The sequence below is a fragment of the Methanoregula sp. genome, from assembly GCF_023227875.1.
In the GTDB taxonomy this organism is placed as follows: domain Archaea; phylum Halobacteriota; class Methanomicrobia; order Methanomicrobiales; family Methanospirillaceae; genus Methanoregula.
Genome location: NZ_JALOCH010000007.1, coordinates 115,344 through 168,499 on the forward strand (window position 1 = coordinate 115,344; position 53,156 = coordinate 168,499).

Consider the following 53,156-nt stretch of genomic DNA (forward strand, 5'->3'; position numbering starts at 1 on the left):
AGACTCAAGAACAACAATCGCATTCCGCTTCAGGTTCCTCCCAACGGTAACAGTCGCTGATTTAACCGGCCCGAGGTCAGGGTCCTTTGCTTTCGTCACCGGTGTTGGAACACAGATGAGGACAAAATCCGCTTCCTTTATTGCAGCCGGATCGGTTATTGCCCGGATTTTTGAGCCGGAGGCAACAAGTGCATCAACCTTACGCTGGTCGATATCGAACCCGATGGTCGGGACATGCCCGGCAAACGCTTCTGCAAGAGGCGTACCAACATACCCCAGACCCACAACACAGACGGTTTTTCCGTTTACTGGTTTTGATACCATTGAATCGTCTCCTGAAGACCGGTCTTTACCGTATATTCTGGCGCATATCCGAATGCATCCTGTGCTGCCGAGATCGCGGCAAGAGAATCGTGGATATCACCCGATCGCGGGGGCTCAAATGTGAGAGATTGTTCTTCACCCAGGGACTCCATGATGAGGTGGGCCAGCTCGACAAGACTGATCCTGCTCCCGTATGCCACATTGAATATTCCCTCGGCAGAACCGTCCATTGCCTGGACATTTGCCTGTGCAACATCTTTCACATAGGTAAAGTCCCGGGTCTGCGATCCATCCCCGTAAATGATCGGGGATTCGTGGTGCAGGATTTTTGTAATAAATTTCGGGATCACGGCAGAGTATTCGGAATGCGGGTCCTGTCGCGGGCCGAATACGTTGAAGTACCTGAGCGATGCCGTGTCCATACCATACAGTTCATGAAAGACCTTGAGATAATACTCCCCCGTCAGTTTCGTGATCGCGTACGGGGATTTGGGATTGGGCACCATATCCTCACGTTTTGGCAGTGTCGGTGTATCGCCGTACACTGAAGAGGATGATGCGTACACAATTTTTTTCGCCCCGCATTTTTGTGCCGCCACGAGGACATTCAGGGTCCCGTTGACATTGGTCTCATTTGAGGCAAGTGGATCTTTTACCGAACGCGGGACAGAGGTAATTGCCGCTTCATGAAAGATACCGTCCGCATCCCTGCAGGCATCCTGAAGAAGCGGCTGATCGGTGATGCTGCCATTAACAAATGTCACCGCAGGCATATCCAGCAGGTGCCTGATATTTTCAACCTTGCCCGAAAACAGATTGTCAAGGATCACCACCTCATCGCCGCGACGGGCAAGGGTCTCCGCGATATGGGAGCCGATGAATCCTGCACCTCCCGTCACAACAAACCGCACGTGGTCACATCCTCGTATGAATAGATACTTTTAATCCGCGGGTATGGAACTCGCTATCAGATATTGTCTTTTAATTTCTTAAAACACCGGCATATCATTTCCGCCCGATCAATGCTGTTGACCATGTCACTCGGGGTCTTATTCTGCAGCAGCGTTCAATCTTCAGGAGCCTGGCGAACTCAGGGAAATGCTTATTAAATAACACGAAATTGAAAATACCGAGATTCGGGAAAGTATGCCTAATTCCAGACAAAATTCTTGAAACGGTCAACAAATTTCAATTGAATTAAAATCAAAATTCATTTATATCAATACTTTTAATATAACAACAATGGGAAGGAGCAAGGAGGAGATCGGGCGCCACTGTCCGTATTGCGGGGCGATTGTCGCATACGGGGAATATTTCTGCCGCTCGTGCCACAGGAAATTCACTGACCAGAGCGAACTGGATGCCCCGTCCACTCACATGGCGAACACGTACGTTGTCGCGGTCCGGAAACCGTATCTCTCAGCTCTCCTGTCAGCCACCGGTACCGCGCTCGACTAATTTTGCAACGGGGATCACTTGAAGGGGGCTCGCGTTCTTCCTCGCATTCATGAAGGGTCCAAGGTAACAGTGCCGCGAGTACGAACAGCGGATAAGGTATCCCGTCAGATGGAATTTTTGCAAGCCCGCCGATAGTGTATTTCTTGCCGAGATTTCTGACGCGGATGGCGATTTTTCTGTCGGTCATGAATCAGGAGATCCCCTGTTGTCAGATTGTGGTTTCCATACCGATAACCAGGGAACGCGTGAGAAGTCTTTATCGTTTGAAGCAATATGAGATATTTTATTGAATTGTGCACATGAAACAATATATGCATCTTTGGTGAACAACTGAAAGTTACGGGAGATAGGGATCGAATCTCTCACCATTTCCGGATTATCATACAATATTGTACAATTAATTTTGAAAAGACGCTGAATTTCAATCCATGTTTTGGATAATTCGTTCATAATAAGAGGATCCCGCTTGTAACGGGCGATACAATCAACGACGCTCTTTCCGTATCCTTTCTCCATCAATTCACTGATGATGAAATGGTGAGTAATTTCCTGAAGGACAACGGACGGAATGAATCCTTGTATCTCTTCTCTCTCAACCCGGATCAAGAAATCTGTACATGATTGTTGAAAAGCCGGATGATCGAGAGCAGTATACAGGATAATATTTGTATCAATGATCACTCTTGTCCCGTCAGGGATCGATACAAGCTCATTCAAAGATATCAGACTCAATTATTTCTTCAATCGTCCGGGTCTCCCTGATTCTGAACGCTCCTTTTAATTTTTTAATTTCCAGATCAGGCAAAATTTTGAGTTCTACCTCATCTCCTTCCTGTAAGTTTACAGGATCAATAAGATGGAACGAATTATCCCGGTATACCGCTTTTACCATTATTACTCTCCTGTTATTATGATGTACTTTCAATTATATACAGATAGTGCAATTCCTGTACAGGTTTATTCTATCTATCATTCCTTCTTCATCATCCGTTATTCGTTCCACCTCAAAAAACAAGAGGGATAATCATGAGAAAATCTTAAAAAAAAGGTAATTTTCCCGGCCCCGTTCCGCCCGATAATTCCGACAACTTCGCCCTGCGCCGCATCGAACGATACATCCTTCAGCGCCCAGAACCCTTCGGCAGGGGAAGCGTTATAAAATTGTTTGAACGGCGCCTTCACGGAATTGACAATCGCATCGCGGAGCGTGAGATATTTTTCCTGCGGTCCGCCGATAGTGTATTTCTTGCCGGGATTTTTGACGCGGATGGCGGGGTGATCGGGGGACCTGGGGATTCCAATACCGGTTCTTCAGGAGGATGATACCTATCCGGAATAATTGAATCACACGGAAAATACCTGCGGAAAGCCCGGGAAAACAGAATATCGGGGTATCACACAGGTTCACCCCGGTCTGAGACGCCTGGTTATACGATCGACAACCCGGTTTTATTTGCTCAGGATAAAGAATTATAGGATAAGAACGATAATACCTGTACAGGAGTGATGAATGATGGCAGCTATCGTGCAGGTAGATAAAAAATTCAACCTCTCGTTAAAAAATGTCAAGGATTCTCTCAATATTCAACCTCATGATACTTTCTCGATACAGAAAGTGAATACCCGGACCATCACCCTGAAAAAAATCAAAGATGAGGATCCCTTTATCGAAGCAGTAAAAAATCCGGCCAATCTCCGGAATAAAAAGAGGCCCAATCTCATCCAGCTGGAAGATGACCTGTGGTCTGCATGAAGGTGATGGTTGATTCGAACATTCTCATTTTTTCAAATGTTGCTGACATGCCGGAATATCCGGGAGCACGTGATAAATTATTCGGACTGATCGATGATGGCTGTACCTTTGCTGTCAATACTATCATCCTCTCTGAAGTGAATTACAAACTCGCGAAGATCCTTTCCCGGGATGAAGCGTATAAGAGGACAAAGAGTCTCCTGCACTCGGATTATTTTGAATATTTCCCTGTTGATCAGACAACCATCGAACGCGCAATCGATCTTTGTCATGGATCAAAAATGCGGATCAATGACGCACTGATTGCACAACATTGCCTTGATCTCAGGATTGACGGACTATTCACGGATAATGTGAAGGATTTCCGGCAGGTTCCCGGTCTCCATCTCATCCATCTCCGGGAAAGAAAGAATTAAACCGGCACCAGATAATACCCGGCCCCGACTTCGAGCCGTGATCGTACCCGGTCATAGATCTCCACCGACCCCTCCCGGGACGTCGTGATCCGGGAGAGGATCTCGTGGAACGTTCTTTTTGCTTCTGCACTATTCTTCCCGGTAATTCTGGCGACCCTGCCCTGCCCCCCCATCGAACGATACATCCTTCAGCGCCCGGAACTCTTCCGGTTGAGGGGAATGGGATGAGAACCGCTTGAACGGCACTTTCACTGAATTGGCAATCGCATCGCGGAGCGTGAGATATTGTTCCTGCGGTCCGCCGATGGTGTATTTCATGCCGGGATTTTTGACGCGGATGGCGATGTTCCTGGAGGACATAATCGGGAGGGACTGTTCTGATATTCTATTAAGGTATGCGATAATATGAATTAATGTTTCATCTTCCCGGATCACAACACTTGCCCGGCGATTCTGTCGATTCATCAGAGGTGATTTGTCATCATTACCCGGGTGGATGCGAATGTTGATAGGCTCCCGGAATAATATATAACTCATGAGGGCTTGATGCGATGGCAACAAAAGAAGTAAGGGCAACCTTTGATGGTCATTCATTCCATGTGATTGACCCTGTCGATCTGGCACCAAACAGTGAATGCCTGATTTATATAAAAGAGGTTAAACCAAAACAGACCGAAAATGCAATTAACTATCTGTTTAGTATCGCAGGAACGGCGCATGGTCCCAGGGACTGGTCAAAAGAGCATGATCATTATCTCTATGGGACACCAAAAACGGTGAATCTTGAATAAGAGAGAAATTTTTCTGGATACATCATTTGTAGTTGCCATCATTAATAATGATGATCAATTTCACCAGGCAGCGCTGGATTTAGAAAAGGATCTTAAGACATACGCTACGGTCTGGATTACCGATGCCATCCTTATTGAGATTGGCAACACATTTTCCAAATCAAATAAAAGTCAGGTTTCAGATTTTATACAATATTGTTATGAATCTCCCGGAATCTGCGTTGCAAATACAGATGAAGGACTGTTGCGTCAGGCTCTTGATTTATTCAAATACACTGACAAAGACTGGAGTCTCACCGATTGCATCTCTTTTATTGTGATGAAAAGAGAAGGTATCGACATTGCATATTCATCAGATCATCACTTTGAGCAGGCAGGATTTCACTATATATTAAAACCCGGTTAATCTCATTTAAGGGGTGGATATTGGTTACCGATGAAAAGACGGCTCTGAAGAAAAACTCGGTACGGGTCAATAGTTCCCGTAACTACATCTGACAGAACTCTCCTTACCGGGGCAACCATAATCATGGGACGACGAAAAGATATTAGAATCAATAAAAATGCGTGTTCCAGAAGGAACCTGATAAAGATTCAATCCCATCCTTCCAGAGTGATAATCTCATCTGCGGTTTTTTCATCGGTTGAGAATAACCCGTACATCCGATCCGTAACCGGGCGCTTGATTTCAATGATAACGGACTCTCCTTCACGTAGAGGGAGATCACGTGACGGTTTTAATATTTTATTCTCGTACCGGGCTTCCGAAAGAATGGGCATTTGTAATCACGACTATTATAGTAATGAGTGCGCTTTTATAATTAAAAAGGATTGGTTGAGGGCGTGAATGATTAATCCGGAACAAAATCTGTCAGCAGCGTCGACTTCCCGGCCCCGTTCCAACCGATAATCCCCACAACCTCGCCCTGCTCCACATCAAACGACACATCCTTCAGCGCCCAGAACCCCTCCTCCGGAGGAACCCGGTTGAATCGCTTGAACGGCGCCTTCACGGAATTGACAATTGCATCGCGGAGAGTGAGATATTTTTCCTGCGGTCCGCCGATAGTGTATTTCTTGCCGAGATTGCGGACGCGGATGGCGATATTATCGGTGGGCATGAATCTCACTGAATTGTTGATACATTATACATCTGTGCTACTGAATATAATAAGAGGATGGAATCGTATGAAAACGGGCGTTAAGGTCGTGTGCCACATATATATAATATGACAATGACAGAACGATCGTCATAATAAATTATTTATTGTGCTCATATCTGATATTTTTCATAGTTCACCGACCTCTTTGTTGATTTCCGTTAATGAACATTCTGAAGATACCACTGAACGTACATTCCGGCACCTTCCCGTATCGGTACCTCGGGCTTCCATCCGAGTTCCGTTTCTGCTTTCCGGATATCTGCCAGGGTATCTTTCACATCCCCTTTTTGTTGTCCGAAAAACTGGTTTTTCGCAGGTTTGCAGCAGTTTTTCTCAAGTTCGTGTATCAACTCAATAACCGTAATCCGGCTACCACCCCCGATATTGAAAACTGATCCGGGAGTACCTGAGCGTGCAGCTTTCAGGTTTGCATCTACAATATCCGACACATACGTAAAATCCCGGGTCTGCGTCCCATCACCATACAATGTAATGGCGTCACCATGCATGATTGCCTTCACAAACTTATTAATCGCCATATCGGGTCGCTGGCGGGGACCGTAAACCGTAAAATAACGGAGTGAGACCGTTGGCAATCCGAAGTTCTTCCAGTAAAGATAACAAAGATGCTCTGCGGCAAGTTTGGTTACCCCATACGGAGAGACCGGCTGTAACCGCATGTCCTCTTTCATGGGAAGCGGAACATCCCCGTACACTGAAGAGGAGGAGGCATACACAAATTTTTTCAGGTTCTTGTCTTTGTAATACTCAAGGAGCCGCTGCGTTACTTCGATATTGTTCCGGGTATAGATGGAGAAATCTGATCCCCACGATGCCCGCACCCCTGCCTGGGCGGCCAGATGAAAGACCACATCAACATCAGGAAATTCCTCTGTTTCCATAATGTCCTTTTCGATAAATGTAAAAGAAGGATGTTTTCGGGCATCGGAAATATTGACTTCTTTGATGGGCCGGGGATAGTAATCGGTGAAACAATCAATTCCAATGACGTCATATCCCTCCTGTAATAATCGGTCAACAAGATTACTCCCGATAAATCCCGCACACCCGGTCACAAGACACTTCATGAACAAATCCTCTTCTGCAGATATTCCATCATCGCTTTGTTTAGATGGGGATCCCGTAGGGCAAAATCAATAATCGTTTCAATATATCCCAGTTTATCACCGGTATCATAGCGCTTGCCTTCAAACTGGTATGCATACACCGGGTGATCTTTGAGAAGAAGCTTGATGGCATCCGTCAGCTGGATCTCATTTCCAACCCCGCGATTTGTATTTTTCAGGCAATCAAAAATTTCCGGAACGAAAATGTACCTGCCAACGGCACCCATATCCGAGGGTGCTTTATCCGGTTCAGGTTTTTCAACAATATCTTCAACCCTGACGAGATCCGGTTCGATTGCATTCCCCTTGATGATGCCATAACTACAGACTTTTTCACGTGGCACATGTTCAATTGAGATCACTGACGATGTAAACCGGGAATATACTGTCATTAACTGTGCCGTGCAGGGTTTTGAGTTAGTTATTATATCGTCCCCAAGCAGTACCGCGAACGGCTCATTACCGATATGGTTTTCAGCCCTGAGAATTGCGTCGCCAAGCCCGTTTGGCTCTTTCTGCCGGACATAATGAATGGTCGGGAAATCCGCAATTTCCCTGAGCCTGTTCAGGGTAGTATCATTGTGTTGATCTTTTAACCGCATCTCAAGTTCAGGTGCCGCATCAAAATAATCCTCAATTGCACGTTTTCCCCGGCCGGTAATAATGATGATATCATCAATGCCGGATTTAACCGCTTCTTCTACCACATAATGAATAACGGGTTTATCGATGATGGGGAGCATCTCTTTTGGCATCGATTTTGTGACGGGTAAAAACCGGGTGCCAAGTCCCGCAGCCGGGATAACCGCTTTATGTATGTTCTGTTTTTTTCTCATTCCCGGTCACCGGAGCCTGATTATCATCTTAATCATAGTTACCAGCATATCCCGTCAGTTCCCTTACAGGCAAGTATTCGCCGGCCTTCAATAATTATCCTGTGCGCCATCAGGTCAAACTCCTTGTCGAGCCGGGAAAATTCCGGCCATTCGGTCATCACCAGGCAACCATCCGCACCGGCGAGCGCATCCGCTGCACAGGGACAATATTCAATTTCAGGAAAAATTTGCTGCATATTGGAGATTGCCATCGGATCATAAGCTGAAATTTGAGCCCCATTCTGCAATAACTCACGGATTACCGGGATCGCACACGAATCGCGGATGTCATCGGTATTGTCCTTGAATGCAAGCCCAAGGACTGCAATCCGTTTCCCGGATATGCTGCCAATTTTTTCTTCAAGAAGTGCAACCATCCGGTGGGGTTGTTGTTCATTCACAGAAAGAACCGATTGCAATAGTACCGGATTTTCACCGGCCTTTTTTGCCAAGGATATCAGTGCCGAAACATCCTTGGGAAAACAACTCCCGCCAAATCCTGCCCCGGCATTCAGGAATAACGAGCCGATACGGGGATCATATCCCACACCTTTCATGACTTCATACACATCGATACCAAGATGTTTGCAGATATTACCGATTTCATTCGAGAACGAGATCTTTGTTGCAAGAAATGCGTTTGATGTATACTTGATCATCTCCGCAGCCGAAAGACCGGTATCTATAACCGGCGCAGAAATTCCCTGATAGACGAGTGCGACTTGTTTTCCGGCACGTGAATCATTGCTGCCGATGATAATCCGGTCCGGGTGCATGAAATCCTCAACGGCTCTTCCCTCCCGGAGAAACTCGGGATTCATCGCAAATCCGATCTCATTCTCGGTTTTTCCGGAAGTTTTCAGAACACATGGCCGCACAATTTTTTCCGTTGTACCAGGAGGAACTGTGCTCTTTACGACAACACAGCAATACGATGAATTGTTTTTCAATGCAGTCCCGATGGAAGAACTGGCTGATTCAAGGTAAGAAAGATCCGCACTTCCATCAGGTTTTGGCGGTGTTCCGACACAGATGAAAACAATATCTGCTGATGCAATTGTATCAAATCCGGTACTTGCATGAAGGTTTTTTCCTGCATGCTGGTTCAGGAGCGTTTCCAGTCCAATCTCATAAATCGGGGGTTTGCCATTATTGATCGCCCTGACTTTTTCTGCATTGATCTCAATAATAATTACATCGTGCCCGAGCTGTGCAAAACAGGTCCCTGTTACAAGGCCTACGTACCCTCCCCCAACAATAGAGATTTTCATGACTGCACTTTCCCCAAAAATCTATTAAATTACAAAATTTATTCACTATATTTCATTTCGGAACCTTTTTCCAGTCACTCAGGAACTTGTTCAATCCAGCATCGGTCAAAGGGTGAGAAAACATTTTTTCTATAACATTAAAGGGAATTGTTGCCACATGCGCGCCTGCTTTTGCCGCCTCGATTACATGCAATGGATGTCTGATGCTCGCAACAATTATCTCCGTCTGAAAATTGTATGTGTTAAAAATAGTGACCATATCACGGACTATCTGCATTCCATCATGACCAATATCATCCAGTCGCCCGATAAACGGGCTCACATAGGTTGCCCCGGCTTTTGCAGCCAGTATAGCCTGATTAACAGAAAAAACCAATGTCACATTGGTCTTAATATTTCTGGCATTGAGAATTTTAACCGCCTTTAAACCTTCTGGAGTCATGGGAATTTTGATTACAACATTTGTTGAAAGTTCTGACATTTTGATAGCTTCGTTTACCATTTCTTCTGATTGAATGCTGATGACTTCCAGACTGATTGGCCCATTCACAATACTTATGATCTCCCGGACAACTTCGTTAAAATCCCGGTTTTCCTTCGCAATAAGTGTCGGATTTGTGGTAACCCCGTCAATCACACCCCAGTCATTCGCCATTTGAATTTCGTTGATATTCGCGGTATCGATAAAGATCTTCATTTTTTCTTCCTCCTCAAAATCTCGTATCCCATATACAATTTCCGTTCAGCATTGATCCTCGGCGTCATGCGGTCGTCCCGCCACTTCACGATGCTCCTCATACCACGCAATCGTCCGTTCCAGCCCTTCACGGAACGGCATCTGCGCCTCAAACCCGAACTCCCGTTGTGCCCGGCTCACATCAAGGCTTCGCTTCGGCTGGCCATCCGGCTTTGTCGTATCCCACCGGATCTCGCCGGAGTATCCGGTCAGTTCCTGGATGAGTGCCACCAGGTCCCGTATTGTGATTTCCATACCGGCTCCAAGATTCACCGGATCGGGTTTATTGTACCGTTCGGTCGCAAGAATAATACCACGGGCTGCGTCATCAACATACAAAAATTCCCGGGATGCTTTACCGGTACCCCACACGTCAACAAAAGGCTTATTCTCCCATTTCGCATCGGTGAATTTTTTGATGAGTGCCGGGATAACATGCGAACTTGACGGGTCAAAGTTATCGCCCGGCCCATAGAGGTTCACCGGTAACAGGTAGATGGAATTAAACCCGTATTCCTGCCGGTATGCCTGTGACTGCACGAGCAGCATTTTCTTGGCAAGGCCGTAAGGAGCATTCGTCTCTTCCGGGTAACCGGTCCAGAGATCGTCCTCTTTGAAGGGGACCGGGGTAAATTTCGGGTATGCACAGATCGTCCCGACAATGACGCATTTATCAACAGGTTCCTGGCGGGCGGCTTCGATCATCTGGATACCCATGATCGCATTGTCATAAAAGAGCTGAGCCGGGTACGCCTGGTTGAAACCGATACCGCCGACTTTTGCGGCAAGGTGGATCACGATATCGATATCTCTGGTAACACGGACACAGTTATCCCATTTCCGTAAATCGGTATCCCTGCTGCGGGGGATTCTGATATTTTCCCGTAAAACGCCTTTTTGCAGGAGCTGGTTTACAATCTGTGAGCCAAAAAAACCCGCCCCACCGGTTATCAGGATTGTTTTATCGGACCAGAATGACATGGAAGAAACCTTGCAATCAAACGGCAGAAACCCGATGCCGCTCGTTGCAGATACGTTGTTCTTTTACATTTTAATGTATAGTGATAATCTTCTCAGCGAAAAACAACAGGAAAATGGTATCGGTTCCTCAATCTGCCTTCCACCATTTCTTCGGGAATGTTTTCTTCAGGATTGCATCTCCTTCGCCAATCGATGGAAGCCCGATTGCCCGCATGTCGGCATCGACCATAATCTTCACGAGATCATCGAACCGGATCTTCGGTTTCCAGTCAAGATTCTTCCGGGCCTTCTTCGGATCCGATATGAGTACCTCTACCTCAGTGGGACGGAAATATTTCGGATCAATCTTCACATGCTTGTCAACATCGAGACCAGCGTACGAGAACGCCGCGTCAAGGAACTCTTTCACCGAATGCGTCTCGCCAATCCCAATCACGTAATCATCCGCCTCTTTCTGCTGGAGTATCTGCCACATGCATTCCACATACTCGGGTGCAAAGCCCCAGTCGCGGCGGGCATCAAGATTTCCGAGATACAGGTATTGCTCCTTTTTCGCGAGAATTCTCGCGATGCCCCGGGTGATCTTTCGCGTGACAAATGTTTCCCCGCGACGAGGCGATTCGTGGTTAAAGAGAATCCCGTTTGCCGCAAACATTTTGTAACCTTCACGGTAATTCCGGGTCATCCAGTAGGAATACAGTTTGGCACAGGCATATGGACTGCGGGGTTGAAACGAGGTCGCTTCACTTTGCGGCGGATGTGCAGAACCAAACATCTCACTGGATGATGCCTGGTAAAACTTCATCCCTTGATTGCTTCTTCGTACGGCCTCAAGAAGTCGGGTCGTGCCGAGTGCGGTGACATTACCGGTATATTCAGGTGTCTCAAAACTCACCCGGACATGGCTCTGGGCCCCGAGATGATACACTTCATCCGGCTGGAAGTTATACATGATATTTGCAATCTGCTCCGAATCGGAAAGATCGCCGTAGTGAAGGAACAGCCGGGCATGAGGATCATGGGGATCGACATATATGTGGTCAATCCGGCTCGTGTTAAATGTCGATGAACGCCGGACCATACCATGGACTTCATACCCTTTGGAGAGTAGAAGTTCGGCAAGATAGGATCCGTCTTGGCCGGTAATTCCGGTGATGAATGCTTTTTTTGCCATTTCAAAAGCCTCGTAAAAATATATATAACTATTTCCTTCACTTAACCATTACCTGTATCAAACTTAAAAATCATCAGTTCTGATTTTAAAAAACATAATATGGACAATTGAAGAGAGAGATCCTAAAAACCTGTGACTTTATATTGAATTCAAGATGGATGTACCTTTTAAGAATGAGGACATATGTTTTTTCGTACTGATATCCGACTATTTTAAAGACATTGCCCCTTCTTCGAGAATCCTACGGATTCTCACACTTGCCTCGCGTCCAAATATATCACGTTGGCTACTTGCGGATTTATTTGCATTAATCCAAGCAAGTATCTTGGTATTATCCGCCCCCACCAGCACATTCCACCCTTCCCTCACCGTCTCCACCCACTCCGTGTTCTCGCGCAAAGTAATACACGGCACTCCCAGCATATACGCCTCCTTCTGGATACCCCCGGAATCCGTGAGGATCTTTGACGCATGTCGCATCAGTTTCAGCATATCGAGATACCCTAATGGCTCCGTGACGATGATATTTGCCGGCAGCCGGTCCCACATCCCGTACTCTTCAAGATATTTCCGGGAACGCGGGTGTACGGGGAAGACAACCGGCATCCCTGCCTCGCCAACCGCCCCGATAATATTCTCCATGTGCTCGCGGGTGTCCGTATTTGCCGGGCGGTGAACCGTAAGAACAAGATACTGTTTCGGATGTATGCCCAGTCGTTCGAGGATGGTAGAATGTTCTTCTGCTATCTCCTTGTTAAATTCCAGCGCATCCGCCATCACATCCCCCACAAGATGGACTCCGTGAGTAATTCCCTCGTTCCGGAGATTATCAACCGCAGTCTGTGTCGGGCAGAACAGGATATCGGAGATATGATCGGTGAGCACCCGGTTGATCTCCTCGGGCATAGTACGATCGAATGAACGCAGGCCAGCCTCCACATGTGCAACCGGGATATGAAGCTTGGTCGCGGCAAGCGCCCCGGCAAGCGTGGAGTTGGTATCGCCATAAACCATCACGAGTGCCGGTTCTTCCTTCTGGAGAACGTCCTCGATCCCGGCAAGAGTCAGGCCGGTCTGTTTGCCGTGAGGCCCGGACCCGATCCAGAGGTTATAATCCGGTTTCGGGATCTGGAGCTCATTAAAAAAAACTTCCGACATCTCCGGATCGTAGTGTTGTCCTGTGTGGACCAGGATCTCCTTATGATCCTTCCGGATCTCCCGGGACACGGCAGCGCACTTGACAAACTGGGGCCTTGCACCAACAACAGAGACGATCTTCACACTACAGGATAAGGAAGTGATCGGTTAATCGTGTTTCTGTGCGATGCGAAAAAGCCCGGATATGGGTATGTGAAATATTGCGTCAGTGGCAGACTGGCATAAAAATTGCATTTGCTTTTTTTACGGCCGGGTCTGTGAACGCAGACCTCATTCGTGTTTTTTGAGGGGGCCAGGAATTTTTATGAGTTGGAGAGATGATAATTTTCTAAAGACAAACACAATATTGCTTACCCGTACCCTGGCATGTCCAGTTATTATTTCACTTTTGAAATACAATCTTCTTTGAACTCTGACAGGGACAGGACATCCGGTTTTTTGTACCCGCTTTCAGACAGGATCGAAGGAACCCGGTAATTTTTCATTGCGGTATCGGATGAAAGGAAGATCTCCATATCATACGCCATCGCATATGCAAGGTGTGTTTTATCAGTAACCTGACTGATAAAACGACCATCTGAAATATCCTGTGAGAACTCATAACAAATGAAAGGAACCGAATTATTCGGGACAAGAATGGTAATATCCTAATGGTTTAACTCCTGAATAAACCTGTTGATATATTCGGGATCCTTTCCCTTTTTCAGCATAATAAGGATTGTTTCGCCAATAGCAGTTATCGATGTGAATAAGATGAAGCCTTTGTTTATTGCGTGGTTCAAAATGGTTTTACAGGTATCATCATCAAGACAATCAAAAAAAATATCGGAGTCGAGAAACAATGTTCTCATGATTTCTTAAGTTGCAGATACCGGTTAACCCGCCTGTCAGATTCTTCCCGGCTTATCGCAAACCGGATACATCCGTCGGGACCGACACCGCCACCATACGGTAACATCCCGCGTACGTACGGTTTACCGATAACCTGCTCCGGGCAAAACTCGGCTACTTCCATCACGTTCACCTTTGTCTGATATATGTATCTTTTGTTTTGTATAAATAGATTGATTTTTTGTGCATTCGCCAAAGGATATGCTCAATTCCGTATGCCATATTCCATGAGAACCGGAACTCGCACCAGGGATGTAATCGGGCTTTGGGATCTGCAGCTCCTCAAAAAAAACATCCGACATCTCCATATCGTAGTGCTGACCTGTGTGGACTAAAATCTCGGTATGATCCTTTCGCAGTTCCCGGGAGACCGGGGCGCATTACGATGCCCCCAGAATACACTATCAACACATCAATATTGTAAAGAGGATTCCGAAATACCGGGAGGCCGAAAATCCCGGTGCGGCCTGATAATTGATCGTCTTTACCGGACAGCATGGACACCCATCAGCGGTTATAATTGGGTCTGGTACGGGACCTCATCTCACCCCCATCTAAAAGGAGACCGTATCGGGCTCCGCTCACGTCTCCGGAAAAAGATGGACACTGCGATTGGCAAACCGTGTCCACATTCATGCCCCCCGCGGCAAAGTTACTTCGAAGAATCATTCCATCGGGCATACTATTCTGTCCATATACCGGTGTGGCCGGAAAAACCCACATTCTCTCCTTAGTGGGCAGAATAACCCGTTGCCGGCCACTGCAGCGTGAGACTTTTCTCTCCCGGAAACCGGAAAAACGGGGATTATCCGGGGGTAATGGCACGTGAGGGAGCTTGTATGAAATCCCCGGCAAACCTCCCCCCAATGCAGAGGATTATTCCAGCACCCGCACCCTGCAAACCTTCTTTGCCACGGCTGCAAGCTCCTTGTCAGCCGTGAACAGCGCCCCCCGTTCGCGTACCGCTGCGGCAACGAACAGCGCATCGTACAGAGAGATATTGAGCTCAACGGCAAGATCGAGGGCCGGGTTGATCAATTCAACGGAGGGTATCAGGTCGCACAGCTTGGTGATAAAGTAGACGGCATCGTAGAGCAGCTCCTTCACGTCATCAGGAGTATCCGATCCCAGCCGTTTTGCGGCAACCTGTGCTGCGTCTGCAACAGCACTATCCACCGTGACATACGGTTCATACCCAAGCTTTTCGATCGCCCTTGTTGTCATGTCTTCCGGGAAAAAGATCGTGGCAATGACACTGGAGTCGAGAACAGTCTTACCGATCATCGCGGGCCTCACGGATAATCCGGGCAGCGGGCATTCCCGGCTTTTTTGTTTCCTGTCTCTTCAGTGCCCGGTTCAGGAGCTGTTCCCTGCGTCTCATCCTGACGGTATTCTCGATGAGGGTGCGGATCTCTTCCTGCAATGCCTTTCCTGGCAGTTCGTCCATCATCTTCCGTACCCGTGGATCGATCCGGATACTGTAAACCGATGTAGTCATTATCATTCTGTATACAATATATGTTTACAAATTTTCTGCATTTTTTGTTCCCACCGGAATCGTCAAATTTTTGCGTTGTTTCTGATTTAACCTGCGTTACGTCCTCGGATTTGACAATTTTCGAGTTTATTCATAAAAGAATACCTGATATCCCCTCCAATAGGTATTTGCCACACGACCGGGCACTAGGGGCCGGGTGGAACGCATAAACGCCTCCTCATGACTGACAGCGGATAGCGTACGCTCTCGTGTTCTCCCTAAAGCCCCATCCGGCATGCGGCAGGATTGAATAATAAAATGCATACAGAGAACAAAAAGAACGAGACGAACCGGGAGATTGCAGATGCCACCAGGAATGATGGGTCGCAGATTGCCGGTTCAGGGCACGATGCCGGATGCACAGCATATACCGGCTGCAGGTCCACGGTAACGCAGGAAGAACAGAAAAAGGCCATAGATCAGACCGGAAAACCGACGGCAGCGGCCGGATGGGATACCGGTCAGGTCAGGTCAAAGAAGCCGATCGCGGCAATACGCGAAGCAAAACGACGGGCCATGATATGGGGATTCTCAGTGGCTGATGTGACATCAAACGGCGGGCTTCCGTACGATTTCGTCGCCATGAAGGACGGAATCACGAGTTTTGTCTGTGTCCGGCGCGTGAACTCGTCATGGTTCAATAGTGACATGATCACGACAAGATGCAAAAAACAGATTGATGCATTCCGGTCGATGAACATGCAGCAGGGTCTCATCTTCGAGATCTGGGTGCGCGGGTATGCAAGAGCATTCTTCCGGTACCGTGTGTTGCCAAATAGGATCGAGGAGACCGGTACCGTGCTGGAGCCGGAAACTCGAGCGGGAAAGAAAGCCCTTCAGGATGCGATGACGACATCTGCCCAAACAGGGACGCCGGGTTCATAATTGAAACGTTTATCACGATGTTCGTACGTATCAATTGGAATGAGGCGAATGCTCGTAGATTTCCTGCGGAAATCGAAAAAGTCCAGCAGGATTTCGGGATGGAGAGGGGAGGTATCAACCGACCTTCGACTATCTTCTCGTCCTCAAGGTCTGCGACCTCTCGGATCTTGAAGATTTAGGTAAGTTTCATTAAAACAGATTGAACGATTCCTGCGAGGATAAAGGAAGAGTTCGAAGAACGCTGATGCGTTCTTCTCGTCCTCCTGGTTCCGATGAATTCGAGACCTTCGCAAGAAGGTCGGGAAAGAGAAGAGCCACAGGCTCTTCGAACCAATCGAGAGTTCGAAGAACGCTGATGCGTTCTTCTCGTCCTCCTGGTTCCGATGAATTCGAGACCTTCGCAAGAAGGTCGGGAAAGAGAAGAGCCACAGGCTCTTCGAACCAATCGAGAGTTCGAAGAACGCTGATGCGTTCTTCTCTTCCTCGAGGTCTGATGACCTCTCGGATTTACCCGAACAGGGCACCGAGCCCTGCCATGCCGCTCTCTTCTTCTGCCTTCTTGTCTTCTTCCTTGTGCTCTGCCTTGGCGGCGGGTGCTGCATGTGCTGCTGCTGCGGGTGCTGTTGCAACGGCGACCGGTGCTGCTGCGGCTGCCTTGATGGCTTCCTCAATGTTGACGCCATCGAGCGCTGCAATGAGGCCCTTGATCCGTGCTTCGTCTGCTGCTACACCTGCGGCGGTCAGGACTGCCTTGACGCCAATCTCACTCCATTCTCTATCTCTCTTCCTCGGATACCATTGTCACGAATGATAGGGAAATCCTGTAATTCCACCCTGTGAAAAAAACATAGACCAAAGGAGCCATCATCGTCAGAAAAGATCTATTGAATATCTATGCTCTGCCCAAGGGAAGAGATCAGATGCAAGATGATCAAAATACCCTCATATTACCCACATTCCCCATCCGGCTGATGTTATGAGAACAGATTAACAAAAACGGGTGAAAGTGTATCGTTCGGGAATTCTGTTTAAAGCGAGAGAAACAATTTACATTAGAGCATATGATCACTAAGCAATAAGAGGAGCGGGGAACAAGCCTATGACAAATTATCACCTATCCGTCACCATCTGGGAAGAAGATGGTGTGTACGTTTCAAAATGTGTTGAACTCGAAGTCGCCAGCTGCGGGGATACACCGAAAGAAGCACTGGAGAATATCCGTGAAGCGATCGATATCTATCTGAAAAATGCACTGGAATACGGAATGTTAAATGATCTGGAACCCTCCCTCACAACCCATGAAAAATTTACTTCCTTGATCGAGGTCCAGGCGTGAAACTTCCAAGAGTCTCATCTGCGCATCTGATTTCGGAATTGAAGAAGAGAGGTTTTACAGATGCACGCCACCAGGGAAAAGGAAGTCACACAGCCCTTATCGGTACTGACGATACGGGCCTGAAACTGCTCGTAATCGTCCCTAAACGAGATATTCTTCCCATTGGCACGCTCCTCTCGATTATGAGACAGGGAAAGTTTACGAGAGAAGAATTCATTGAGATACTCTCGGGTTGATCGCTGGAGAGTTACCACCCGGAAAATCCCGCGGGAATCGGATACCCGGAATTGTATGAGGTAGTCGAAGGCGTCATACATTTTCTGCTCCAGAAAAAACCCTCGATCACATTGTTCTAATCAAAGCAACCAAAGGGGATATTGTTCTGATTCCCCCGGGATACGGGCATGTAACCATAAACCCGTCAGAGGTTGAGACACTCACAATGGCCAACCTTGTATCAACCGCGTTTGAAAGCGAGTATGCATTCTATGAAACGATGCATGGTGCTGCCTGGTATGAACGGGTTGGAAACATTCTGGTGCGCAATCCCCATTACCCGGAGGTTCCGCCCGTGCATGAAATAAAAAGCCCGGCGCCGCTCTTACCGACATTCGGGACTGTCGGCTCGCTTTACGATACGATTGGGAACACCGTGATTCCGGATATGCTGAACCATCCGGAAAAATATACCGCGGATTTTTCCCGGTGTTTTGAACAGGATGCTCTTTGAGTATGTAGTCTTCCGGAAAAATGCGGAAACCGGTGGAAAAATAATTTTTATTGGACCCATACGGATCATGTCGAACGGTTTATCGGATTCGCAAGTACCCCGGAAATAATTCCTTCGTGTAAAATCAAAATCCCGGCTGCCATCCCGGCAAACGATTCCAGCGGAGTTGTACCAGCCGCACAATCTGCCGAATCCGGGATTACCTGGGATAATGCGCTGGAATCCAGGAATAATTATTCTCCATTTGGCAGTGTTCAGGCATAGGATTTTTCAGCAGAGATTATCCCTGCTATACGAGATCGCGCAACAAAAAGTGAACGTTGCACTTGGCTTCCCTTACCGGATGAAAAAGTGGGGGGATACTTAGGAAATTTTCAGTTTTTATCTAATGATTGTTTTATAAGTAAAAACGATTTACTAGTATTACAAATATTACTAAGGTGACGGGTTATGACCAGTAAAACAAAAATATCCGATGGCTATTCCACCGTACTTCCCGCTGAAGTAAGAAAAGCGCTGGATCTCACCCCGGGAGATCTGCTCCAGTGGGATGTCGAGGATGGCATCATCACCATCCGCCCCCGGAAAAAAATGACCCTCGCGGGGATCTGCGGCATTGCCAGTGCCGGGGGGGATGCGGTGGCGGATAAAAAGAAGATCCAGTCCGGGGAATAATGATCCTCGTCGATTCCTCATTTTTTATCGCGCTTGTTGATCGGAGAGATCAATGGCATGCCGCCGCAAAGTCACTCCTTCCCCTCCTGGCCGGCGAAACGATTCTCATCTCCGATCTGATCGTTGCCGAATCCGTAACCATCATCGGCAGGCGGAGCGGGGGCAAAACAGGAGAACAGTTGTACCATTATTTCATGGACAACTGCGATCTTGTGGTTACCGATGAAAAAATACTCAACGGGGGGATGCAGGTGTTTCTCCGGTTCGACGGGACCCTGTCGGTTTCCGATGCCGTATCCGTTTTTATCATGAAGAAAAGAAATATCGACAGGATCTGTTCATTCGACTCGGATTTCGATAAGGTCGAGGGGATCGTCAGGGTACATAAGCCTTGAGGGAGAGAGTATCCACTCCCGGGGATCACCGGGCGGAAGCCGTTCTGGCATCGTAAAGAACCTTCCCTTCATGCAGTGCAGGGTATACGACGAAAAACGGTGAGTCGCGGTACTGTTCCGCATCAGCACTTGAGATCACCACAACATCAACGGCTTTTCGGACACCGATCAGGTTCGTATGATCTCTTCGGTAAGGATTCCCTCATCAAACGCATCGTCTTTATTACAAGGAGATCGATATCACTATCCGGCCTCATCTCTCCCCGTGCCGCTGAACCGAATAAAATGATCTTTTCCGGCTTCGCGACATCCACAATGCGCCTGATTATCTCATTCAACACGGATTTCCCGATTTTTCTTCTTGTCTGCACACACACCCCACAGGTGGGCCCGTATCTGGACTGGATCTTTTATTTTAAATCATAAATGCATATCTGAATCGAAAAAACGTGCATTGTTATGAACCGGTTATATTGGTAGCGCAATCCTTTTGCAGGATTTTTCCCGGCGTTCCCTTTTCGACACGGCCGGAAGTATCCGGGACGAGTTAAATCAATCTCCGGTAATGGGAGAAAAAATGCGAAAAACCGGGCTTATCCAGATATATCCGCCAGGATCTGTTCTCGGCCAATTTCCGGTCGTTCTTGTCCGTCCTACAGGATCCGGATATGACCGCGGGTTTTAAATAGGATACTTTCAAGTATAATACTTATGAGTATCTTCATTAACCGGAAGGAAGAACTCGCCGTGCTCAGGGAGAGATATGCACGGAAAAATGCGGAGTTCATCATCCTGTACGGGAGGAGGCGGATCGGGAAGAGCGAGTTGATCGAACACTTTTTAAAAACCACACCCGGAATCCGGTTTCTCGCCCGGGAGGAATCAAAGCACCTCCAGCTGAAAAAAATTTCGCGAGACTGTGCAGAATTTTTTCATGACGACTTTTTAGAGCGAAGCCCGTTTGGCGACTGGGACAGCTTCTTTGCCTACCTTGCCGGCAAAACAAAGGAGCGCCTGGTCATTGCGATCGATGAATTCCCGTACCTGGTCAAGGAAGACCCCTCCCTCCCGTCAATCATCCAGGAATACTGGGATACCCGCCTGAAAGACTCAAGGATCGTTCTCATATTGTCTGGATCCAGCATCTCGATGATGGAAGAGTATACTATGCAGCATTCAAGCCCGTTATTCGGAAGGCGTACGGGTCAGATCCTGCTGCACGGTTTCCGGTTTGTGGATGTGCTGGATTATATCGGGGACTTTGAGCAGGCCGTAGAATATTATTCGGTATTTGGAGGGACGCCAGCCTATATCATGGCGATTGATAAGGAAAAGGGCGTGTTTGAAAATATTACAAAAAAAATTCTCTCCGCCGATGCCAGCCTCTATAAGGATGTGGAATTTGTCCTCCGTATGGAACTCAATGAGCCACGGTACTATTTCTCCATCCTCCTCTCCATTGCAAAGGGAAATAACCGTATCGGCCTCATCATGAACGATACGGGGCTCCCCAAGGGACTCATCACAAAATATCTTTCCATCCTCATCGACCTCCAGCTGGTTGAACGGGAAATTCCGATCACGGATAATCACCGGAGCCGGAAAGGCCTGTACCGGTTATCCGATAACCTGTTTACCTTCTGGTTCCGCTTTGTCCATCCGAACATCGAACGCATCGAACGGGGTGACGGTGAACTGGTTCTCCAGTCCGGCATACAGCCAGAGTTTGCCCAGTATATCGGAAAACCGTTTGAATCCATGGCAAAGGACCTGTTCATTGAATTCAACAGGGAAGGACTACTCCCCTTTCGCTTTGACACGATTGGCAGCTGGTGGGATAAAGGAGAAGAGATCGATCTCGTTGCCATGCAAAAAGACGGTCCCTCCATCCTGTTTTGCGAGTGTAAATGGCAGGATTCTGTGAATGTGGAAAACCTCCTCGAAAAACTCAAAGAGAAGGCAGCAGCAGTACCATGGATGGAAAAAACCCGGAAAGAATACTATTGCATCATCGCACGAACGTTCTCTCCTCACACCCGTAAGCAGGAAACCAATGGAAATATCCTGTATCTCGATGCCGGGGATCTCGCCCGGTGGCACCAGCGGTGCCATAAAAAATAACCGGCTCTTCTCCCGGTTTGGGATTTATGGATTCAATAAAAATTGCTCCCATTGAGCGAGCTCATCTCATTAAAAAAAATCCCCCCTCCACAATCTGCCCGAAGAGCAGAAGCGGTAAGCGAGTGGGGATAAATCCGATATTTCCCGTTCCGGACTCCCACCCTGCACCCATATAATCCCCGGTATCAACCATGACATCGAACGCAAGGCGGGTCATTTCCCACCAGCCTTCGTATTCATCTCCATTCCAGAGCACCAGGAGATCGATGTCAGAATCCGGATTCGCCTCACCTCTCGCAACCGAACCGTAGTGAATGATCCTGTTGATATTGGAGGTATACCACTCCTGTGCCTGACGGACAAATTGCCGGATAACGGATTCGTACCGTTTCTGGATGGACATTTCTGTATATGATCCTTCCCCGATTCACAATACATACTTGCCAGTGGTTTGCCCTGATTAATGCATGACGGGCATTCGCCTTCTCCATAAAAGGCACGAAACCGACCCTCCGTCGAAGTAAATCCGGGCAAATACCGGGCATCCCCTCTCCCGGCCCCCCATCCAACCCCCCCGTATCCCCTTCCGGTAGCCCAATCATGAAAACAACCTTTGAAAATTGCACCAGGCAATACTTCATCTCACCCCCAGTCAAAAGGAGCCCGTATCGGGCTCCGCTCACGTCTCCGGAAGTACGTGGACACTCACTATAGCAAATCGTGTCCACATTTTAGCCCCAACAAATTATTTACGTCGGAGAATCCTGCCATTGGGTACGATACGCTGTTCACACGCAGATGTGACCGGAAAAATGCACCTTCTCTCCCCTGTGGGCACAAAAACACGTGGCCGGCTACCGCGGTGTGAGATTTTTTTGGGATCCTGAACAGGGAAAAATGAGGATTATTGGTGGGTAACATCACCCAATTGAGTTTTTTGTATTCGGCTTAGTTGTAAAATCTTGGATTATGAGGGGTTCGAGAATCCTCTGTGGTAGTTATGAAAGTGACCCCCTCTCCCCCCCATAGGGGGAGGCACTTAAAAGGGAGCACCCCTTGGCCCCCTTCCGACACAAATGGTCTCCAAGCAACCATATCGCCCAGCGAGGGCCCGACGAGGCGCCCGAGCGACCCCCGCAAGGGGGGGGGGAATGCTCACAATATCAGAAAAATCACATGAGACATTGATTCGAATTTCACGAGAGATTTTATACACAGACGCGAGGTTTTCCATAACCGACTAAGGATTTCTGCCAAGTCATAAATCCCCGGCGAACTTCACCCCAAACCAAAGAATTATTCAAGCAGCCTTACCCTGCATACCTTCTTCGCTACGGATGAAAGTTCCGTATCTGCCGTGAACAGCGTGGCCCTGTGACGTACCGCTGCGGCAACGAACAGCGCATCGTAGAGTGAGATGTTGAGCTCGCAGGCCAGGTCGAGCGCCGGCTGGATCAATTGACCGGCGGGGATTGTTTCGCAGAGATCTTGGATGAACACGGTGGCATCGTCGAGCATGATCTTCACATCATCGGGACTGTCCTTCCCGGATAAAATCCGTTTCGCAGCGACATTTGCCACCTCCGCCAATGCAAGATCCACGGTGACACAATCCATCCAGGTTATTTTTTTGATCGCCGTTGCTGTCAGTTCTTCCGGAAAAAAGATCGCGGCAATGACGCCTGAATCGAGCACGGTCTTACCGGACATCGCGGGCCTCACGAATAATCCGGACCGCAGAAGTGCCCGGGCTCACTGATTCATGTCTCATCTGTGCACGGGCGAGCACCTGTTCCTTTCGTTTCTTTCTGACCGTATCTTCGATAAGGGCCCGGATCTCTTCCTGGCATCCGCTTCCCGGCAGCTCGTCGATCATCTTCCGGACCCGGGAATCGATCCGGATACTGTACACAGAAGTTGCCATAGATCGTTATTTACAATTTTTGTATACAAAAATATTGCCTTTTTTTGCCCAACCGGAATCCTGCAATATTCATCCCGATGGACTGGACGTTCGTGCATTCTCCTCCGTTTCAGGGACTCCGGATTTATTCAGCCAGGCATATCGTATATCCGCTCCAACACGATTGTGCCACACGGCCGGGGACAGGCCGGTGGGACCGAAAAGCTCCTCCTCATGATTCACTGCGGATAGCGTACGCTCTCGTGTTCTCCCTAAAGCCCCATCCGGCATGCGGCAGGATTGAGAAAAAATGCAAACAGGGAACAAAAAGGACGAGACGAACCTGGAGATTGCAGATGCCTCCATGAATGATGGATCGCAGATTGCCGGTTCAGGACACGTTGCCGGATGCACAGCAGGTACCGGCTGCAGGTCCACGGTAACGCAGGAAGAACAGAAAACGGCCGTAGATCAGACCGGAAAACCGACGGCAGCGGCCGGACGGGATATGAGCCCGGTCAGGCCAAAGAAGCCGATAGCGGCAATACGCGAAGCAAAACGACGGGCCGTGATATGGGGATTCTCAGTGGCCGATGTGACCTTAAAAGACAATCTTCCGTATGATTTCGTAGCCATCAGGGAGGGCATCACGAGTTTTGTCTGTGTCCGGCGCGTGAACACGTCATGGTTCAATAGTGACATGATCACGAGAAGATGCAAAAAACAGATTGATGCATTCCGGTCGATGAACATGCGGCAGGGTCTCATCTTCGAGATCTGAGTGCGCGGGTATGCAAGAGCATTCTACCGGTACCGTGTGTTGCCGGATACAATCGAGGAAACCGGTATTGTTCCGGAGCCGGAAACACGGGCGGGGAAAAAAGCCCTTCATGATGCGATGACGAAAGCTGCCCAACCGGATAGGGCAGGTGAAAAACTCGTCGGGGATACGTCATTGACGATCGGATAATTCTTTTTTTATACTTTTTTTACGATTATCAAAAAAGTAATGCAAGAAGTGAAAGTCATTTTACGACAACGGATAAGATGCCTTGATGAAAAGGATTGCAAAAAATAACGTAAAAAATCCTACCGGATATTACAATTTCCGGTAGTACCCTTCCATAAGCAGCCCGGGATCCTGCGCAAGCATCCCCCTCACATCAATGAGCACCGGATGATCGTTCATCATCGCCCGGATCCTCTCCACCGGCATCGCCTTAAACAGCGAATGCGCCACCGCAATGATCACCGCATCGACCTTCATATCCAGCCGGGAAAGAGGTTTTGCCCCAAACTTCTCGATAACTTCATCGGAAAGCAGTGGATCGTATCCATATACATCCACCTTGAACTCTTTGAGTTCATGGACAATCTCTTCGACCGGTGACTCACGGGTATCCGGCACATCCTCTTTGTACGTAAGTCCCATGATCAGGACCCTGGAACCCTTGATCACCTTGCCTACTTCATTGAGGCCCTTGATTGCCATGTCTGCAACATGTTTTGGCATCGAGTCATTGATGGCCCGCCCGGCAAGGATCACCTGGGGATGATAACCGATCTCCTCGGCCTTCATCACAAGGTAGTACGGATCAACCGGGATGCAGTGGCCCCCAACAAGCCCCGGGCGGTACGGGTGGAAGTTCCATTTGGTCCCGGCGGCATCGAGCACAGCCTGGGTATCAAGGCCCATGCGTCCAAAGATGAGGGCCAGCTCGTTCATCAGCGCGATGTTCAGGTCACGCTGGATGTTCTCGATCACTTTGGCGGCTTCTGCAGTTTTGATATTTGGTGCCCGGTAAACCGTAGTAACATTGCCATACAACTCAACGAGCCTGTCGGTAGTCTTCTCATCCATCCCGGCAACAATCTTGGTGATCTTATCGAGCGTATGTGCATCATCGTTGGGGTTGATCCGTTCCGGGGAGTAGCCAACAAAGAAATCTTTCCCACACGTTAGACCGGATTCCTTCTCAAGAATGGGCACAACAATCTCTTCGGTAACCCCGGGATACACGGTAGACTCAAGAACAACAATCGCGTTCCGCTTGAGGTTCCTGCCAACAGTCGTTGTAGCCGATCTGACCGGCCCGAGGTCCGGGTCCTTTGCTTTCGTTACCGGTGTTGGTACACAGATGAGGACAAAATCCGCGTCTTTTATTGCAGCCGGATCGGTTGTTGCCCGTATTTTTGATCCGGAAGTGACCAGCGAATCAATTTTGCGCTGATCGATATCGAACCCAATCGTAGGAACATGCTCCGCAAATGCCTCCGCAAGGGGCGTCCCAACATACCCCAGACCCACCACACATACCGTTTTTCCGTTTACTGGTTCTGGTACCATTGAATCGTCTCCTGAAGACCGGTCTTTACCGTATATTCCGGCGCATACCCGAATGCATCCTGTGCAGCGGTAATCGCCGCAAGGGAATCGTGGATATCGCCCGATCGCGGGGGCTCAAACGTGAGGGGCTGCTCTTCACCAAGGGACTCCATGATGAGGTGCGCAAGCTCGACAAGACTGATCCTGCTCCCGTATGCCACATTAAAAATCCCTTGTGCAGGACTGTCCATTGCCCGGACATTTGCCTGTGCAACATCTTTCACGTACGTAAAGTCCCGGGTCTGGGAACCATCCCCGTAAATTACCGGGGATTCGTGATGGAGGAGTTTTGTGATAAATTTCGGGATCACGGCAGAGTATTCGGAATGCGGGTCCTGGCGCGGGCCGAATACATTGAAGTACCTGAGCGATACCGTGTCTATACCATACAGTTCATGAAAGACCTTGAGATAATATTCCCCCGCCAGTTTCGTGATGGCATACGGGGACTTGGGGTTCGGCACCATATCCTCACGTTTTGGAAGTGTGGGGGTATCGCCGTACACTGAAGAGGATGAAGCGTACACAATTTTATTCACCCCGCATTTTTGTGCCGCCACGAGGACATTCAGGGTCCCGCTGACATTTGCATCGTTTGATGCGATGGGATCTTTTACTGAACGCGGGACCGAGGTTATTGCCGCTTCATGAAAGATGCCGTCCGCACCCTTGCAGGCATTCCGGAGGAACGGCTGATCGGTGATGCTGCCATTCAGGAATGTCACCGCAGGTATATCCAGCAGGTGTTGTATGTTCTCAACCCTGCCCGAAAACAGGTTGTCAAGGATCACCACTTCGTCCCCGCGACGGGCAAGGGTCTCCGCAATATGGGAGCCGATGAATCCTGCACCTCCCGTCACAACAAACCGCACGTGGTCACATCCTCGTATGAATAGATACTTTTAATCCGCGGGTAGGGAACTCGCTATCAGATATTATCTTTTAATTTCTTAAAACACCGGCATATCATTTCCGCCCGATCAATGCTGTTGGCCATGTCACCCGGGGTCTCATTTGCAGCAGCGTTCAATCTTCAGGAGCCTGGCGAACTATAGGGAAATGCTTATTAAATAACACGAAATTGAAAATACCGGGATTCGGGAAAGTATGCCTGATTCCAGACAGAATTCTTGAAACGGTCACCAAATTCCCCCCAGCCCATAAACCAGAACCCATTTATCCTCCCATTTTTCATATTCCACTTTCATATTCCACTAATGGGGAGCAGGAAAGAAAAGATCGGGCACCACTGCCCATACTGCGGAGCAGTTGTCGTCTCCGGCGAATATTTCTGCCGTTCGAGCCACAGGAAATTCACCGACCAGAACGAACTGAACGCCCCGTTAACACACCAGGCAGACATGTACGTTGTCGCGGTCTGGCGGCGTAGGTCTCGGGACTCCTCTCCTCCATCGGGATCGCAAGCGGTAATTCCCTAAAATGTGATGGTACTAACATTCATTATCCCAAAAACAAAAATGATGTATCAATGACAGAGATTGTCCTTAAAGTCCCTGATGATATGCCATTGCCCGGTCTCATCGCCCGACTTAATGATCTCATTGCGGAAGAGCACTTAAAATGGATGCTTTTTACAAAAAGCGTGGATGAGCTGGCAGCTGATACTACGGATATGATGGCTTTCGAGGACATGAGGGCACGGGTATGGAACGAGAAAAGGAAAGACTTCGGATTGTAATCGATACCAATATCCTGATCGGTGCTCTTGTCAGGGACACGTCGTTTAAAGCCCGTCTGTTAAAAAATAAGAGGGTCTTGTTCTTTTTTCCGGATTACGGGCTTGCCGAGATCGAAAAATTCCGGGAATATATCTGTTCGAAGAGAGAAAAAGAATCCACTGCCCCTTCATTTGATTACGCAATAAAATTCCTGCTGGAATCCATTACTGTTGTTCCCCGACAGTTATACCAGGATCAAATCCCGGGTGCATACAGGGTAATGGAAACAAACGATCCAAAGGATTCACCCTTTCTCGCGCTTGCACTGCATCTGGAGTGTCCTCTCTGGTCGGATGATGCACATCTGAAGCGACAATCCCTCGTTCCCTGTTATTCCACTCATGAGTTTTCAGGATTGCTTGATGGCAGAGATTCATAAAACTACAGGAGATATCAATTCCTCTTTTCCCTGATGAAGCCTGATCAGACGGGGGCGGTTTTTTTTAAGGAACGTGACAGGACACCGCATCATGCCCCATTTCCTTTAACTCTTCAAAAGTATCTGCCTCTGTGAAGATGGAATAATTTAAAGTCCTGGCGTCATAGCCGCCTTCCCGAGATTCTTCAACAGTAAAATAATCTCATCGTCTGGATAATTGCCCATAAGAATTCCTTTCATATATGTATTTCAGGGGTATGTTCATCAACATTTCAGTTCAGGATGAACGTTTTTCCTGATGTGCATCCCGCATAACCACTACATCAGGAATACCGATGCTTCGCATCAACATACTATCCTATCAGTCATCTTGCAGCAGCCTGACAGTCTGGTACAGGTGACTTTTTTATGACCGGGACATTTTGATCGTTCAATTCGCAGGATTCTCCGGGGCTAAAAATCCAAACCCATTTAAGCTCGCATTTTTCATATAACACTAATGGGGAGGGGCAAGGAAGAGATAGGGCGCCACTGCCCGTATTGCGGGGCGATTGTCGCATACGGGGAGTATTTCTGCCGTTCGTGCCACAAGAAATTCAACGACCAGAACGAACTGGATGCCACATCTATCCACCAGGCAGACACGTATGTTGTTGCTGTCCGGAAACCATATATCTCAGCGCTCCTGTCAGCCACCAGCCCCGGCCTCGGGCAGTTCTACAATGGCGATACGCTCACCGGGCTCGTGTTTTTCATCGCGTTCATCGCGGTATCGTTCAATATTGTCACCAGCCACTACCAGACGATACTGATCTATGTCATCTGGATCGCCGCACTCATCGAGGCACTCTGGTCGGCCAGCCGGATCAACCGGTACGAGCGGTCATTTGGCGGGGTGAGCTACCTGCTCTATGCACTGCTCGGGATTTATACCCTGATCGTGGCGCTCCACTTCATGACCGGGGAACCGGACATGGCGTATCTTGCCAAAATATTCCCGGTCGTGCACCTGTGGATGGGGTGAGCACCTGGGGGAGATCTCCATCCGGCAGTCAAATCTCATCTTCAGCTGGGATGATGGCAACCAGAAGCGGGATAATCCGGGGTGTAACCTGCCATGTCATCTCATCAACCTGTTGTTTACCCGGAAAATAGGGATCCGATTCAATTTCTGTTGTTGACTCCGGAAAAACATTCCAGGGAAGTTCCTGATATTTCTGTCGGGTATTGATGTCGACCCGTGAGGCCGAGAGGGAAAGCCACCGGCAGTAATAACTGAGTGCGTGAAATAACAGCTCGTCCTCATTGAAATTATCACGGGATCTGCTCTTTAGTTATTCCCTGGATCTTCCGTGCACAGATGAGCATATCGAGAAGATAGGACATCTGGCGGAGAACCGGGGGTTTGCCGGAAAACATCCCGTGCTTCCGGATATAATTCTCACTCTGCTCCACAGAGCGGCGATCCGCGAGGTCCACCTTCCGGGAGAAAAGTGCTTCCAGTTCTTCCTGCATGCTCAACAGATCGGAAAACGAGATTTTTACTTCAGGATCACACTCCACCATCACATCGACATCACTTTCAGGTCGGAAATCATCCCTCAGGATCGAGCCATAAAAACGGAAACGGGTAACATTCCACTTCCGGCAGAAAGATCGTATGGACTCTTCCGGTACGGGAATATGGCAGTTTGTGATATCAATATCAGGATCGGCCATGATACTTACGGGGATCCGACCCGGGCCTCGGCCCACCGGATAATTTCCCGTGCCAGCACGATTGCTTCTGCGTATTCCTCCCGCGTTACCGGAATATCGAAACCGGGATACCGCGTATCAGACGCGTAGGAGGTCAGGGTGACGGCATTCCAGAGATTCTCCGGAACCGGGATCGCATGGTGTTCGAGCGCTGAAAGGAGTGCGTTGAGGTCATGCGTGTAGGGATAAGGGATCTTTTCCGCAACAAAGACTGCCTTGAGCGCTTTTTCCGCAGCCTGCTGCGCCTGGTAACAGAGATCTTCGTAGAGCACGCCCGGGGTTGTTGCGGATGCAAGGGCCAGGGAGCTGTGTGCCCGGGCCAGCCACTCGCGGGGGTTATCTGGCGATCGTCTTCTTCCTTTCATAGACGACTTTGCCCTCCCGCAATGCCGGATACACAACACTGAACGGGGAATTACGGTACTTCTCCACCTGCTGCGGGGTCACGACAACAAGGTCAATAGGGCGGGCGATACCCCGCATCCTCAGGTAGATCGCACCTGCAACCTTTCTCGCATTGTACCGGCCAGGCTTCACTATCAGAAAATCGAGATCGCTTTGGAGGTGAGTCGTACCCCGGGCTGCAGAGCCGAAGAGCAGGATCCGGTCCGGGCTTGCAGTCTCCGCTATCCTGCGGACGATATCATCAAGTTCTGCCTGGTCCTGAACGGTTGTGCTCTTCATGAATCCATCCATGCGGGAATTATACTCCCGGTCCTTCGTGTTATCAACGATCTTGACCGCCATATGCTTATAGGTTTTCAGCGGGAGGCTTCAGATTCCGGAGATACCCGGCCGTACATCAGTGGATGAAGTGGCCTCCTTCCACAACGCCTCCGGGGTACAGGTGAACCCCTCAATGACAGACACTTTTTTTAAGACAGGATCAAGAGGGAGGTTTTATTACCTGCCACCCCATAGATACCGGACAGATTGAGAATCCTATTTACAATTTGTCCAAAGAGAGACGGTGAAGATTGCGCATGATCAAACGAGAGGCGGAAAAAAAGCTCAGGGAACTTGCCCGGGGATTTCCGGCCGTATCGGTCATCGGACCCCGGCAGTCAGGAAAAACAACCCTGGTCAGGGAGGTATTTCCCAAAAAACCCTATGTCCTTCTGGAAGATCCGGATACACGGGCGTTTGCAGAGGAGGACCCCCGGGGGTTTCTGGCACAGTACGAGCGTACCGGTGCGATTCTCGATGAAGTGCAGCGGGTCCCGGCACTCTTTTCCTATCTCCAGGGCGTACTGGATACCCATAACAAACCCGGGCACTTCATCCTGACCGGCTCACAGAATTTTTTACTCATGGAAAGTATCTCCCAGTCCCTCGCCGGTCGTGTGGGGATCGTCAGGTTATTGCCCCTGTCCATGCGTGAACTTCATCGGGAGGGGATACCGGCCAGGCACTATGAGGACTATCTGTATACGGGATTCTTTCCCCGGCTGTATAATTCCACAATTGAGCCCGCGGATTTCTATTCGTCATATATCCAGACCTACCTTGAACGCGATCTTCACCAGTTAAAACAGGTCCAGAATCTATCGGCATTCCAGAACTTTTTAAAGATGTGCGCATTCAGAAACGGGCAGGTTGTCAATTATTCTTCCCTCGCCCAGGATTGCGGGATTACGCACAATACCGCAAAAGAATGGCTGTCCCTCCTTGAAACCTCATCCATCATCGTCAGGATCAGGCCGCATCATAAAAATTTTAATAAACGATTGATAAAGATGCCAAAACTATATTTTACGGATCCCGGCCTTGCTGCACATCTTGCCGGAATCCCCGATGGAGATACGATCCGTTACCATTCGCTCAAAGGAGGTCTTTTTGAATCGCTGATCATCACTGAATTCTTAAAATACCGATTCAACAACGGAAAAGAATCCAACCTGTACTTCTGGCGCGATCAACACGGGCACGAGATCGACTGCCTCATTGAATCCGGGGGAAAAGACTTGATCCCCGTCGAGATAAAATCCGGAAGAACGGCAAACAACGATTATTTTAAGGAGATTGGGTACTGGAACACCTTGTCGGGCAATACCCCGGAACAATCGTTTGTGGTATACGGCGGAGACCTGTCGCAGCAGCGTTCAGCCGGCCATCTCGTCGGATATGCTCATCTGGATCCGGTCCTTAAATTTCTTGCATGAAATACCAGGACCGGGTAACAACGATCACACACTACTATTTTCGATGCCACGGGAAAGGGGCTGGCCGGGATGGCAATAATATTCTGAAGTGGGTGCAGGGCTTTCACGGCTGAAGAGTTATTGCCATGCTCGGAATTCTTCCCATGAACCCTGATGCGGGACACGTATTACCGGCAGGATCGTGGCGGGAGTCCGGCGATACTCCACATTACGTACGATAGAACAGAACAAAAAAGAAGATTCGAAGATTTGCTTCGCAAATCTTCTCGTCCTCGATGTCTTCGACATCTCGGATTTCGAAGATTTAAACAAGTTTCATAAAACAGATTGAACGATTCTTGCGAAAGAAAGGAGAATTAGATTAGCCAAACAGGGCACCGAGCCCTGCCATGCCGCTCTCTTCTTCTGCCTTCTTGTCCTCTTCCTTGTGCTCTGCCTTGGCAGGTGCTGCTGCCGCTGCTGCGGGTGCTGCTGCGACTGCGACCGGGGCTGCTGCTGCTGCCTTGATTGCGTCCTCAATGTTGACGCCCTCGAGGGCTGCAATGAGTGCCTTGATCCGTGATTCGTCTGCTGCTACACCTGCGGCGGTAAGGACTGCCTTGACGCCATTCTCATCGACCTTCTTTCCTGCCTTGTGGAGGAGAAGTGCTGCGTAGATATACTCCATCGTAATTCACCTGTGTTGTTAAATCTCAAATATTATTTAACCAGGGTCTTGAGGACCTGGCTTTCTCTCTCGGCTTTACCGATAATCGCATCGACAACGTCTTTCTCGTAGATCGCTGCCTCGATCGCAAGACCGCGTGCTTCCCTGACTGCTTTGGTCATGAGAGGCGCCACCGAGTCCTTCGTCGGGATCGCGGCTTCGAGCGACAGGGCGAGTGCCTGCCGGCTTGCGAGCTGGATCTGTCCGAGGATAACGGTCTCGTCAACGCCGAGCACGGACGGTTCGTAAATGCTGCCTTCGTGGAACGCGACCTGCAGGGCAAGTCCTACGTCCATTGGCTTGATGTCGAGCTTGACGAGCACCGCAGCGAGTTTTGCCGAGATGACGCCACCCTTCTTGACGACCGTCTTGGTCTCCTTGATCTTGACCTTGCCGCCTTCAATTGCCGCGGGGATGCCTGCCTGCTGCAGTTCACCGACAATCGGGCCCGGCTTGAAACTGGTCGGACCTCCCGGGATGACGATATCTTCCGGCGCGGTTTCGCCGGCCTTTGCCGCCATCTTGGTCTTGGTCTTCTCCAGCTGCTTGAAGAGCCTGAAGGGGTTGTCGTTCGTGAAGATAATCGCCGAGTGACCGGAGATGAACTTTGTTAAGTTCTTGACGTCCCCCCCGATGTCGTTGAACGCGTGCTCGATGAGGGTGTTCCTCGTCACCTTGATGACAGCCTTTCCGCGGAGGTTCCGGCGGATCTGCTGCACCTGCTGTGCGGGGATACCGTACATGTCGACAAGCCCGATGAGCTTGTACTCCTTTGCGTTCTTCTTGATGTCAGCGACCTCGTCCTTCTTCCACGCGGGGAGGTGGTGGGTGTATAACGCCATTATTCCATCCTCACTGCGGGACCCATCGTGGTCTTGACGAAGACGGACCGGACGTTCAGCGGACCCTGTTCAAGTACAGACTCGATCCTTTTGACGATCGTTTCGATGTTCTCAGCGACCTGCTCCGGCTTCATTGCCGTGGTCCCGACCTTGGTGGAGAAGACCGTCTTGTCTTTCGTACGGATCTTCACCGAGTTGCGGAGACGCTCGACAATCGGGCGGATGTCCTGGCCACCGGCGATCGGCATAGGCATTCTGCCCCGTGGTCCCAGACGGGGACCTAAGTACCGGCCGACACCGGGCATGACCGCCGTTTCTGCAAGGAAGTAGCGATACGTGCTCGCAACTCTCCGGGCTTCGCGGGGTTCACCGCCGAGCCGTTCAACTTCTTCAGGACCGATGATCAGATCAACCTTGGCTTCCTTCGCCTGGGTGACGATATCTCCTTTCCCGATGACACAGATGGCGACCGGTTCGCCGGATCCGTGGGGGAGCATAATCGTCTCGTCGATACGATTTTTCGGCTGCGCCATGTCGATATTCTTGAGATTGATGGTAATATCGATACTCTCAGAGAATTTGCGTTTAGGCGCTTTTTCTACCGCCGTTTTCACGGCTTCTAAAATCTTAGCCCTATCAACCATCAGATTCCTCCATAGTTCTCTCGACCTTTCGATCTCCTATGGTTTTCTCCTGTTTATTTCACGAGAACGCTGTCGTACTTGCCTTCTGCGATGAGGGCGAGAACCTCTTTTGGTTTCTTGCCGTCAACGGTAACTCCGACGCTGACACACGTGCCGATGACTTCCTTGACGGCAGTCTTCAGCTCGTACGAGAGCATACCTTCGAGTTTCATGTTGGCAATTCTTACAGCGGCCTCAAATGGCAGGTTGCCTGCCACAATGGCGTTGGGCTCTTTGGAACCTTTCTCGATACCGGCCTCTTTCTTGATGAGTGCCGTGGTTGGTGGGATACCAACCGTCAGCGTGAAGTTCTTCTTTGCGTCGACTTCGATCCTGACAGGGACCGACATGCCGTTGAAGGATGCGGTCTTCTTGTTGATCTCGTCGACTACGGCCTTCACGTTGATACCGAGGGGCCCAAGCGACGGTCCTAATGGGGGACCTGCCGTTGCCTTTCCGCCGGGTACTAAAACCTCGACCACTTCTGCCATAGTCTTTGCACCATGCCGTCCCGTATAAACGGGTTCCAAGCTTGGGTCTGTAAATATTGATGGCAAGGGAAATAAAGGTGATCGTGAGGTGGGGGCGGGATTTTCAGATAATATTGAAGGAGAACGAATTGCTATTACAATTGCGATTAGCAACCGCCCCGCAGGGCGCTCCTGTAACGAAACATGCTGCAAGAAGAAGTTCAATGACCTCAAATCATCGCAACGCGTCAAGACGTCTTGTTTTTCGACTATATGGGAATACAAAACCAGGTTCTGTGAATTCCCAAGCGATCAATTTTCTTGGTCGACTCTCTGAAAAATTTATTCCACATCTCAATTTCTTTTTTGGGATATCCTTGGTCTTGTTGTCGTTTTAAATCAAACGCGAAAGCTGGGGCGATAGGAGATCGTGGTTCTTTTGTTAATTCATCTATCAGTTGGATTTTTGTTGCTGCTAAAATGGAAACATAGTCAAAATTTTCATAAAATGATATCGTGTTCTCAGAAAATTTATTATCAAAATAAGATCTCGAGATTAAATTAAATTGAGGGAATGGGGTATACTCATCAAACAAAATGCTAGGGCCATTATTCAATTTTTGCAGAAACTGGTGACTTAATTCAGGACCCTTGATCAAGTAATCAATTGTTGAGGTGGCCCATAATAAACCAATCATCGGCCATTTCTGCATAAATTTTTCCATAAACGGTTTGGATACAATATATAGTTCGACAGTGTTAATTGGGGCGATGGATTCATCACTGAAATTAAAGATAACATGATCATTTCTTTTATGATAGGTTTTGGTACTTTTCAGGCCAATGGATAATTTTAACAAAGGAAGCGGAAATTCCGTATTCACTTGGATGTCCGTTACTTTAGGAAATGAATGCCGATAATTAATACATCCATATTCCAGACTTTTTTCATGAATGATACCGGGTTTTAATTTATTTTTTATTTCTACAGAACTGTGGTAGGTAATCTCATTATCGGTATGGTAATAATCCGGTTTTTGTAGACCTAATGCCCAATAATTAATTGTGTAATCATTACCCAAGGTAGAGATTTTAAAATCAATTATCGAGGGTACTTTTGTAGGTACCGGAATTATTCTTAATAAATCCTGATCTCCATTTATTATCGCGAATTTTAACGATGGCAATTATTTTAGCCTCTATTTCGATTCTATTTTATGGATATTACATCATTTCATTAATCCATGTTCCTAAGTCACTTCTCCACCAATTAAGAAAGTATGTTCCCCCCTCGCCCTGCGAGGCCCCGACGAGACGGGACGAGCGACCCCCATCAGGGGGTGGGAAGAATCGCAATAAATTTTACAAATGCCACCGGGTCCGGTACGCAGCACAGATCCTTTCCAGCATTTTCTGGTACTCGGCATCGATATCGATACCCAGGTTATTCTCCCGGGCAAGAAATGGTAGATTCACATTATCGATGAAGACCGGGACATAGAGAATATAATCATAACCCTTGACATGAGTAAGCCCGATCTTTCGGGTGGGAAGTGCCTGAAACTTTTTCATCGTCTGTACAGGATCGTTCACCCGGTTTTCGCTGATATCCTCAGGGAAATCCTCCCATAATTTTTGATCGCCGGAGGATAATCGAGGCACAACCGTATCTTCGAACTCGCGGACTCGTTTTTTGAAATGGGATTTGACACCATCAGGGATGTTCAGCACGCGTTCAGCCATCCCAACCATAACGGTGGCTCCCATGATGATTTCGGATTTTATCCCATGAAGATCCTGCAACACTTCGTAGAGATCATCGAATCTCGCGTCACGATTCCGGTGAGCGGTAATAACCGATTTATTTTCGATACAAATCCTGACTTTCTGAAGATCAGGATTGCCAGTGGCATCAGGCTCACCGATGAGCAGATCCATCTTCCTTCCCCGTTTTGTAGGAGATTTCACATTGAGCCAATGGTTGACGATATGATTATCAATATCATGTCGCAGTTCCGGACATTTTTGCATCAGATCCCGGAATATCCCCAGACTGACAAGATCGGAATGCGTTTCCTGACGATGATTGTGATAGTGTTCTGTCACAATATGATCAATCACTTCATCGAAGGGCGTTTTCATTCTATCATCCGTTTATCCGGCAATCTCAGCGGAATCTTCAGGAGCGTGAAGAGTGGTGAATTTCTGGCTTGATAACCAGTCATTTTCCAGAATGCTGAATGGAACGGGGATCTGCTTCAATATTGTGCTTTGCAACCGGAGAAATCCGTTCGCTGCATGCTGGCAGTTCGACTCCAGCCACAACCGGACCTCATGGGAATTGAGATAATTATGAAGTGTTTCAAGAAGGTCCGGATTCTTCGGAATGATATAATATACCGAATGACCGGGAACGATATTTCCTGAATAGTCAATACGGAAGAACGGCGTTTCCGTGATATCCTTACAGAGGATTTTCCGTTGAAGGATCTGGGTAAGGGGTGGATTTTCATGGAAGGCATACCAGGGTTTTTTAGTGGTGCACGTCCTCTTCAGCAGGCGGTCGTGATTTTCCGGCCATAACAGGAAGGTTTTCAATGTCCCAAGCTGGCTTTCCGGAATCAATTTCCCGCTCGCTTCATAGGGCGTAATCATTTCAAGGTCCGACTGGACCTTTGAAGAATTAAATGACAAATCTCTCCCGGTTATTGTAGGATACACATACGTTTTCAGGTCTGATGGGATCTCGCTCTTTTTATGAACAAATACAGCATCAGCTCCGGTTGCTACCCCGCAACTGATACGAAGACACAGATCGCCCAGTGTGCAATAACCGGCTCTCTCTCTTGGTGTACCATAAAGGGCTGGGAAGGCTGAGGTTCCGTCTTTCGGTAACTGGACGGGTTTGGTCTGGCCATCCCGGAAAATTATCGTAGTTGGCGCATTGGATTTTTTATGAGTTATTGTGGTCACTGCAGGGTAAGTAACAAGATTCCCAAATGAGTGCTCGTGGAGCAAATCAATCTCATTGATGTTGTATCCTGAAAGAATAATCCGTAGCTGAGACGCACTTTTTACCGAGAGATATTTTTCCGGAGTTATAAAGACGAGCCTTCCCTCTTTTTCGAGACAGTTCAATGCCTGTTCAAAGAAAAAGAAATAGAGATCGAACCTTCCTGTTGCCGATTGGAACAGAGTGCGGTATACATTTTTTTCCTGCTCAGTTAATCCGGTAATGGGAACATAAGGCGGGTTGCCAATAATAAAATTAAATTTTTCAGGAACCCGCAGAAGAAAATCCTCATGCCGGATCTCTATTGAAGGGAATTCTGAATATTTTTTTTGTGCAATGGCGATATGTTTTTGATCGGAATCAATACCGGTAATGCGAGGGACATCCCGGTTATTCTTTTCGCACCACCGGATAATCCCATCAATGAAGGCACCCCTCCCGCAGCCGGGATCCAGAAGATTATCTTCTGGGTCCGGGAGATTATTTTCAAAAAGTTTCGCCACCATGTGATCGACTATTGATGGTGGCGTTGGAACGAATCCCTTCATGAGAATTTCCTAACTACATCTGAAGGATCGGGAGTATTAAGGATATCGGATTGAGGGGCGAAAGTGATCCTGTTCCCCTATCCGAGGGGAACACTCTTCCGTATAAATACGGAGAGAGAGGGAGAGTATCCAATCCGGTCCCATCCCAGCCCTCGTTTCCCCGTCTTATCACCCAAAAACTGCGTAATTCGCAAAAAAAGGTGTCAATTATTTTGATAGACCTTTAATTCTTCTCCCGATTGCCGCAAATCATTGTAAATTGCGCCCAGAAAAGTGCGCTAATAGGCGCTTTTGGTTGCACGATCTCCCCCGGATACAAACATCGGCAAATGACCGAAAACCGGAAGAAAATCACCCTGCAAAAAGACGCCCATAGAAGCGTTCTGTGGGCATTAGAGGTATGCCATAAGGTTTCGGACATGACCGGATGAGCCCCGGATCTTCATTTTCACGTCGGAGAATGAAATTTGGGCTGGTGACGGGTACGTGCTCCCGGGAATTCTCCGTCGGAGAGCCCACCATATCGAGGGATACGATCCCACCTGTAACCAGAAATCCTCTTCGCCGCAACCCTTATCATACATTGGTTCAAAAATGAACCATGTGGAACAAAATTTAACCAATGAGATCGTTGCAACCCTCTTAAGAGAGGATCTCCATCCCCGGGCAATCGCAGATAGACTCGCGACCAACCATGTCACGGTCCTGCGGAAACTCCGGGATCTCGAACAGGTAAATGTCGTGGATTTCCGGACAGAGGGAAAGAACAAGACCTACACGATCAAGCGGAGCATCGAAGGCCGGAGCGCAGCCATGATTGCCGAGCTGTACAGGCAGTCTATAGTCATCAGCAGGTACCCGGTCCTGCGGGGAATATTCCAGGCTGTTTACGAGATGCCAGACATATCACTCGCGATCCTTTTTGGGAGTTATGCCAAAGGTCTTGCAACAAAAGAGAGCGACATCGATATTTTTCTTGAGACTATTGATCCCGACAGAAAAAAACAGCTCGAACAAAAACATTCCCTGCTCAGCGTGAAGACCGGCCGGTTTGATATGGACGACTTGCTTATCCGCGAGATTATGAAAGACCATGTTATTATCCGGGGCGTTGAACTATACTTTGAAAGAACGGGCCGGTTCAGGGCCTGAACCGGATCCCGGCAGGTGGCACGGTTGTCGCGGAATGCACTTTTTAAAAGGCTGCACAAAGAGGGAGTCCTTCAGCTGGTATCTCCCAGCAACGAGATGAAGGCCGCGTACCTGAAAAAGGCGGAGAGCCATCTCGTCTCGGCACGATTGCTGCTCGACAACGCTCTCTTCGAACAATCCGTTTCCATGGCATATTACAGCATGTATTATTCTGTCATGGCGCTGTTCTTTGCCACCGGTATCAAGTGCGAGAACCATACAGCGGCGATCATTCTGCTTAAGGAAGTGTATGGGTGGGACAATGCAGAAATCGAGAATGCAAAAAGCGAACGGATCGACAAGCAGTACTATGTATCGTCCGCTCCGGTCCGTGAAGACGTGGTTGCGCTTGTCCGGACCGCTGAATCGTTCAATGCAGACCTCCGCGATTTCACGGACCGGTTAACTACATCGAAGGTCGATCAGTTCCGGAAAAAATTCACCGCATTGATTTGATTTCCGGCATTCCAAGCAGTTGATTGCGGATTTCAGGGACCGTAAGGATCGTACGGGTAATACACCGGCTCATTATTGTACAGGAAGATCCTCTCAATGCTGATCTCCGGGCTGGTTGCCGAGCTCACATTTACCGTGAGAAAATTATATGGGACTATATCGGACTTCTTCAGGGAATAATTCCAATAATACCCTGTTTCATCGTGAGATACGGGAATCGTGCAACTCACCTGTTTACCGGAATCTGAAGAGATGGTGAGGTGCAGTGTTTCGTTCTGGCCATTGCCGTTATTCACCTGGCCGGAGAACCGGATAGCATTTTCATGTGGATCATTCTCCGGAAGGTTGAGGGTGATGTTGGATTTTGGGATGCCACTGACCGTGAAAAAACTGGTATTTTCCACGAAGCGATCTCCTCCCCCGCTGGCGGAAATGAAATACCCCTGATCTTTGACAAAGTCATGCTGTGAAGTATTCACCTCCCATGACCAGGTACCGATGCCACAATTTCCGGAACTGACCACAACCGTATCGCGCAGACCACTATGACAGTGACGAACTGAATCGTCAATCGCGATCTGACTCTTAGGGCACGAGTGATAAACGGCTTCAAATATTACGAGAGAAATTGTTTCACCAGCCGGCAGACTGGTAACCCCATCAAACGTGATGGTATCGCCGATATAATGATGAGAGATGGGATTGATCAGGATGAACGGTTCCCCGTTGCCTGAAGGAATGGTTCGGTTACAATCCTCAGATAACTGGACTGGTGCCAGATTTGTGATAAGGGGAATTACTGACAGAGGAGCCGGTGTTGTGGAGACGGTCATATTTCCGGCAGGAATACCCGGCGCAGAGGGTGACAGGGTGCACCCGGCAACCATGATGCTGCTGATGACGATAACCATGAAGGAAAAAAATTCCCGGCTCACTATCATGGGAACACCGGATTTTTTTTAAGGAGATCGTGGAGTTTCATTAAAAAGCTCCTGAGTCTAGAATCTCCCTGACATTTCAATCGGTGTCCCGGGCAGGAAGGCGAGTGGCGTCGTACCCATGATGATGAAATCACGGCTGCAATTATCCGCAGGAACAATGTCGATCACGAACTTCTGGTTCGGGCCCAGTACCGGTGTACCGGGGCCCATCTTTTCCATATCCAGTTCAACGGTTGCTGTCTCGTCACCTTCCAGGATTGTGTTGTGGAGATCGCCCGGAAGCATTCCCGGCAACAGGATCTTTGGCTGGCAGGTCACCCTGACACCCGGGTCACCGGCCCGGACGGTCTTCATCGCATAGCGGTTTGAGAGGGTGTATGTAATATTCGAGATTTCGTGCGTCGGCTCCCCCGGTGCCAGGCTGAACCGGAACGAGATAGTGGAGATCGTTATAACAGATGACGGGTACAGGACAACAGGCCCCTGTGATTCGGCAAAATACCCGCACTGGGGAACGTTCCCGTGATTCTTTTCCCATGCCGCTTTTTCCCAGAGCGTGGCATCATCTTCTGGGGGGTACTGGCTGAGGGAATGGGAATACCGCGCGATTCCGGGAAGGTTCACGTTGAACACGAACGCGACAAGGATGCCTGCAATGACGATAAGGATCAATGCAATCGCGATTTTTAATCGTTCCATGGTATCCGACCGGAGGAAGTCTTTGGAATTATTGATTGAAAAAAATATTTATTTTTATTTTTGTCACCGGACGACAGCGGGGGGATGAACTCCCCCCGGGGACTTTGGCGGTTGTGAGAAACACCTATCCGGCCCTTCGAAGATCCCTTCCCTGCGCAACGGAGACCATTTTAACCCCCGTTTCCCCTTCCCGGGCCCTTTTTCATGTCTTAATGACGAAATACCATGTCCATTATTTTAAGATTCGGCCATTTCCGGCCCGGATGGCCGTAAAAGCAGGCAGATTGCGCCCGGAAACATGTCTCTTTAGGCCTCTTTGGCTGCACGATCTCTCCCAAATACAGACACCGGCAAATGCCTGAGAATCCGGAAGAAAATCACCCTGCAAAAAGACGCACATAGATGCGTTCTGTGGGTATCTGGGGTCTGCCACAAGATTTGGGACGTGGCCGGATGAGCGCCGGATCTTTGTTTTCAGGTCGAAGAAATCTGATGATTTCTTCTCCTCCTCCTGGTCGGATAACCAGTCGGATGTCGGAGAATGAAAATGGGAAGAGTGTGTGACACGCTTTTGCAGGAGGTCTCCGACGAAGAGCCCTCCTCATCCCAGGCAGGAGAATGCCTTTGGTCCCTGTATACTGGAACCAAGCACGACAGCGCCTCCGTCGGGAGTCGGGGCAATCCGGATGACCCCGTTCCAGTCAGAAGGAACCGGCGTCTGCCATACAAACTGCCCGTCATCCCTCATCCTCACGATAAGATGCGGGGTGCCATAACCGTACGACGATCCTGCATCCTTCCCGCGGAACCGGGCGGCAAGGTACTCCTGCCCGGAGGTCTTTGCAATGGGCGGGGAAATATCCGGCATCCGCTGCTGCAGGACCGTGCCGTTGTCATCGAACGTGACGGAAAATGTTTCCATGATATTCACCGGTGGCGTGCCGGACATCCGGGCTGATTCGTAAAAAACATCAAACATTCCCGGCCGGACTTCAGCCATCAGGACCGGCCGGTTGTCCCAGGACTGCCCGAGCGTTGCATTCCACACAACCCTGCCACTGCTGTCGAACCGGAAGTAATTGAGTTCCCGCACATCATCCGCGTATCCCGCGATAAGGCAGCCGCCATCGGACGCGGGGAGGAGCGATCGTTCGTGAAGAGCGATGAGGGGAAGGGCATCGCGCCTCCAGTGTTCGCGGCCATCAGGACCGAGTTTCATCAGCGTGGAGTTCCTTCTGCTGAGATTTTCTGCCAGCACAAAGAACCCGCCATGGTGAGCGGGTGCAATGAACGAGGAATACTCATTGTCTGCAATGGGGATCTCGCGGCTGACGTTCCCGTCCGCGTCCAGGACAAGGATTTTCCCGGCAGACATCGCTCTGGTAACGAGCCCTCCGCCCGGGCCCGGGAAGAGATCCCTGAATATGCCTTGGTACTCCGGGTAGGACCGATCCCAAACCACTCCCCCGCTGCTGTTGAGCCGGATGAGCCGGGCTGCCGGGAGATGGAGCCGGAAATCGTTTCGTCCTGAAATGACATACCCGCCATCGGGAGCGGGGAGAATCTCATACGCCGGGTCGTCCTCGCCACTGTCGATCCGGTTCTTCCATTGCACTGTGCCATCCGGACCAAGTTTCATGATCTGGATATCCACGGGCGGGAGTCCGCACTGCGCTGTGGAAAAAACTGTCGTGAAATTGACAATGAGCAGGTACGCCGCAATCCCGCACACGATGCCGATGAGGATCGCATGGAGCCATTTTCGCGGGATCTCCCGGTGCAGCGTGTCGCGCAATGTCATGTGTTCCCCATATCATAAAATAAATAATTATCTTTTTCTGAAATTATTCAGGATAATGAAGCACGAGAACCGCAATAATCGTTACCAAATGATCCCTCATCGGCCAGCCGTGTACTCCCCCGCAAGCATCCCATAATACCGGGTCGACCGCCAGTGGTCCCGCAGCCAGACATGCTCGCGGAGCGTGCCTTCGTACGCGAGGCCCCCCTTTTCCAGCACATGGGCCGATGCGACATTGAGCTCATCACACTTCCCGTACACCCGGTGCAGGGATAGTTTGTCGAACCCGAACGCGAGAAGCGCCCGGAGAATCTCCGATGCGTACCCGTTCTTCCAGTACTCCGGCAGCAGGACACAGCCAACTTCCGCGGTGGATATCTGGTCGGGATCGATTTCGATGAAGACAAGTCCGGCAAATGCTCCCGTTCCCGGTATCCGGACCGCGAGCTGGTAATCCATCCGGTCTTCCCGCTGCGATGCATCGATCGCGTGCCTGAGGAACGCAGCGACCTGCTCATCGTTCTCCAGCCAGATCAGGACGTACTTCATGATATTGCGGTCCCGGGCAATGCGCTGGATGCTGGCGAGATCTTCCAGGGTCAGGTCATCGAGAAGCAGCCGTTCTGTTGCAAGGGAAAAAACCATTCTAGTGGCTCCTCGGGTAATCTTCTGGTGAAATGGTTTGTCCGGGCATGTATACGGGAGGTTGCTCCGGATGGGACATAAACCCGCTGGTGAGTGAAAAAAAACCGGCAGTTATCACGGATTATTTGTATGTCCGGAGCCGCTGAAAGTCTTTTTTTAATCTTCCCTGCGTACCACATTCCCGCTCCTTTAAAAAAAACTTTTTTCGGATGATATAATCACCTCCTTTTTGTGTTCTTTAATGGGAGCTAGTCGAAGAATCCAGGGGATATTATCTCCCCCTTTTAATGTTCTTCAGTGGGAGCTAGTCGAAGAATCCAGGGGATATTATCTCCCCCTTTTAATGTTCTTCAGTAGGAGCTAGTCGAAGAATCCAGGGGATATTATCTCCCCCTTTTAATGTTCTTCAGTAGGAGCTAGTCGAAGAATCCTTCGGATTCTTCTCCAGCCTGCCCTTCCCTTCGGGAACGGCAGTCTACCAAAAGAATAAAAGTCCCGCGACACCATCACAAACAATCCAATTATGGAGTTCCATCACTATACCGGCAGCACCACGGCAGGGCGGCAGGTTTGCGCATGAATGCTTCTCCATTGCATACAAGCAGGAAGGCTTCCCGTGTACGAAGGATCTTTTTCCTGGCGGGTGCCATCCTCCTGCTCTTCGCACTCATCTCTCCCGTTGACGCCGCACGCGATGTAAAGGTGGCCCTCTCTGAGCTCCCGCCTTCCACGTTTACCGATGAGCAGGGCGAGCCGGCGGGCCTTTTTGTCGACCTGATCGAAGACCTTGCAGCAAAAGAGGGCTGGACTATCATCTGGGTCCCCGGATCGCTCCAGGAGAGCTGGATCCGCCTGGCTTCCGGCGAGATTGATCTTATCATGGGGGTGACCTCTACTCCTGAGCGTGAGAAGTCCTATAACTTCAGTCATGAGTCCACACTTTCTGCATGGTCGCAGGTGTATGCCCACCGCGGGGCCGGTATCGCGACGATCCTTGACCTTGACGGGAAACGGGTCGCCCTGCTCAAAGGGGATATCAACGGGATCGCCTTTAAGGAGTATGCCAGGAAGTTCAATATCAATGCCACGTACATTGAAAAGGATTCCCTGGACGAGGTCTTTTCCGGGACTGCAGCAGGAGAAGCGGATGCCGTGGTCACGTTCAGCCTGGCAGGCGAGCAGTCTGCCAACAAATACGGCCTCTCCGAGACTTCCGTGATGTTCAATCCTTCGTCACTTGTTTTTGCAGTGCCAAAAGGAAAGAACCAGGACGTCCTTTTTGCCATCGACCGCTACATTGCCGAAGGAAAGGCCGATCCTTCCTCAACGTACAGCCAGCTGATGCAGAAATGGTTTGGCATGAAAGGTGCAAGCGGGATTATTCCAGCCTATGTCCTGTGGGGCCTTGCCATCATCGCCGGCCTCGCCGCTCTCTTCGTGATCATGAGCGTTATTCTCCGGCGCGAAGTCCGGAGGAAGACCGAAGAACTGTTCCGGCAGAATGAAGAACTCCAGGCAGAGGTCGCGAACCGCAAGCGGACAGAGGCCCAGCTGTCCCAGAAAAATGAAGACCTCCAGGCTGCCTACGAGGAACTGGCCACGATAGAAGAGGAACTGCGGTTCCATTACCAGGAACTCGGGAAGAGCGAACAGGCGCTCCTCCAGGCAAGAAAAAAATTAAACGTCCTGAACACGCTCACCTTCCAGGATATCCAGAGCGGGGTCTTCGCCCTCAATGGCTATATGGACCTGGCAAAGAGAGCCGGGTCGGGAGACGTCCTGGCCGGGTACCTGGTAAAAGCGGAGGCCACCCTTCTTACGGTCAGGAATTCATTGCGCTTTGCAAAAAAATACCAGGACATGGGGATGAGCCAGCCCCGCTGGCATGATGTGAACTATACCCTGATCAATGCAATCTCCCACCTGGACTTTTCCCGGATCTCACGGACCGTGACCCTGGACGGCCTTGAGATCTATGCCGATCCGTTATTGGAAAATGTCTTTTTAACGATTATGGAAAACATGGTCGTGCACACGGCCGGGGCAACGAAGGTCTCCGTCACGTACCGGAACAATACGGACAAGAGTATCACGATCCTGATCGAGGATGACGGCCCCGGCATCCCGGCAGCAGACAAGGAGAAGATCTTTGGGCGGGGATACCAGAAAAACGACGACACCAGCCTCTTCCTTGCCCGGGAGATCCTCTCGATCACGGACATCGCCATAACAGAGACCGGAGAACCGGGTGCCGGGGCACGGTTCGAGATCAAGGTGCCGGAAGGGAAATACCGGTTCGGTGATCCGTAACAGGAACCATCCCCGAATGAAAACGACAGCCATATAACCGTCGTGATGGAATAATTTTCTTTTGATAACGGGCACTGCCCGGACAATTCCCATGAAACAAATCCTTTATGTCGATGACGAACCCGCTCTGCTGGAGATTGGTAAACTTTTCCTTGAGAGCGAAGGGAATTTTTCTGTTGATACATCTCCCTCGGCGACCGGGGCACTCGAACTCCTGAAGTCCGTGCAGTATGACGCGATCGTCTCGGATTACCTGATGCCGACGATGGATGGCATCACGTTTTTGAAAGCTCTTCGTGCGAGCGGCAACACCACGCCATTCATCGTTTTCACCGGCAGGGGACGCGAAGAGGTGGTCATCGAGGCGCTCAACAGCGGTGCTGATTTTTATCTCCAGAAAGGTGGCGACCCGGAACCCCAGTTTGCTGAGCTGGCGCACAAGATCCACCATGCCATCTCGCGCAAACAGGCGGACCTGGCCCTCAAGAAGAGCGAACATGATTACCGTCACCTTATCGGATATGCCAGCGAAGCGATCTTTGTCGTACAGGATGAATTGCTCCGGATGATCAATCCGCAGGCAGCCATACTGTCCGGGTACCCGGAACAGGAACTGCTCAACCAGCCATTTACCCGGTTCGTCCATCCGGCCGATGGAGGGTTGCTGCTGGACAAATTCAGGAACCGTATCGCCGGATCCACAGTCCCCGCCCACTATACCTTCCGGATCATCCGCAAGGATGAGACAATCCGGTGGGTTGAACTGAACGTAATCGCCATAACGTGGGATGAGCGCCCTGCCATCCTGAACTTCATGACCGATATCACCGACCACAAACACACAGAAGATGCACTCAGGGAGAGCGAGGAACGGTACCGCCGTATTTTTGAATCGTTTGAAGACCTGTACTACCAGACGGATATAAACGGGCTCGTTACGATCCTCTCCCCGTCCCTGCACCGCTTGACCGGATACACCCAGGAAGAAGTGATCGGGAAACCGGTAACGAATATCTACGTCAACCCGGATGAGAGGGGAGACCTGCTCGATGAGCTTGCAAAGTGCGGGCATGTAGGGGATTACGAAGTGATGCTGCGGAAACGGGATGGAACCGAGACGCCGGTATCGCTGAGTGCGAACCGCATATACAATGCTGATGGTGCCCCGGCAGGAATTGCAGGGATTCTCCGGGATATAACCCGCCGCAAAAAGATGGATGCGGCCCTGCAGGAGAGCGAGATGAAGTTCCGGTCTCTTGTGGAGTATGCCCTTGAAGCGATCCTCATCCTCGATTTGCAGGGAACGATCCTGTTTGCCAACAATGCGGCGACAAAAACAACGGAAACCAACTCCTGCCAGGAGCTGATCGGCCGGAACATGATGGAGTTCATTGCACCCGAGTCCCGCGAAGAGGTCATGCACGACTTCATGCAGGTCGCACAGGGCCACGATGCCTACATTACACATTATCACGTGATCACAAACCTGGGTAAAAAGATTGACGTGGAGAGTATCGGCAAGATCATCACGTACGAGGGAAAACCCGCCGACCTCATCTCCCTCCGTGACGTGACAGACCGCACGCGGGCGGAAGTGGCCCTGCGGGAGGCGAACAAGAAACTCAACCTGCTCTCCAGCATCACCCGCCATGACATCAAGAACCAGATCACAGTGCTGAATGGATATCTCGCAATACTCGAAAAGAGACAATCCGATCCCGCACTCAATGATTATTTCAGGAAGACCTCCGCTACGGCACAGCGTATCTCGTCCATGATCGAGTTTACCAGAGAATATGAGAAGATCGGGGCCAAAGCTGCCGCGTGGCATGACGCACACACGCTCGTGGAGGTAGTAACAAAACAGGCCCCGCTCGGACAGATCGTGGTGAGAAACGACATCCCCCCCGGCACGGAAGTCTTTGCCGATCCACTCATCACAAAAGTCATGTACAACCTGATGGACAACTCCGTGAGGTTCGGGGGGAAGATCACCGCGATCCGGTTTTCTTTAGAGGAACGTAACGGGGACCGGATCATTGTCTGTGAGGATGACGGCGTGGGTATCCCAAAAGAGGAGAAAGAGAAGATCTTCGAACGCGGGTTCGGGAAGAACACCGGTCTCGGGTTAGCCATATCACGGGAAATCCTCTCAATAACCGGAATAACGATCATCGAGAACGGTGAACCGGGAACGGGAGCCCGGTTCGAGATGGTTGTGCCAAAAGAAGGCTATCATTCGTCAGGCACTAAACGCCCGTAAACACTCCGGGTACCTGCGGCCACTCACCAGCAGGTTCACCGGAAATTTGCCCATCCGTGTTCTGCACCCGTATTATCGCATTTCTTTTTCGCGAATGTACAGAACGACCCGCAGCGGTTGCACTTTCCCTCGCTGCAGGGCTCGATATGGATCGTGATATTTGCCCGCGGGTACTCCAGCATGAGATCTGCTTCGAGATGATCAGCAAGGTCGTGTGACTGCACCACGGTGATCTCGCCCGGCATCACGAGGTGGAACTCAATGAAGACCTCGGGGCCCGACCGACGGGTCTTCAGGTCATGGAACCCCGCGTAAATACTGGAATGGTCGCAGATGATCTCCTCGATGCGATGGTTGTCCTCCTCCGGGAGGCTGTGGTCGATCAGGTCGGCAAGCGAGCGGACCGTGAGGTCATATGCTGCCTTCATGATCACCACTGCAACACCCAGCGCAACGAGCGAGTCGATGATGGCGATCCCGGTCAACGTGATCAGCACGAGCCCGAGCATAACGCCGGCGGAGGTATAGACATCCGTCCGCAGGTGCCAGGCATCGCTCTCGAGCGCAATGGACTCCGACTCTTTTGCCACCTTCATGAGCCGGTTCGAGACGTACAGGTTCATGAGGGCCGATACGCCCATGACAGCAATACCGAGGATGAGCAGGTCCGGGGGGAGGGGCTCGGACTCTCCCCCCAGCAGCTTTGTGATTGCCTCTATGATGATCAGGATTGCCGCAACGAAGATGAGCAGGGCTTCGATCAGGCCAGAGATGTCCTCGAACTTCCCGTGCCCGAACGAATGGCCGGCATCGGGCGGTTCAGCGGATTTCCGGACCGAGAAGAATGCGATGACGGCGGCGATCAGGTCCATCGATGAATGGATCGCTTCTGATATGATACTGACCGAGCCGCTGGCAAACCCGATAACAAATTTCATCAGGACAAGGCCGGTGTTTGAAATAACCGAGAGCCGGGCCGTGTTGGCTTTCAGTTTGTCGAGCGAGGCCTTGTCGTGAGTTTCGCTCATCATATTCTCAGTACTTATGGTCGCTGGTTTCATGAAGATTTGGGAAAACCGGATACGAGTCCTGCCGTAACCGGCAGTCCATGGACCTGCATGACGGCCTGTAAGGGGGTGAAAAAAGGTATTATTTCTGGTCGGAGAACTTTTCGACCACGCGGACATTGTCGCCGCGGACGGTGATCGGGATCGGGACGACACTCTCGTACAGTTCGACCGTGATCTCTTCCTTTGCCGAATCGACACGCTTGACGACCGCCTTCTCGCCCTTGAAGGGCCCGGCGATCAGTTCGACAATCGTACCTTCCTCGATACCGGAGACGACCGGCTTCGGGATCAGGAAATGGCCGACCTCGGCGAGGCTCGTCTCGCCCTTCGTTACAACACGGGCATGGGCGATCAGCTCGACCAGCTGCTCGATGCGGTTGCGCTGCTCGGGAGTCTCGACGAGCACGTAGCCCTGCAGTTCATTCGGGACGATGATGGAGGTCACCTTGACATCGGTCGCCCTGGTATCGATTGCCTTGAGGATATTGTCCGCTACCGTCCGCTCCTGCTTGGAGGTCGTCTTGATCGCGAAGATCCGGTTCACGAAGACTTCAGGAGCAGCGGGCGCTTCCGGTGCCGATGGCGTTACAGGGGCCTGGGGGGTTGGCTGTGTCATCATCATCGCGATTAGAATCCAAGCATCAGTTTGTGTTCGAAGGGAATGAAGATGAGGAACCCGATTAAGCCGACCAGCAGCACACCGGCTGCTGCGACTGTTGCGATCTTGATGAACTCTTCCCGGGTGGGGGTGCGCGCGAGCTTGAGGACCCGGAGGTATTTACGGAATAATTCCTCGTGGATAATGCTTGTTTTGGTTTCAGGCTTTGAAATTTCCATATTTAATCACTTGAGAAAATCGATCTCAAACTGTTTCTGTACTTTGGGGGTAATCTTCTCACTACGACCATATATTTGTGGCGACCGTACGCCAGTGACTACAAGCAGGCAGCGCATCTTGTCTTCCATCGCCGGATCGATCTGGGCGCCCCAGATGATCCGGGCGCTCGGGTCCACGCGGCTGTAGACTTCCTGCACAACGCCTTCTGCCTCTTCCATGGTCATGTCAGGGCCGCCGACCACGTTGACGAGCGCGGCGGTTGCGCCGCTGATATCCACATCCAGGAGCGGGGAGCGGATTGCCTTCTTGACCGAGTCGGCCGCCTTGTCCTCGCTGTCACTCTCGCCCATCCCTATCATGGCAACGCCGCCGCGTTCCATGACGGTGCGCACATCGGCAAAGTCGAGGTTGACGAGACCCGGCATCGTGATCAGTTCCGTGATGCCCTTGACAGCCCGCATCAGGACTTCATCGGCAACCTTGAACGCAGCATAGAGGGGGAGTTTCGGGACGATCTCGAGGAGCTTGTCATTGGGCACAACAATGACCGTGTCTGCCACGTCCCGGAGGCGTTCGAGGCCGGCCTCTGCGTTCTCCATGCGGATCGATCCTTCTGCAGCGAACGGCAGGGTGACGATCGCGATGGTCAAGGCCCCTTCTTCCCGGGCAGCCTTTGCCACGACCGGCGCGACACCGGTACCGGTACCGCCGCCGAGCCCGACCGTGATGAAGACCATGTCGCAGCCGGAGACAACAGCACGGAGCTCCTGTTCGTTCTCGAGGGCCGCTTCCTCCCCGATCTGCGGGATGGATCCGGCGCCGAGACCGCGGGTCCGCTGCCGGCCGACGAGGATCCGCTGGTCCGCACGGGTGCGGATCAGGTGCTGGGCATCCGTGTTGATGGCGATGAGTTTTGCGCCGTGGATCCCCTCCTCCATCATGCGGGAGATCGTGTTCGACCCACCGCCTCCGCAACCAATCACTGCAATTTCGGTCTTGAGCTCCGCAAGAATCTGGTCAAGGTCTTCGTTATTCTGCATGGGGGACACATTTTCGTCCCTTGCCTTGGTGAGTGCCTCTTCAACAATTGACCTCATGTATACTTCTCCAACCCCGGGATGTGGATCCTGACTTCACTGCGGGAGGACACCATCTCTGGCGTGATTGTCCTGCCACCGTGATCTACCGGCCGGCCCCCTGCCAGCTCCTTGTAGGAAGGCCCGGGCAGGACCCCCAGTTCGCGCGCTTTTTGCGGGTCGAACCGGACCTTCGTGATGATCAGGTAATCTCTCTCCGATGCAGTGATCTCTTTACTACGTATGATTTTTACGCACAATGTATTTAAATCATTTATTATTTCAGAAGAGTGGTCCAAATAGGTTATAAATTCGGGAAGCAGCCGATTATCACGCGTGGATACGTGAACCACGGGCAAATTGTCCAGCATTTTTAGCAGGCCCGGCTCGTCTGTTTTGGCAGTTTCGGCCAGTAAAACCGGATTTGCCCGTACGAGAACTGGTGTACCGGAACCGGTCAGTGCGTGGATATAGCACCGGGAACCGGGCGAGACTGCCCCGGCCATCTTCCGGATTGCACAGTACGTATCCCATGAAAGGTGGCCGAGTGCCGTGATCTCACTTTCTGATAGCCGCGGTACCTGCAGTGCGTCCAGCATCCCTGACAACCGGTTGAGATCGTCCCGGTTAAGTGCTTTCCGGTCGATATAGGCGGCAACGGCCCCGCTCGCATCCATCATCGAGCGGACCATTGTTTCGTCGAGCGTAGCAATCTCCCGGGTGTGGGCGATGTGGCCGAACGCCCCCCGTGAGGAGAGGGCGATCTCCGTTTCCCGGGCCGCGTAATGGGTGCCGCCAAAACCGATCAGGGAGACCGGCTCCTGCGGTACCGCGGACAGGACACTCTCCGCCACCGCCCGGCCGGCAATGGGATCGGTCCACTCCTTCTCGGTGCTCCCGATCTCGACAAAGAACGAGGGGTGGACGAGATCGGTGGGGCCGTGATGGGTCACCTCGTACGAGACCCGGTAGCCTTCGGGGCAGTGCCGGGCAAGGGCCCGGAGGGTGGCCTGCATCATCGCGGGTGCAGCAGGGGCAAGCGTGCGGGGAGTTCCGCCAAGTTCAGCCTCCCGGTAATTACCGGTGACGTGGACGGTGAGGACGGGGACCGGGTTCACGCTGGAATGCCGGGACAGGAAGATGACGAGGTCGCAGTCAAGGTGTTCATCGACACCTTCGGCATGGATCAGCCGTTCAGGGACTTCATGAAAAATATACGTGTGGCCGTTTGCCTGCAACGGGGGCTTGTCCCCGCTGTCAAGGAGGTGCCTGATATGGTGCCGGATATTCTGCCCCGCCTTGTCCTGCCGGGAATTGACCAGCGCTATCCTCATTGTACTACCCTTGGACGCGACAGACAATTAAGGATGCACGTGGCCGTCCGTCACCGGCCGCTCCGGGCGGCGGTACGGGTCCCCGCCGCTTCGGATGCCTGCTTCACCGCCTCCTCCGGAGACGTGCACGGCACCACTCCTTCGAT

66 protein-coding genes and 2 pseudogenes (1 of these 68 only partly in view) are annotated in these 53,156 nt (G+C 50.2%); 23 read left to right on the plus strand and 45 right to left on the minus strand.

The genetic code is table 11. The features are described from left to right. Positions 1 to 324 carry the 5' portion of a nucleotide sugar dehydrogenase gene (locus M0R30_RS09140; RefSeq protein WP_292546093.1) on the minus strand. It extends 924 nt beyond the left edge of the window, so only the first 324 of its 1,248 coding nucleotides appear in the window; the start codon lies at positions 322 to 324; the stop codon falls past the left edge of the window. Next, positions 306 to 1,235 carry an SDR family oxidoreductase gene (locus M0R30_RS09145; RefSeq protein WP_292546095.1) on the minus strand — a complete coding sequence of 310 codons (930 nt, stop codon included), beginning with the start codon at positions 1,233 to 1,235 and terminating at the stop codon, positions 306 to 308. Before M0R30_RS09145 ends, M0R30_RS09140 begins: the two co-directional genes overlap by 19 nt. 331 nt (positions 1,236 to 1,566) lie before the next feature. On the opposite strand from M0R30_RS09145, the gene M0R30_RS09150 reads away from it, so the two are divergent. Then, on the plus strand, positions 1,567 to 1,782 hold the full coding sequence (locus tag M0R30_RS09150; protein ID WP_292546097.1) for a hypothetical protein: 216 nt from the start codon (positions 1,567 to 1,569) through the stop codon (positions 1,780 to 1,782). Between the two features lie 183 nt (positions 1,783 to 1,965). On the opposite strand, the gene M0R30_RS09155 is transcribed toward M0R30_RS09150, so the two are convergent. The 3 genes from M0R30_RS09155 to M0R30_RS09165 all read right to left on the minus strand — a co-directional run bounded on the left by M0R30_RS09155 (position 1,966) and on the right by M0R30_RS09165 (position 2,964). After that, positions 1,966 to 2,463, minus strand: a complete 498-nt coding sequence (locus M0R30_RS09155) for a type II toxin-antitoxin system VapC family toxin (RefSeq protein WP_292546099.1) — start codon at positions 2,461 to 2,463, stop codon at positions 1,966 to 1,968. A gap of 28 nt (positions 2,464 to 2,491) precedes the next feature. Then, positions 2,492 to 2,674 (minus strand): antitoxin family protein, encoded by a 183-nt coding sequence (locus tag M0R30_RS09160; protein ID WP_292546100.1) that lies wholly within the window; start codon positions 2,672 to 2,674, stop codon positions 2,492 to 2,494. 98 nt (positions 2,675 to 2,772) lie between these two features. Beyond that, positions 2,773 to 2,964: an ATP-binding cassette domain-containing protein gene (locus M0R30_RS09165; RefSeq protein ID WP_292546102.1), complete on the minus strand. Its 192-nt coding sequence runs from the start codon at positions 2,962 to 2,964 to the stop codon at positions 2,773 to 2,775. A 328-nt stretch (positions 2,965 to 3,292) separates the two neighbouring features. Here M0R30_RS09165 and M0R30_RS09170 point away from each other — a divergent pair, with 328 nt between their 5' ends. Both M0R30_RS09170 and M0R30_RS09175 read left to right on the plus strand, forming a co-directional pair. Continuing rightward, positions 3,293 to 3,535, plus strand: a complete 243-nt coding sequence (locus M0R30_RS09170) for a hypothetical protein (RefSeq protein ID WP_292546104.1) — start codon at positions 3,293 to 3,295, stop codon at positions 3,533 to 3,535. Positions 3,536 to 3,540: 5 nt separating this feature from the next. Beyond that, entirely contained in the window at positions 3,541 to 3,951 is a 411-nt protein-coding gene (locus M0R30_RS09175; RefSeq protein WP_292546106.1) for a type II toxin-antitoxin system VapC family toxin, read from the plus strand. On the opposite strand, the gene M0R30_RS09180 is transcribed toward M0R30_RS09175, so the two are convergent. Further along, positions 3,948 to 4,124, minus strand: coding sequence for a hypothetical protein (locus tag M0R30_RS09180; protein WP_292546108.1), 177 nt, complete (start codon positions 4,122 to 4,124; stop codon positions 3,948 to 3,950). The two genes, M0R30_RS09175 and M0R30_RS09180, sit on opposite strands and share 4 nt — an antisense overlap. Then, positions 4,081 to 4,311, minus strand: a complete 231-nt coding sequence (locus M0R30_RS09185) for a hypothetical protein (RefSeq protein WP_292546110.1) — start codon at positions 4,309 to 4,311, stop codon at positions 4,081 to 4,083. Before M0R30_RS09185 ends, M0R30_RS09180 begins: the two co-directional genes overlap by 44 nt. Before the next feature lie 191 nt (positions 4,312 to 4,502). On the opposite strand from M0R30_RS09185, the gene M0R30_RS09190 reads away from it, so the two are divergent. Both M0R30_RS09190 and M0R30_RS09195 read left to right on the plus strand, forming a co-directional pair. After that, entirely contained in the window at positions 4,503 to 4,742 is a 240-nt protein-coding gene (locus M0R30_RS09190; protein WP_292546112.1) for a hypothetical protein, read from the plus strand. Beyond that, positions 4,735 to 5,148, plus strand: coding sequence for a PIN domain-containing protein (locus tag M0R30_RS09195; RefSeq protein ID WP_292546114.1), 414 nt, complete (start codon positions 4,735 to 4,737; stop codon positions 5,146 to 5,148). The genes M0R30_RS09190 and M0R30_RS09195 overlap by 8 nt, the downstream gene beginning before the upstream one ends. Before the next feature lie 188 nt (positions 5,149 to 5,336). Here M0R30_RS09195 and M0R30_RS14760 read toward each other — a convergent pair whose 3' ends face one another. The 12 genes and pseudogenes from M0R30_RS14760 to M0R30_RS09250 all read right to left on the minus strand — a co-directional run bounded on the left by M0R30_RS14760 (position 5,337) and on the right by M0R30_RS09250 (position 15,616). Further along, a complete protein-coding gene (locus M0R30_RS14760) occupies positions 5,337 to 5,522 on the minus strand; it encodes an antitoxin family protein (RefSeq protein WP_366513124.1) in 186 nt (61 codons plus the stop codon). A 71-nt stretch (positions 5,523 to 5,593) separates the two neighbouring features. Continuing rightward, positions 5,594 to 5,863 (minus strand): ATP-binding cassette domain-containing protein, encoded by a 270-nt coding sequence (locus tag M0R30_RS09200; RefSeq protein WP_292546116.1) that lies wholly within the window; start codon positions 5,861 to 5,863, stop codon positions 5,594 to 5,596. Between the two features lie 200 nt (positions 5,864 to 6,063). Further along, the gene (locus tag M0R30_RS09205) at positions 6,064 to 6,993 is read right to left on the minus strand and encodes an NAD-dependent epimerase/dehydratase family protein (protein ID WP_292546118.1); all 930 of its coding nucleotides are present in this window, start codon (positions 6,991 to 6,993) and stop codon (positions 6,064 to 6,066) included. After that, positions 6,990 to 7,868 carry a UTP--glucose-1-phosphate uridylyltransferase GalU gene (galU, locus tag M0R30_RS09210; RefSeq protein ID WP_292546120.1) on the minus strand — a complete coding sequence of 293 codons (879 nt, stop codon included), beginning with the start codon at positions 7,866 to 7,868 and terminating at the stop codon, positions 6,990 to 6,992. Before galU ends, M0R30_RS09205 begins: the two co-directional genes overlap by 4 nt. 38 nt (positions 7,869 to 7,906) lie before the next feature. Further along, positions 7,907 to 9,178: a UDP-glucose/GDP-mannose dehydrogenase family protein gene (locus M0R30_RS09215; RefSeq protein ID WP_292546122.1), complete on the minus strand. Its 1,272-nt coding sequence runs from the start codon at positions 9,176 to 9,178 to the stop codon at positions 7,907 to 7,909. Between the two features lie 52 nt (positions 9,179 to 9,230). Continuing rightward, on the minus strand, positions 9,231 to 9,875 hold the full coding sequence (gene fsa / locus M0R30_RS09220; protein ID WP_292546124.1) for a fructose-6-phosphate aldolase: 645 nt from the start codon (positions 9,873 to 9,875) through the stop codon (positions 9,231 to 9,233). Between the two features lie 45 nt (positions 9,876 to 9,920). Further along, a complete protein-coding gene (locus tag M0R30_RS09225; protein WP_292546126.1) occupies positions 9,921 to 10,895 on the minus strand; it encodes a GDP-L-fucose synthase in 975 nt (324 codons plus the stop codon). 127 nt (positions 10,896 to 11,022) lie between these two features. Next, positions 11,023 to 12,069: a GDP-mannose 4,6-dehydratase gene (gene gmd, locus M0R30_RS09230; protein WP_292546128.1), complete on the minus strand. Its 1,047-nt coding sequence runs from the start codon at positions 12,067 to 12,069 to the stop codon at positions 11,023 to 11,025. A 207-nt stretch (positions 12,070 to 12,276) separates the two neighbouring features. Beyond that, complete coding sequence (gene wecB / locus M0R30_RS09235) at positions 12,277 to 13,350, minus strand: UDP-N-acetylglucosamine 2-epimerase (non-hydrolyzing) (protein ID WP_292546130.1); 1,074 nt, start codon at positions 13,348 to 13,350, stop codon at positions 12,277 to 12,279. Between the two features lie 920 nt (positions 13,351 to 14,270). After that, positions 14,271 to 14,498, minus strand: a pseudogene (locus M0R30_RS09240) (UDP-N-acetylglucosamine 2-epimerase); the annotation flags it as partial. 496 nt (positions 14,499 to 14,994) lie between these two features. Beyond that, entirely contained in the window at positions 14,995 to 15,402 is a 408-nt protein-coding gene (locus M0R30_RS09245) for a type II toxin-antitoxin system VapC family toxin (RefSeq protein WP_292546132.1), read from the minus strand. Beyond that, positions 15,392 to 15,616: a hypothetical protein gene (locus M0R30_RS09250; RefSeq protein ID WP_292546134.1), complete on the minus strand. Its 225-nt coding sequence runs from the start codon at positions 15,614 to 15,616 to the stop codon at positions 15,392 to 15,394. Before M0R30_RS09250 ends, M0R30_RS09245 begins: the two co-directional genes overlap by 11 nt. 297 nt (positions 15,617 to 15,913) lie before the next feature. Between M0R30_RS09250 and M0R30_RS09255 the strand changes: the two genes are divergently transcribed. Next, positions 15,914 to 16,540 (plus strand): hypothetical protein, encoded by a 627-nt coding sequence (locus tag M0R30_RS09255; protein ID WP_292546136.1) that lies wholly within the window; start codon positions 15,914 to 15,916, stop codon positions 16,538 to 16,540. A 507-nt stretch (positions 16,541 to 17,047) separates the two neighbouring features. Here M0R30_RS09255 and rpl12p (M0R30_RS09260) read toward each other — a convergent pair. Next, a complete protein-coding gene (gene rpl12p / locus M0R30_RS09260) occupies positions 17,048 to 17,302 on the minus strand; it encodes a 50S ribosomal protein P1 (protein ID WP_292546224.1) in 255 nt (84 codons plus the stop codon). A gap of 337 nt (positions 17,303 to 17,639) precedes the next feature. On the opposite strand from rpl12p (M0R30_RS09260), the gene M0R30_RS09265 reads away from it, so the two are divergent. From M0R30_RS09265 to M0R30_RS09285, 5 genes and pseudogenes are all read left to right on the plus strand, one after another. Beyond that, positions 17,640 to 17,876, plus strand: coding sequence for a type II toxin-antitoxin system HicB family antitoxin (locus M0R30_RS09265; protein WP_292546138.1), 237 nt, complete (start codon positions 17,640 to 17,642; stop codon positions 17,874 to 17,876). Beyond that, entirely contained in the window at positions 17,873 to 18,112 is a 240-nt protein-coding gene (locus M0R30_RS09270; protein ID WP_292546141.1) for a type II toxin-antitoxin system HicA family toxin, read from the plus strand. Before M0R30_RS09265 ends, M0R30_RS09270 begins: the two co-directional genes overlap by 4 nt. 51 nt (positions 18,113 to 18,163) lie before the next feature. Then, positions 18,164 to 18,606 (plus strand): annotated as a pseudogene (locus M0R30_RS14765) (glucose-6-phosphate isomerase family protein). Positions 18,607 to 19,056: 450 nt separating this feature from the next. Beyond that, positions 19,057 to 19,281, plus strand: a complete 225-nt coding sequence (locus M0R30_RS09280; RefSeq protein WP_292546143.1) for an AbrB/MazE/SpoVT family DNA-binding domain-containing protein — start codon at positions 19,057 to 19,059, stop codon at positions 19,279 to 19,281. Next, entirely contained in the window at positions 19,281 to 19,676 is a 396-nt protein-coding gene (locus tag M0R30_RS09285; RefSeq protein WP_292546145.1) for a PIN domain-containing protein, read from the plus strand. The genes M0R30_RS09280 and M0R30_RS09285 overlap by 1 nt, the downstream gene beginning before the upstream one ends. A 146-nt stretch (positions 19,677 to 19,822) precedes the next feature. On the opposite strand, the gene M0R30_RS09290 is transcribed toward M0R30_RS09285, so the two are convergent. After that, positions 19,823 to 20,053, minus strand: coding sequence for a nucleotidyltransferase domain-containing protein (locus M0R30_RS09290; protein ID WP_366513125.1), 231 nt, complete (start codon positions 20,051 to 20,053; stop codon positions 19,823 to 19,825). Between the two features lie 334 nt (positions 20,054 to 20,387). Between M0R30_RS09290 and M0R30_RS09295 the strand changes: the two genes are divergently transcribed. Continuing rightward, complete coding sequence (locus tag M0R30_RS09295) at positions 20,388 to 21,797, plus strand: ATP-binding protein (RefSeq protein ID WP_292546147.1); 1,410 nt, start codon at positions 20,388 to 20,390, stop codon at positions 21,795 to 21,797. Between the two features lie 61 nt (positions 21,798 to 21,858). On the opposite strand, the gene M0R30_RS09300 is transcribed toward M0R30_RS09295, so the two are convergent. From M0R30_RS09300 to M0R30_RS09310, 3 genes are all read right to left on the minus strand, one after another. Continuing rightward, on the minus strand, positions 21,859 to 22,200 hold the full coding sequence (locus tag M0R30_RS09300) for a nucleotidyltransferase domain-containing protein (RefSeq protein WP_292546149.1): 342 nt from the start codon (positions 22,198 to 22,200) through the stop codon (positions 21,859 to 21,861). A gap of 893 nt (positions 22,201 to 23,093) precedes the next feature. Further along, positions 23,094 to 23,507, minus strand: coding sequence for a type II toxin-antitoxin system VapC family toxin (locus tag M0R30_RS09305; RefSeq protein ID WP_292546151.1), 414 nt, complete (start codon positions 23,505 to 23,507; stop codon positions 23,094 to 23,096). After that, positions 23,497 to 23,721 carry a hypothetical protein gene (locus M0R30_RS09310; RefSeq protein WP_292546153.1) on the minus strand — a complete coding sequence of 75 codons (225 nt, stop codon included), beginning with the start codon at positions 23,719 to 23,721 and terminating at the stop codon, positions 23,497 to 23,499. Before M0R30_RS09310 ends, M0R30_RS09305 begins: the two co-directional genes overlap by 11 nt. A 289-nt stretch (positions 23,722 to 24,010) precedes the next feature. Here M0R30_RS09310 and M0R30_RS09315 point away from each other — a divergent pair, with 289 nt between their 5' ends. Continuing rightward, on the plus strand, positions 24,011 to 24,481 hold the full coding sequence (locus M0R30_RS09315; protein ID WP_292546155.1) for a hypothetical protein: 471 nt from the start codon (positions 24,011 to 24,013) through the stop codon (positions 24,479 to 24,481). 318 nt (positions 24,482 to 24,799) lie between these two features. Here the strand turns inward: M0R30_RS09315 and M0R30_RS09320 are convergent, their stop codons facing one another. Continuing rightward, complete coding sequence (locus tag M0R30_RS09320) at positions 24,800 to 26,047, minus strand: nucleotide sugar dehydrogenase (RefSeq protein ID WP_292546157.1); 1,248 nt, start codon at positions 26,045 to 26,047, stop codon at positions 24,800 to 24,802. Then, on the minus strand, positions 26,029 to 26,958 hold the full coding sequence (locus M0R30_RS09325) for an SDR family oxidoreductase (RefSeq protein ID WP_292546159.1): 930 nt from the start codon (positions 26,956 to 26,958) through the stop codon (positions 26,029 to 26,031). The genes M0R30_RS09320 and M0R30_RS09325 overlap by 19 nt, the downstream gene beginning before the upstream one ends. A gap of 345 nt (positions 26,959 to 27,303) precedes the next feature. On the opposite strand from M0R30_RS09325, the gene M0R30_RS09330 reads away from it, so the two are divergent. From M0R30_RS09330 to M0R30_RS09345, 4 genes are all read left to right on the plus strand, one after another. Further along, on the plus strand, positions 27,304 to 27,525 hold the full coding sequence (locus M0R30_RS09330; protein ID WP_292546161.1) for a hypothetical protein: 222 nt from the start codon (positions 27,304 to 27,306) through the stop codon (positions 27,523 to 27,525). A gap of 50 nt (positions 27,526 to 27,575) precedes the next feature. Then, positions 27,576 to 27,785, plus strand: a complete 210-nt coding sequence (locus M0R30_RS09335; protein WP_292546163.1) for a hypothetical protein — start codon at positions 27,576 to 27,578, stop codon at positions 27,783 to 27,785. After that, positions 27,752 to 28,204 (plus strand): PIN domain-containing protein, encoded by a 453-nt coding sequence (locus M0R30_RS09340; RefSeq protein ID WP_292546165.1) that lies wholly within the window; start codon positions 27,752 to 27,754, stop codon positions 28,202 to 28,204. The genes M0R30_RS09335 and M0R30_RS09340 overlap by 34 nt, the downstream gene beginning before the upstream one ends. A gap of 499 nt (positions 28,205 to 28,703) precedes the next feature. Next, positions 28,704 to 29,228 carry a hypothetical protein gene (locus M0R30_RS09345; RefSeq protein ID WP_292546167.1) on the plus strand — a complete coding sequence of 175 codons (525 nt, stop codon included), beginning with the start codon at positions 28,704 to 28,706 and terminating at the stop codon, positions 29,226 to 29,228. Positions 29,229 to 29,518: 290 nt separating this feature from the next. On the opposite strand, the gene M0R30_RS09350 is transcribed toward M0R30_RS09345, so the two are convergent. The 3 genes from M0R30_RS09350 to M0R30_RS09360 are packed head-to-tail and all read right to left on the minus strand — an operon-like array spanning position 29,519 to position 30,709. After that, positions 29,519 to 29,923 (minus strand): nucleotidyltransferase domain-containing protein, encoded by a 405-nt coding sequence (locus tag M0R30_RS09350; RefSeq protein ID WP_292546169.1) that lies wholly within the window; start codon positions 29,921 to 29,923, stop codon positions 29,519 to 29,521. Between the two features lie 5 nt (positions 29,924 to 29,928). Beyond that, positions 29,929 to 30,327, minus strand: a complete 399-nt coding sequence (locus M0R30_RS09355) for a HEPN domain-containing protein (protein WP_292546171.1) — start codon at positions 30,325 to 30,327, stop codon at positions 29,929 to 29,931. Continuing rightward, positions 30,299 to 30,709 (minus strand): nucleotidyltransferase domain-containing protein, encoded by a 411-nt coding sequence (locus M0R30_RS09360; RefSeq protein WP_292546173.1) that lies wholly within the window; start codon positions 30,707 to 30,709, stop codon positions 30,299 to 30,301. Before M0R30_RS09360 ends, M0R30_RS09355 begins: the two co-directional genes overlap by 29 nt. A gap of 236 nt (positions 30,710 to 30,945) precedes the next feature. Between M0R30_RS09360 and M0R30_RS09365 the strand changes: the two genes are divergently transcribed. Beyond that, positions 30,946 to 32,124, plus strand: coding sequence for an ATP-binding protein (locus tag M0R30_RS09365; RefSeq protein ID WP_292546175.1), 1,179 nt, complete (start codon positions 30,946 to 30,948; stop codon positions 32,122 to 32,124). A 361-nt stretch (positions 32,125 to 32,485) separates the two neighbouring features. On the opposite strand, the gene rpl12p (M0R30_RS09370) is transcribed toward M0R30_RS09365, so the two are convergent. From rpl12p (M0R30_RS09370) to M0R30_RS09395, 6 genes are all read right to left on the minus strand, one after another. Next, positions 32,486 to 32,791: a 50S ribosomal protein P1 gene (gene rpl12p / locus M0R30_RS09370; protein WP_292546177.1), complete on the minus strand. Its 306-nt coding sequence runs from the start codon at positions 32,789 to 32,791 to the stop codon at positions 32,486 to 32,488. A 32-nt stretch (positions 32,792 to 32,823) separates the two neighbouring features. Then, positions 32,824 to 33,672, minus strand: a complete 849-nt coding sequence (locus M0R30_RS09375; protein ID WP_292546179.1) for a 50S ribosomal protein L10 — start codon at positions 33,670 to 33,672, stop codon at positions 32,824 to 32,826. Then, positions 33,672 to 34,316: a 50S ribosomal protein L1 gene (locus tag M0R30_RS09380; protein ID WP_292546181.1), complete on the minus strand. Its 645-nt coding sequence runs from the start codon at positions 34,314 to 34,316 to the stop codon at positions 33,672 to 33,674. The genes M0R30_RS09375 and M0R30_RS09380 overlap by 1 nt, the downstream gene beginning before the upstream one ends. 53 nt (positions 34,317 to 34,369) lie before the next feature. Further along, positions 34,370 to 34,846 (minus strand): 50S ribosomal protein L11, encoded by a 477-nt coding sequence (locus M0R30_RS09385; RefSeq protein ID WP_292546184.1) that lies wholly within the window; start codon positions 34,844 to 34,846, stop codon positions 34,370 to 34,372. Between the two features lie 248 nt (positions 34,847 to 35,094). Further along, positions 35,095 to 36,012 (minus strand): hypothetical protein, encoded by a 918-nt coding sequence (locus M0R30_RS09390; RefSeq protein WP_292546186.1) that lies wholly within the window; start codon positions 36,010 to 36,012, stop codon positions 35,095 to 35,097. A 175-nt stretch (positions 36,013 to 36,187) separates the two neighbouring features. Next, positions 36,188 to 36,592 carry a hypothetical protein gene (locus M0R30_RS09395; protein WP_292546188.1) on the minus strand — a complete coding sequence of 135 codons (405 nt, stop codon included), beginning with the start codon at positions 36,590 to 36,592 and terminating at the stop codon, positions 36,188 to 36,190. A 21-nt stretch (positions 36,593 to 36,613) separates the two neighbouring features. Between M0R30_RS09395 and M0R30_RS09400 the strand changes: the two genes are divergently transcribed. Next, complete coding sequence (locus M0R30_RS09400; protein WP_292546189.1) at positions 36,614 to 37,039, plus strand: hypothetical protein; 426 nt, start codon at positions 36,614 to 36,616, stop codon at positions 37,037 to 37,039. Here M0R30_RS09400 and M0R30_RS09405 read toward each other — a convergent pair. Then, on the minus strand, positions 36,980 to 38,386 hold the full coding sequence (locus M0R30_RS09405) for a methyltransferase (RefSeq protein ID WP_292546191.1): 1,407 nt from the start codon (positions 38,384 to 38,386) through the stop codon (positions 36,980 to 36,982). The genes M0R30_RS09400 and M0R30_RS09405 overlap by 60 nt on opposite strands. A gap of 594 nt (positions 38,387 to 38,980) precedes the next feature. Here M0R30_RS09405 and M0R30_RS09410 point away from each other — a divergent pair. Together M0R30_RS09410 and M0R30_RS09415 are read left to right on the plus strand one after the other, a co-directional pair. After that, a complete protein-coding gene (locus M0R30_RS09410; protein ID WP_292546193.1) occupies positions 38,981 to 39,538 on the plus strand; it encodes a nucleotidyltransferase domain-containing protein in 558 nt (185 codons plus the stop codon). Between the two features lie 24 nt (positions 39,539 to 39,562). Further along, complete coding sequence (locus tag M0R30_RS09415) at positions 39,563 to 40,033, plus strand: HEPN domain-containing protein (RefSeq protein ID WP_292546195.1); 471 nt, start codon at positions 39,563 to 39,565, stop codon at positions 40,031 to 40,033. A gap of 32 nt (positions 40,034 to 40,065) precedes the next feature. Here the strand turns inward: M0R30_RS09415 and M0R30_RS09420 are convergent, their stop codons facing one another. The 4 genes from M0R30_RS09420 to M0R30_RS09435 all read right to left on the minus strand — a co-directional run bounded on the left by M0R30_RS09420 (position 40,066) and on the right by M0R30_RS09435 (position 44,119). After that, positions 40,066 to 40,944 carry a hypothetical protein gene (locus tag M0R30_RS09420; protein WP_292546197.1) on the minus strand — a complete coding sequence of 293 codons (879 nt, stop codon included), beginning with the start codon at positions 40,942 to 40,944 and terminating at the stop codon, positions 40,066 to 40,068. A gap of 87 nt (positions 40,945 to 41,031) precedes the next feature. After that, positions 41,032 to 41,673: a hypothetical protein gene (locus M0R30_RS09425; protein WP_292546200.1), complete on the minus strand. Its 642-nt coding sequence runs from the start codon at positions 41,671 to 41,673 to the stop codon at positions 41,032 to 41,034. Positions 41,674 to 42,274: 601 nt separating this feature from the next. After that, the gene (locus M0R30_RS09430; RefSeq protein WP_292546202.1) at positions 42,275 to 43,474 is read right to left on the minus strand and encodes a hypothetical protein; all 1,200 of its coding nucleotides are present in this window, start codon (positions 43,472 to 43,474) and stop codon (positions 42,275 to 42,277) included. A gap of 96 nt (positions 43,475 to 43,570) precedes the next feature. After that, positions 43,571 to 44,119 (minus strand): GNAT family protein, encoded by a 549-nt coding sequence (locus M0R30_RS09435; protein WP_292546204.1) that lies wholly within the window; start codon positions 44,117 to 44,119, stop codon positions 43,571 to 43,573. Positions 44,120 to 44,695: 576 nt separating this feature from the next. On the opposite strand from M0R30_RS09435, the gene M0R30_RS09440 reads away from it, so the two are divergent. Then, positions 44,696 to 46,429 (plus strand): transporter substrate-binding domain-containing protein, encoded by a 1,734-nt coding sequence (locus M0R30_RS09440; protein ID WP_292546206.1) that lies wholly within the window; start codon positions 44,696 to 44,698, stop codon positions 46,427 to 46,429. A 91-nt stretch (positions 46,430 to 46,520) separates the two neighbouring features. Continuing rightward, positions 46,521 to 48,692 carry a PAS domain S-box protein gene (locus M0R30_RS09445; RefSeq protein WP_292546208.1) on the plus strand — a complete coding sequence of 724 codons (2,172 nt, stop codon included), beginning with the start codon at positions 46,521 to 46,523 and terminating at the stop codon, positions 48,690 to 48,692. 35 nt (positions 48,693 to 48,727) lie between these two features. On the opposite strand, the gene M0R30_RS09450 is transcribed toward M0R30_RS09445, so the two are convergent. The 5 genes from M0R30_RS09450 to M0R30_RS09470 form a co-directional block, all read right to left on the minus strand. Continuing rightward, positions 48,728 to 49,720 (minus strand): cation diffusion facilitator family transporter, encoded by a 993-nt coding sequence (locus M0R30_RS09450; RefSeq protein ID WP_292546229.1) that lies wholly within the window; start codon positions 49,718 to 49,720, stop codon positions 48,728 to 48,730. Positions 49,721 to 49,841: 121 nt separating this feature from the next. Then, a complete protein-coding gene (locus M0R30_RS09455) occupies positions 49,842 to 50,378 on the minus strand; it encodes a transcription elongation factor Spt5 (protein WP_292546210.1) in 537 nt (178 codons plus the stop codon). Positions 50,379 to 50,389: 11 nt separating this feature from the next. Next, the gene (locus tag M0R30_RS09460) at positions 50,390 to 50,599 is read right to left on the minus strand and encodes a protein translocase SEC61 complex subunit gamma (RefSeq protein WP_292546212.1); all 210 of its coding nucleotides are present in this window, start codon (positions 50,597 to 50,599) and stop codon (positions 50,390 to 50,392) included. A gap of 6 nt (positions 50,600 to 50,605) precedes the next feature. Next, a complete protein-coding gene (gene ftsZ / locus M0R30_RS09465; RefSeq protein WP_292546214.1) occupies positions 50,606 to 51,697 on the minus strand; it encodes a cell division protein FtsZ in 1,092 nt (363 codons plus the stop codon). Next, the gene (locus M0R30_RS09470) at positions 51,694 to 53,010 is read right to left on the minus strand and encodes a D-aminoacyl-tRNA deacylase (RefSeq protein ID WP_292546216.1); all 1,317 of its coding nucleotides are present in this window, start codon (positions 53,008 to 53,010) and stop codon (positions 51,694 to 51,696) included. The genes ftsZ and M0R30_RS09470 overlap by 4 nt, the downstream gene beginning before the upstream one ends. Between the last annotated feature and the right edge of the window lie 146 nt (positions 53,011 to 53,156).

Excerpts from the sequence above, each read along its gene's own strand:
- M0R30_RS09385 (WP_292546184.1), bottom strand. The coding sequence starts at position 34,846 with ATGGCAGAAGTGGTCGAGGTTTTAGTACCCGGCGGAAAGGCAACGGCA.
- M0R30_RS09305 (WP_292546151.1), bottom strand. The coding sequence starts at position 23,507 with ATGTCCGGTAAGACCGTGCTCGATTCAGGCGTCATTGCCGCGATCTTT.
- M0R30_RS09160 (WP_292546100.1), bottom strand. The coding sequence starts at position 2,674 with ATGGTAAAAGCGGTATACCGGGATAATTCGTTCCATCTTATTGATCCT.
- rpl12p (WP_292546177.1), bottom strand. The coding sequence starts at position 32,791 with ATGGAGTATATCTACGCAGCACTTCTCCTCCACAAGGCAGGAAAGAAG.
- M0R30_RS09430 (WP_292546202.1), bottom strand. The coding sequence starts at position 43,474 with ATGACATTGCGCGACACGCTGCACCGGGAGATCCCGCGAAAATGGCTC.
- M0R30_RS09460 (WP_292546212.1), bottom strand. The coding sequence starts at position 50,599 with ATGGAAATTTCAAAGCCTGAAACCAAAACAAGCATTATCCACGAGGAA.
- galU (WP_292546120.1), bottom strand. The coding sequence starts at position 7,868 with ATGAGAAAAAAACAGAACATACATAAAGCGGTTATCCCGGCTGCGGGA.
- M0R30_RS09200 (WP_292546116.1), bottom strand. The coding sequence starts at position 5,863 with ATGCCCACCGATAATATCGCCATCCGCGTCCGCAATCTCGGCAAGAAA.
- M0R30_RS09310 (WP_292546153.1), bottom strand. The coding sequence starts at position 23,721 with ATGGCAACTTCTGTGTACAGTATCCGGATCGATTCCCGGGTCCGGAAG.
- M0R30_RS09400 (WP_292546189.1), top strand. The coding sequence starts at position 36,614 with ATGAAGATCCTGCAACACTTCGTAGAGATCATCGAATCTCGCGTCACG.
- M0R30_RS09285 (WP_292546145.1), top strand. The coding sequence starts at position 19,281 with ATGATCCTCGTCGATTCCTCATTTTTTATCGCGCTTGTTGATCGGAGA.
- M0R30_RS09255 (WP_292546136.1), top strand. The coding sequence starts at position 15,914 with ATGCATACAGAGAACAAAAAGAACGAGACGAACCGGGAGATTGCAGAT.
- M0R30_RS09380 (WP_292546181.1), bottom strand. The coding sequence starts at position 34,316 with ATGGTTGATAGGGCTAAGATTTTAGAAGCCGTGAAAACGGCGGTAGAA.
- M0R30_RS09345 (WP_292546167.1), top strand. The coding sequence starts at position 28,704 with ATGGGGAGGGGCAAGGAAGAGATAGGGCGCCACTGCCCGTATTGCGGG.
- M0R30_RS09320 (WP_292546157.1), bottom strand. The coding sequence starts at position 26,047 with ATGGTACCAGAACCAGTAAACGGAAAAACGGTATGTGTGGTGGGTCTG.
- M0R30_RS09280 (WP_292546143.1), top strand. The coding sequence starts at position 19,057 with ATGACCAGTAAAACAAAAATATCCGATGGCTATTCCACCGTACTTCCC.
- M0R30_RS09180 (WP_292546108.1), bottom strand. The coding sequence starts at position 4,124 with ATGGGGGGGCAGGGCAGGGTCGCCAGAATTACCGGGAAGAATAGTGCA.
- gmd (WP_292546128.1), bottom strand. The coding sequence starts at position 12,069 with ATGGCAAAAAAAGCATTCATCACCGGAATTACCGGCCAAGACGGATCC.
- M0R30_RS09410 (WP_292546193.1), top strand. The coding sequence starts at position 38,981 with ATGAACCATGTGGAACAAAATTTAACCAATGAGATCGTTGCAACCCTC.
- fsa (WP_292546124.1), bottom strand. The coding sequence starts at position 9,875 with ATGAAGATCTTTATCGATACCGCGAATATCAACGAAATTCAAATGGCG.
- M0R30_RS09350 (WP_292546169.1), bottom strand. The coding sequence starts at position 29,923 with ATGGCCGATCCTGATATTGATATCACAAACTGCCATATTCCCGTACCG.
- M0R30_RS09360 (WP_292546173.1), bottom strand. The coding sequence starts at position 30,709 with ATGGCGGTCAAGATCGTTGATAACACGAAGGACCGGGAGTATAATTCC.
- M0R30_RS09440 (WP_292546206.1), top strand. The coding sequence starts at position 44,696 with ATGAATGCTTCTCCATTGCATACAAGCAGGAAGGCTTCCCGTGTACGA.
- M0R30_RS09315 (WP_292546155.1), top strand. The coding sequence starts at position 24,011 with ATGCAAACAGGGAACAAAAAGGACGAGACGAACCTGGAGATTGCAGAT.
- M0R30_RS09435 (WP_292546204.1), bottom strand. The coding sequence starts at position 44,119 with ATGGTTTTTTCCCTTGCAACAGAACGGCTGCTTCTCGATGACCTGACC.
- M0R30_RS09420 (WP_292546197.1), bottom strand. The coding sequence starts at position 40,944 with ATGGTTATCGTCATCAGCAGCATCATGGTTGCCGGGTGCACCCTGTCA.
- M0R30_RS09395 (WP_292546188.1), bottom strand. The coding sequence starts at position 36,592 with ATGGGAGCCACCGTTATGGTTGGGATGGCTGAACGCGTGCTGAACATC.
- M0R30_RS09190 (WP_292546112.1), top strand. The coding sequence starts at position 4,503 with ATGGCAACAAAAGAAGTAAGGGCAACCTTTGATGGTCATTCATTCCAT.
- M0R30_RS09175 (WP_292546106.1), top strand. The coding sequence starts at position 3,541 with ATGGTTGATTCGAACATTCTCATTTTTTCAAATGTTGCTGACATGCCG.
- M0R30_RS09295 (WP_292546147.1), top strand. The coding sequence starts at position 20,388 with ATGAGTATCTTCATTAACCGGAAGGAAGAACTCGCCGTGCTCAGGGAG.
- M0R30_RS09205 (WP_292546118.1), bottom strand. The coding sequence starts at position 6,993 with ATGAAGTGTCTTGTGACCGGGTGTGCGGGATTTATCGGGAGTAATCTT.
- M0R30_RS09445 (WP_292546208.1), top strand. The coding sequence starts at position 46,521 with ATGAAACAAATCCTTTATGTCGATGACGAACCCGCTCTGCTGGAGATT.
- M0R30_RS09450 (WP_292546229.1), bottom strand. The coding sequence starts at position 49,720 with ATGAGCGAAACTCACGACAAGGCCTCGCTCGACAAACTGAAAGCCAAC.
- M0R30_RS09455 (WP_292546210.1), bottom strand. The coding sequence starts at position 50,378 with ATGACACAGCCAACCCCCCAGGCCCCTGTAACGCCATCGGCACCGGAA.
- ftsZ (WP_292546214.1), bottom strand. The coding sequence starts at position 51,697 with ATGAGGTCAATTGTTGAAGAGGCACTCACCAAGGCAAGGGACGAAAAT.
- M0R30_RS09330 (WP_292546161.1), top strand. The coding sequence starts at position 27,304 with ATGGGGAGCAGGAAAGAAAAGATCGGGCACCACTGCCCATACTGCGGA.
- M0R30_RS09215 (WP_292546122.1), bottom strand. The coding sequence starts at position 9,178 with ATGAAAATCTCTATTGTTGGGGGAGGGTACGTAGGCCTTGTAACAGGG.
- M0R30_RS09335 (WP_292546163.1), top strand. The coding sequence starts at position 27,576 with ATGACAGAGATTGTCCTTAAAGTCCCTGATGATATGCCATTGCCCGGT.
- M0R30_RS09225 (WP_292546126.1), bottom strand. The coding sequence starts at position 10,895 with ATGTCATTCTGGTCCGATAAAACAATCCTGATAACCGGTGGGGCGGGT.
- M0R30_RS09250 (WP_292546134.1), bottom strand. The coding sequence starts at position 15,616 with ATGACTACATCGGTTTACAGTATCCGGATCGATCCACGGGTACGGAAG.
- M0R30_RS09185 (WP_292546110.1), bottom strand. The coding sequence starts at position 4,311 with ATGTCCTCCAGGAACATCGCCATCCGCGTCAAAAATCCCGGCATGAAA.
- M0R30_RS14760 (WP_366513124.1), bottom strand. The coding sequence starts at position 5,522 with ATGCCCATTCTTTCGGAAGCCCGGTACGAGAATAAAATATTAAAACCG.
- M0R30_RS09265 (WP_292546138.1), top strand. The coding sequence starts at position 17,640 with ATGACAAATTATCACCTATCCGTCACCATCTGGGAAGAAGATGGTGTG.
- M0R30_RS09365 (WP_292546175.1), top strand. The coding sequence starts at position 30,946 with ATGATCAAACGAGAGGCGGAAAAAAAGCTCAGGGAACTTGCCCGGGGA.
- M0R30_RS09425 (WP_292546200.1), bottom strand. The coding sequence starts at position 41,673 with ATGGAACGATTAAAAATCGCGATTGCATTGATCCTTATCGTCATTGCA.
- M0R30_RS09355 (WP_292546171.1), bottom strand. The coding sequence starts at position 30,327 with ATGAAAGGAAGAAGACGATCGCCAGATAACCCCCGCGAGTGGCTGGCC.
- M0R30_RS09245 (WP_292546132.1), bottom strand. The coding sequence starts at position 15,402 with ATGATCGGTAAGACTGTTCTCGACTCCAGTGTCATTGCCACGATCTTT.
- M0R30_RS09340 (WP_292546165.1), top strand. The coding sequence starts at position 27,752 with ATGGAACGAGAAAAGGAAAGACTTCGGATTGTAATCGATACCAATATC.
- M0R30_RS09375 (WP_292546179.1), bottom strand. The coding sequence starts at position 33,672 with ATGGCGTTATACACCCACCACCTCCCCGCGTGGAAGAAGGACGAGGTC.
- M0R30_RS09470 (WP_292546216.1), bottom strand. The coding sequence starts at position 53,010 with ATGAGGATAGCGCTGGTCAATTCCCGGCAGGACAAGGCGGGGCAGAAT.
- M0R30_RS09150 (WP_292546097.1), top strand. The coding sequence starts at position 1,567 with ATGGGAAGGAGCAAGGAGGAGATCGGGCGCCACTGTCCGTATTGCGGG.
- M0R30_RS09170 (WP_292546104.1), top strand. The coding sequence starts at position 3,293 with ATGATGGCAGCTATCGTGCAGGTAGATAAAAAATTCAACCTCTCGTTA.
- M0R30_RS09405 (WP_292546191.1), bottom strand. The coding sequence starts at position 38,386 with ATGAAGGGATTCGTTCCAACGCCACCATCAATAGTCGATCACATGGTG.
- M0R30_RS09300 (WP_292546149.1), bottom strand. The coding sequence starts at position 22,200 with ATGTCCATCCAGAAACGGTACGAATCCGTTATCCGGCAATTTGTCCGT.